The 57671-nt window shown below is 33.8% G+C and carries 63 protein-coding genes and 4 pseudogenes; 32 read left to right on the top strand and 35 right to left on the bottom strand.

All coding sequences use genetic code 11. The features are described 5' to 3' along the window. The first annotated feature begins 148 nt into the window (after window positions 1-148). The 5 genes from FC97_RS01420 to nfsA all read left to right on the top strand — a co-directional run bounded on the left by FC97_RS01420 (window position 149) and on the right by nfsA (window position 4734). A complete protein-coding gene (locus FC97_RS01420; protein ID WP_056967676.1) occupies window positions 149-1435 on the top strand; it encodes a replication-associated recombination protein A in 1287 nt (428 codons plus the stop codon). Beyond that, on the top strand, window positions 1435-1791 hold the full coding sequence (locus FC97_RS01415; protein ID WP_054643385.1) for an MmcQ/YjbR family DNA-binding protein: 357 nt from the start codon (window positions 1435-1437) through the stop codon (window positions 1789-1791). The genes FC97_RS01420 and FC97_RS01415 overlap by 1 nt, the downstream gene beginning before the upstream one ends. Window positions 1792-1996: 205 nt before the next feature. After that, window positions 1997-3445 (top strand): catalase, encoded by a 1449-nt coding sequence (locus tag FC97_RS01410; protein ID WP_054643384.1) that lies wholly within the window; start codon window positions 1997-1999, stop codon window positions 3443-3445. Between the two features lie 175 nt (window positions 3446-3620). Beyond that, window positions 3621-4013, top strand: coding sequence for a nuclear transport factor 2 family protein (locus FC97_RS01405; RefSeq protein WP_054643383.1), 393 nt, complete (start codon window positions 3621-3623; stop codon window positions 4011-4013). Continuing rightward, complete coding sequence (gene nfsA, locus FC97_RS01400; protein WP_054643382.1) at window positions 3997-4734, top strand: oxygen-insensitive NADPH nitroreductase; 738 nt, start codon at window positions 3997-3999, stop codon at window positions 4732-4734. The genes FC97_RS01405 and nfsA overlap by 17 nt, the downstream gene beginning before the upstream one ends. Here the strand turns inward: nfsA and FC97_RS01395 are convergent. Together FC97_RS01395 and FC97_RS01390 are read right to left on the bottom strand one after the other, a co-directional pair. Beyond that, window positions 4731-5363 carry an SAP domain-containing protein gene (locus tag FC97_RS01395; protein WP_054643381.1) on the bottom strand — a complete coding sequence of 211 codons (633 nt, stop codon included), beginning with the start codon at window positions 5361-5363 and terminating at the stop codon, window positions 4731-4733. The genes nfsA and FC97_RS01395 overlap by 4 nt on opposite strands. A gap of 42 nt (window positions 5364-5405) precedes the next feature. Then, window positions 5406-5801 (bottom strand): MerR family transcriptional regulator, encoded by a 396-nt coding sequence (locus FC97_RS01390; protein WP_054643380.1) that lies wholly within the window; start codon window positions 5799-5801, stop codon window positions 5406-5408. An 88-nt stretch (window positions 5802-5889) separates the two neighbouring features. Here FC97_RS01390 and FC97_RS13870 point away from each other — a divergent pair, with 88 nt between their 5' ends. The 5 genes from FC97_RS13870 to FC97_RS01380 all read left to right on the top strand — a co-directional run bounded on the left by FC97_RS13870 (window position 5890) and on the right by FC97_RS01380 (window position 8427). Continuing rightward, window positions 5890-6228, top strand: coding sequence for a YrdB family protein (locus FC97_RS13870; RefSeq protein WP_082397570.1), 339 nt, complete (start codon window positions 5890-5892; stop codon window positions 6226-6228). Then, window positions 6225-6554 (top strand): DUF4260 family protein, encoded by a 330-nt coding sequence (locus tag FC97_RS13865; protein ID WP_082397569.1) that lies wholly within the window; start codon window positions 6225-6227, stop codon window positions 6552-6554. Before FC97_RS13870 ends, FC97_RS13865 begins: the two co-directional genes overlap by 4 nt. 82 nt (window positions 6555-6636) lie before the next feature. Next, a complete protein-coding gene (locus tag FC97_RS13330; protein ID WP_156314098.1) occupies window positions 6637-6813 on the top strand; it encodes a hypothetical protein in 177 nt (58 codons plus the stop codon). Window positions 6814-6922: 109 nt separating this feature from the next. Further along, window positions 6923-7750, top strand: a complete 828-nt coding sequence (locus FC97_RS01385) for a helix-turn-helix domain-containing protein (RefSeq protein ID WP_054643379.1) — start codon at window positions 6923-6925, stop codon at window positions 7748-7750. A gap of 47 nt (window positions 7751-7797) precedes the next feature. Next, a complete protein-coding gene (locus FC97_RS01380) occupies window positions 7798-8427 on the top strand; it encodes an NUDIX hydrolase N-terminal domain-containing protein (RefSeq protein WP_056967674.1) in 630 nt (209 codons plus the stop codon). A 45-nt stretch (window positions 8428-8472) separates the two neighbouring features. On the opposite strand, the gene FC97_RS01375 is transcribed toward FC97_RS01380, so the two are convergent. The 3 genes from FC97_RS01375 to FC97_RS01365 all read right to left on the bottom strand — a co-directional run bounded on the left by FC97_RS01375 (window position 8473) and on the right by FC97_RS01365 (window position 12541). Continuing rightward, window positions 8473-10245: an oleate hydratase gene (locus tag FC97_RS01375; protein WP_054643378.1), complete on the bottom strand. Its 1773-nt coding sequence runs from the start codon at window positions 10243-10245 to the stop codon at window positions 8473-8475. Window positions 10246-10433: 188 nt separating this feature from the next. Next, window positions 10434-11264: an aldo/keto reductase gene (locus tag FC97_RS01370; protein WP_054643377.1), complete on the bottom strand. Its 831-nt coding sequence runs from the start codon at window positions 11262-11264 to the stop codon at window positions 10434-10436. Window positions 11265-11464: 200 nt separating this feature from the next. Continuing rightward, window positions 11465-12541, bottom strand: coding sequence for a serine hydrolase domain-containing protein (locus tag FC97_RS01365; RefSeq protein ID WP_056967672.1), 1077 nt, complete (start codon window positions 12539-12541; stop codon window positions 11465-11467). A gap of 164 nt (window positions 12542-12705) precedes the next feature. Here FC97_RS01365 and FC97_RS01360 point away from each other — a divergent pair, with 164 nt between their 5' ends. Both FC97_RS01360 and htpX read left to right on the top strand, forming a co-directional pair. Further along, complete coding sequence (locus tag FC97_RS01360) at window positions 12706-13254, top strand: LemA family protein (protein ID WP_025084810.1); 549 nt, start codon at window positions 12706-12708, stop codon at window positions 13252-13254. Window positions 13255-13266: 12 nt separating this feature from the next. After that, window positions 13267-14175, top strand: a complete 909-nt coding sequence (htpX, locus tag FC97_RS01355; protein WP_054643376.1) for a zinc metalloprotease HtpX — start codon at window positions 13267-13269, stop codon at window positions 14173-14175. 52 nt (window positions 14176-14227) lie between these two features. Here the strand turns inward: htpX and FC97_RS01350 are convergent, their stop codons facing one another. Next, complete coding sequence (locus tag FC97_RS01350) at window positions 14228-14824, bottom strand: sugar O-acetyltransferase (protein WP_054643375.1); 597 nt, start codon at window positions 14822-14824, stop codon at window positions 14228-14230. 192 nt (window positions 14825-15016) lie between these two features. Between FC97_RS01350 and FC97_RS01345 the strand changes: the two genes are divergently transcribed. From FC97_RS01345 to FC97_RS01325, 5 genes are all read left to right on the top strand, one after another. Beyond that, complete coding sequence (locus tag FC97_RS01345; RefSeq protein ID WP_054643374.1) at window positions 15017-15829, top strand: DNA/RNA non-specific endonuclease; 813 nt, start codon at window positions 15017-15019, stop codon at window positions 15827-15829. A gap of 4 nt (window positions 15830-15833) precedes the next feature. After that, a complete protein-coding gene (gene glyA, locus FC97_RS01340; RefSeq protein WP_034543912.1) occupies window positions 15834-17072 on the top strand; it encodes a serine hydroxymethyltransferase in 1239 nt (412 codons plus the stop codon). 106 nt (window positions 17073-17178) lie between these two features. Next, the gene (locus FC97_RS01335; protein ID WP_054643373.1) at window positions 17179-17487 is read left to right on the top strand and encodes an ArsR/SmtB family transcription factor; all 309 of its coding nucleotides are present in this window, start codon (window positions 17179-17181) and stop codon (window positions 17485-17487) included. Between the two features lie 61 nt (window positions 17488-17548). Beyond that, window positions 17549-18763 (top strand): NADH:flavin oxidoreductase/NADH oxidase family protein, encoded by a 1215-nt coding sequence (locus FC97_RS01330; protein WP_054643372.1) that lies wholly within the window; start codon window positions 17549-17551, stop codon window positions 18761-18763. Between the two features lie 3 nt (window positions 18764-18766). Continuing rightward, window positions 18767-19441: a type 1 glutamine amidotransferase domain-containing protein gene (locus tag FC97_RS01325; protein ID WP_054643371.1), complete on the top strand. Its 675-nt coding sequence runs from the start codon at window positions 18767-18769 to the stop codon at window positions 19439-19441. Between the two features lie 228 nt (window positions 19442-19669). Here the strand turns inward: FC97_RS01325 and FC97_RS13600 are convergent, their stop codons facing one another. The 10 genes from FC97_RS13600 to FC97_RS01280 all read right to left on the bottom strand — a co-directional run bounded on the left by FC97_RS13600 (window position 19670) and on the right by FC97_RS01280 (window position 29278). After that, on the bottom strand, window positions 19670-21301 hold the full coding sequence (locus tag FC97_RS13600) for an SLAP domain-containing protein (protein ID WP_054643370.1): 1632 nt from the start codon (window positions 21299-21301) through the stop codon (window positions 19670-19672). A gap of 101 nt (window positions 21302-21402) precedes the next feature. Then, window positions 21403-21837 (bottom strand): MarR family winged helix-turn-helix transcriptional regulator, encoded by a 435-nt coding sequence (locus FC97_RS01315; protein ID WP_054643369.1) that lies wholly within the window; start codon window positions 21835-21837, stop codon window positions 21403-21405. Further along, window positions 21837-22790: a quinone oxidoreductase family protein gene (locus tag FC97_RS01310; protein ID WP_056967670.1), complete on the bottom strand. Its 954-nt coding sequence runs from the start codon at window positions 22788-22790 to the stop codon at window positions 21837-21839. Before FC97_RS01310 ends, FC97_RS01315 begins: the two co-directional genes overlap by 1 nt. Before the next feature lie 146 nt (window positions 22791-22936). Further along, window positions 22937-24466: a glutamate/gamma-aminobutyrate family transporter YjeM gene (gene yjeM / locus FC97_RS01305; protein ID WP_054643368.1), complete on the bottom strand. Its 1530-nt coding sequence runs from the start codon at window positions 24464-24466 to the stop codon at window positions 22937-22939. Between the two features lie 39 nt (window positions 24467-24505). Further along, window positions 24506-25936 (bottom strand): C69 family dipeptidase, encoded by a 1431-nt coding sequence (locus FC97_RS01300; RefSeq protein ID WP_054643367.1) that lies wholly within the window; start codon window positions 25934-25936, stop codon window positions 24506-24508. A gap of 9 nt (window positions 25937-25945) precedes the next feature. Then, window positions 25946-26272, bottom strand: coding sequence for a heavy metal-binding domain-containing protein (locus tag FC97_RS01295; protein WP_025084966.1), 327 nt, complete (start codon window positions 26270-26272; stop codon window positions 25946-25948). A gap of 171 nt (window positions 26273-26443) precedes the next feature. Further along, the gene (locus tag FC97_RS01290) at window positions 26444-26629 is read right to left on the bottom strand and encodes a CsbD family protein (protein WP_025084965.1); all 186 of its coding nucleotides are present in this window, start codon (window positions 26627-26629) and stop codon (window positions 26444-26446) included. A 98-nt stretch (window positions 26630-26727) separates the two neighbouring features. After that, the gene (locus FC97_RS13765) at window positions 26728-26859 is read right to left on the bottom strand and encodes a hypothetical protein (RefSeq protein WP_256970475.1); all 132 of its coding nucleotides are present in this window, start codon (window positions 26857-26859) and stop codon (window positions 26728-26730) included. Between the two features lie 486 nt (window positions 26860-27345). After that, window positions 27346-28494, bottom strand: coding sequence for a tyrosine-type recombinase/integrase (locus tag FC97_RS01285; protein ID WP_054643366.1), 1149 nt, complete (start codon window positions 28492-28494; stop codon window positions 27346-27348). Window positions 28495-28540: 46 nt separating this feature from the next. After that, a complete protein-coding gene (locus FC97_RS01280) occupies window positions 28541-29278 on the bottom strand; it encodes a helix-turn-helix domain-containing protein (protein ID WP_054643365.1) in 738 nt (245 codons plus the stop codon). 143 nt (window positions 29279-29421) lie between these two features. Between FC97_RS01280 and FC97_RS01275 the strand changes: the two genes are divergently transcribed. The 8 genes from FC97_RS01275 (at window position 29422) to FC97_RS01245 (ending at window position 34548) form a co-directional block, all read left to right on the top strand. Continuing rightward, entirely contained in the window at window positions 29422-29643 is a 222-nt protein-coding gene (locus FC97_RS01275; RefSeq protein ID WP_054643364.1) for a helix-turn-helix domain-containing protein, read from the top strand. 1 nt (window position 29644) lies between these two features. Continuing rightward, window positions 29645-29908 carry a MerR family transcriptional regulator gene (locus FC97_RS01270; protein ID WP_054643363.1) on the top strand — a complete coding sequence of 88 codons (264 nt, stop codon included), beginning with the start codon at window positions 29645-29647 and terminating at the stop codon, window positions 29906-29908. 59 nt (window positions 29909-29967) lie between these two features. Next, window positions 29968-30186, top strand: a complete 219-nt coding sequence (locus FC97_RS01265) for a hypothetical protein (protein ID WP_054643362.1) — start codon at window positions 29968-29970, stop codon at window positions 30184-30186. A gap of 122 nt (window positions 30187-30308) precedes the next feature. Then, window positions 30309-30554: a hypothetical protein gene (locus FC97_RS01260; protein WP_054643361.1), complete on the top strand. Its 246-nt coding sequence runs from the start codon at window positions 30309-30311 to the stop codon at window positions 30552-30554. Further along, window positions 30547-30690 carry a hypothetical protein gene (locus FC97_RS13325; protein WP_156314097.1) on the top strand — a complete coding sequence of 48 codons (144 nt, stop codon included), beginning with the start codon at window positions 30547-30549 and terminating at the stop codon, window positions 30688-30690. Before FC97_RS01260 ends, FC97_RS13325 begins: the two co-directional genes overlap by 8 nt. Before the next feature lie 140 nt (window positions 30691-30830). Then, window positions 30831-33479 (top strand): DNA primase family protein, encoded by a 2649-nt coding sequence (locus FC97_RS01255; protein ID WP_054643360.1) that lies wholly within the window; start codon window positions 30831-30833, stop codon window positions 33477-33479. Window positions 33480-33808: 329 nt separating this feature from the next. Beyond that, window positions 33809-34027: a hypothetical protein gene (locus FC97_RS01250; protein WP_054643359.1), complete on the top strand. Its 219-nt coding sequence runs from the start codon at window positions 33809-33811 to the stop codon at window positions 34025-34027. A gap of 74 nt (window positions 34028-34101) precedes the next feature. Next, on the top strand, window positions 34102-34548 hold the full coding sequence (locus tag FC97_RS01245) for a hypothetical protein (protein ID WP_054643358.1): 447 nt from the start codon (window positions 34102-34104) through the stop codon (window positions 34546-34548). Between the two features lie 867 nt (window positions 34549-35415). Here the strand turns inward: FC97_RS01245 and FC97_RS01240 are convergent. Both FC97_RS01240 and FC97_RS01230 read right to left on the bottom strand, forming a co-directional pair. Further along, complete coding sequence (locus FC97_RS01240; protein WP_054643357.1) at window positions 35416-36228, bottom strand: hypothetical protein; 813 nt, start codon at window positions 36226-36228, stop codon at window positions 35416-35418. A gap of 1098 nt (window positions 36229-37326) precedes the next feature. Beyond that, complete coding sequence (locus FC97_RS01230; protein ID WP_054643356.1) at window positions 37327-37533, bottom strand: YxeA family protein; 207 nt, start codon at window positions 37531-37533, stop codon at window positions 37327-37329. A gap of 270 nt (window positions 37534-37803) precedes the next feature. Between FC97_RS01230 and FC97_RS13760 the strand changes: the two genes are divergently transcribed. The 3 genes and pseudogenes from FC97_RS13760 to FC97_RS13855 form a co-directional block, all read left to right on the top strand. Beyond that, complete coding sequence (locus FC97_RS13760; protein ID WP_261764088.1) at window positions 37804-37932, top strand: hypothetical protein; 129 nt, start codon at window positions 37804-37806, stop codon at window positions 37930-37932. A 155-nt stretch (window positions 37933-38087) separates the two neighbouring features. After that, window positions 38088-38345, top strand: a pseudogene (locus FC97_RS13860) (transposase); the annotation flags it as partial. A gap of 52 nt (window positions 38346-38397) precedes the next feature. Continuing rightward, window positions 38398-38499: pseudogene (locus FC97_RS13855) on the top strand (hypothetical protein); the annotation flags it as partial. Window positions 38500-38616: 117 nt separating this feature from the next. Here the strand turns inward: FC97_RS13855 and FC97_RS01225 are convergent. Genes FC97_RS01225 through rfbC form a run of 5 tightly spaced genes read right to left on the bottom strand, consistent with a single transcriptional unit; the run spans window position 38617 to window position 43631 of the window. Continuing rightward, a complete protein-coding gene (locus FC97_RS01225; RefSeq protein WP_054643355.1) occupies window positions 38617-39738 on the bottom strand; it encodes an LCP family protein in 1122 nt (373 codons plus the stop codon). 23 nt (window positions 39739-39761) lie between these two features. Beyond that, window positions 39762-40604, bottom strand: coding sequence for a dTDP-4-dehydrorhamnose reductase (rfbD, locus tag FC97_RS01220; RefSeq protein ID WP_054643354.1), 843 nt, complete (start codon window positions 40602-40604; stop codon window positions 39762-39764). Continuing rightward, a complete protein-coding gene (locus tag FC97_RS01215; RefSeq protein WP_056967666.1) occupies window positions 40605-42026 on the bottom strand; it encodes an oligosaccharide flippase family protein in 1422 nt (473 codons plus the stop codon). A 9-nt stretch (window positions 42027-42035) separates the two neighbouring features. Next, window positions 42036-43049: a dTDP-glucose 4,6-dehydratase gene (rfbB, locus tag FC97_RS01210; protein WP_054643352.1), complete on the bottom strand. Its 1014-nt coding sequence runs from the start codon at window positions 43047-43049 to the stop codon at window positions 42036-42038. A gap of 15 nt (window positions 43050-43064) precedes the next feature. Continuing rightward, entirely contained in the window at window positions 43065-43631 is a 567-nt protein-coding gene (gene rfbC, locus FC97_RS01205; RefSeq protein WP_054643351.1) for a dTDP-4-dehydrorhamnose 3,5-epimerase, read from the bottom strand. Between the two features lie 117 nt (window positions 43632-43748). Here rfbC and FC97_RS01200 point away from each other — a divergent pair, with 117 nt between their 5' ends. Next, a complete protein-coding gene (locus FC97_RS01200) occupies window positions 43749-45020 on the top strand; it encodes an ISL3 family transposase (RefSeq protein WP_054643449.1) in 1272 nt (423 codons plus the stop codon). A gap of 252 nt (window positions 45021-45272) precedes the next feature. On the opposite strand, the gene FC97_RS01195 is transcribed toward FC97_RS01200, so the two are convergent. From FC97_RS01195 to FC97_RS01175, 5 genes and pseudogenes are all read right to left on the bottom strand, one after another. Then, the gene (locus FC97_RS01195; RefSeq protein ID WP_056967664.1) at window positions 45273-46697 is read right to left on the bottom strand and encodes a lipopolysaccharide biosynthesis protein; all 1425 of its coding nucleotides are present in this window, start codon (window positions 46695-46697) and stop codon (window positions 45273-45275) included. 27 nt (window positions 46698-46724) lie between these two features. Continuing rightward, window positions 46725-47711, bottom strand: coding sequence for a Stealth CR1 domain-containing protein (locus FC97_RS01190; RefSeq protein ID WP_056967662.1), 987 nt, complete (start codon window positions 47709-47711; stop codon window positions 46725-46727). Further along, entirely contained in the window at window positions 47712-48611 is a 900-nt protein-coding gene (locus FC97_RS01185) for a glycosyltransferase family A protein (protein WP_082397566.1), read from the bottom strand. Next, window positions 48601-49812 carry an O-antigen ligase family protein gene (locus tag FC97_RS01180; protein ID WP_056967660.1) on the bottom strand — a complete coding sequence of 404 codons (1212 nt, stop codon included), beginning with the start codon at window positions 49810-49812 and terminating at the stop codon, window positions 48601-48603. The genes FC97_RS01185 and FC97_RS01180 overlap by 11 nt, the downstream gene beginning before the upstream one ends. 66 nt (window positions 49813-49878) lie before the next feature. After that, window positions 49879-50358 (bottom strand): annotated as a pseudogene (locus tag FC97_RS01175) (IS30 family transposase); the annotation flags it as partial. Here FC97_RS01175 and FC97_RS13850 point away from each other — a divergent pair. Continuing rightward, window positions 50331-51231: pseudogene (locus FC97_RS13850) on the top strand (IS256 family transposase); the annotation flags it as partial. The pseudogenes FC97_RS01175 and FC97_RS13850 sit on opposite strands and share 28 nt — an antisense overlap. Before the next feature lie 73 nt (window positions 51232-51304). Here FC97_RS13850 and FC97_RS01160 read toward each other — a convergent pair. Genes FC97_RS01160 through FC97_RS01130 form a run of 7 tightly spaced genes read right to left on the bottom strand, consistent with a single transcriptional unit; the run spans window position 51305 to window position 56673 of the window. Beyond that, window positions 51305-52156, bottom strand: coding sequence for a glycosyltransferase (locus tag FC97_RS01160; protein ID WP_054643345.1), 852 nt, complete (start codon window positions 52154-52156; stop codon window positions 51305-51307). Then, window positions 52153-52830: a sugar transferase gene (locus tag FC97_RS01155; protein ID WP_054643344.1), complete on the bottom strand. Its 678-nt coding sequence runs from the start codon at window positions 52828-52830 to the stop codon at window positions 52153-52155. The genes FC97_RS01160 and FC97_RS01155 overlap by 4 nt, the downstream gene beginning before the upstream one ends. Beyond that, window positions 52811-53755, bottom strand: coding sequence for an NAD-dependent epimerase/dehydratase family protein (locus FC97_RS01150; protein ID WP_054643343.1), 945 nt, complete (start codon window positions 53753-53755; stop codon window positions 52811-52813). The genes FC97_RS01155 and FC97_RS01150 overlap by 20 nt, the downstream gene beginning before the upstream one ends. Window positions 53756-53785: 30 nt before the next feature. Next, the gene (locus tag FC97_RS01145; RefSeq protein WP_054643342.1) at window positions 53786-54571 is read right to left on the bottom strand and encodes a tyrosine-protein phosphatase; all 786 of its coding nucleotides are present in this window, start codon (window positions 54569-54571) and stop codon (window positions 53786-53788) included. Next, window positions 54568-55311, bottom strand: a complete 744-nt coding sequence (locus FC97_RS01140) for a CpsD/CapB family tyrosine-protein kinase (RefSeq protein ID WP_054643341.1) — start codon at window positions 55309-55311, stop codon at window positions 54568-54570. Before FC97_RS01140 ends, FC97_RS01145 begins: the two co-directional genes overlap by 4 nt. A gap of 8 nt (window positions 55312-55319) precedes the next feature. Next, window positions 55320-56096 (bottom strand): YveK family protein, encoded by a 777-nt coding sequence (locus FC97_RS01135; RefSeq protein WP_054643340.1) that lies wholly within the window; start codon window positions 56094-56096, stop codon window positions 55320-55322. Window positions 56097-56151: 55 nt separating this feature from the next. Further along, window positions 56152-56673, bottom strand: coding sequence for a DUF4355 domain-containing protein (locus FC97_RS01130; protein WP_225868755.1), 522 nt, complete (start codon window positions 56671-56673; stop codon window positions 56152-56154). Window positions 56674-56879: 206 nt separating this feature from the next. Here FC97_RS01130 and FC97_RS13745 point away from each other — a divergent pair, with 206 nt between their 5' ends. Then, window positions 56880-57011 carry a hypothetical protein gene (locus FC97_RS13745; protein ID WP_016511903.1) on the top strand — a complete coding sequence of 44 codons (132 nt, stop codon included), beginning with the start codon at window positions 56880-56882 and terminating at the stop codon, window positions 57009-57011. A 6-nt stretch (window positions 57012-57017) separates the two neighbouring features. Further along, window positions 57018-57266 (top strand): GlsB/YeaQ/YmgE family stress response membrane protein, encoded by a 249-nt coding sequence (locus FC97_RS01125; RefSeq protein WP_054643339.1) that lies wholly within the window; start codon window positions 57018-57020, stop codon window positions 57264-57266. The last annotated feature ends 405 nt before the right edge of the window (window positions 57267-57671 follow it).

Below are 57671 nucleotides of genomic sequence, written 5' to 3'. Positions count from 1 at the left end.
CTGTTCGAATATCATAATTTATAAAATTAATATCTTCTAAATCGTCGTTACTATTTACGAGAGTTATAACAAAGTTTATCAATAAGTTAATGATATGCTGTTAGCATAAAGTACTTTGTCAAAATATTAATAAGAAAGGAACAAAACATTGTCATTCAAAACACCACTAGCCGATTTAATGCGGCCACAAACTTTAGATGAAATGGTTGGACAACAGGAACTTTTGAAATCTGGTCAACCATTAAGACAAATCATTGATCAACACGTCAACATCCCACTGTTACTCTGGGGACCACCTGGCACGGGTAAAACTACCTTAGCCAAAATTATTGCTAAACAATACAATTATCCTTTCGAATCGTTCAATGCTTCTACTGATAACAAAGCCAAATTGACTAAACAAATTGATAAATATCCTGACAATTCATTTGTCTTACTGATAGACGAAATCCATCGTATGACCAAGACTTTGCAAGATTTTCTACTACCTTATTTGGAAAATGGTCATATTATGCTAATCGGATCTACAACTGAGAATCCAATTATGTCAATCGTGCCCGCCATCCGTTCTCGAAGTCAGATTTTTGAATTCAAATCACTTAGTGACACGGATATCGAAACTATGTTGAAACGTGCTGTGACTGAAATCTATAAATTAACTGACGAACAAGTCGAAACTGATTCTTTGAAACTAATCGCTATTTCTGCTGATGGTGACTTGAGAATTGCTCTGAATACTTTAGAAACGATTCATGCAATTAATCCTGATAAAATCACTGTCGAAAACGTGAAAAAATTTGCTCAGCAGCAACATTTCAATTACGACAAAAAAGCCACTAAGCATTATGATTACCTTTCTGCCTATTCTGATTCCATGGCCGGTTCTGATACGGATGCGGCGTTATATTATTTAGCAGTATTACTGAAAAACAACGATTTACCATCAGTCGTGCGCAGATTACGTGAAATTCCATACACTTATATTGGATTGGCTAACCCTCAACAAGTTACTCAAATCGTTGTGGCCGCTAATCAAGCTGAAAAAATTGGAATGCCAAAGGCTAAGTACCCACTGATGTTTGCCACGATGCTTATGTGTATCTCCCCTAAATCAGGATCGTTTGATGAAACTTGGGAAAAATTAGATCAAGATACTGAACATCCCAACGAACACCCTATGCCTAAAGGTTTGCGAGACATGCATTACAAACATTCCGAAGAAATTACTGGTGGAGGTTTAATAGACTCTCCCTTTGCATCACCGCACCAACTTGCCCAACAAAACTATATGCCAAAGGGTTTAAAGGGACGTCGTTACTATTATCCTAAGGACAATAACAACGAGAAAAAATTGGGAGAGCAATATTTGAAACTGCATCACTATATTTATCAGGAAGATTACAAAGACCCCGATTCAAATAAAGGACAACAATAATGGAACTTACATATCAATTAATTGAATATGCTAACAAATCAAAAGACACCAACATAGACAAACCATTCAAGAAATTTCCCGACTATCAAGTACTCCGTCACAAAGACAGTGGTAAATGGTTTGGTTTAATCATGCCCGTCGAAAAAAGTAAATTAGGCCTGGATGATACGGGTAACGTTGACTTACTTGATGTGAAAATTAATCCTGAAATGAATTCTATTCTAAGAAATGCCTCTGGTTATTTGCCTGCCTACCACATGAATAAGGAACATTGGATTTCCATTATTTTAGATGGCACAGTTGAATGGAAACAAATAATCAATTTATTAAAAGAAAGCTATTCTTTAACTAATTAATTTATTTGAATAAATAAGGATTATTATTCTTTTCAATCATCATAGATCGCTCTAGAACCTCTAAAAGCTCATATTCTTCAACAAAAGTACATAATAATTGACTATTATGTACTTTTTTCTTAGTATAAAACCACAATTTGAATCAATCCAAATTGTAATGAGACATTTAATAGCCTCTTTCTTGAAAAATAATGGAGATAAGAATATGATCGAAAAACTTACCACTGAATCAGGTCAACCTTGGGCTGACAATCAACATTCCTTAACTGCTGGTACTAGAGGACCAGTTTTAATTCAAGATTATGCTCTCCTTGAAAAACTCGCACATTTTAATCGTGAGCGAATCCCTGAAAGAGTCGTCCACGCTAAAGGTGCCGGTGCCAAGGGCTATTTTGAATTGACTAAAGATATGAGTCAGTATACTAAGGCTGACTTATTCAACGGTGTTAATAAGAAGACACCAATTTTTATCAGATTTTCTCAAGTTGCTGGAGAAAAAGGTTATCCTGATACTGTTCGGGATGTTCGTGGCTTTGCCTTGAGATTTTACACTCAAGAAGGTAATTACGATATTGTTGGTAACAATACACCAGTATTTTTTGTTAACGATCCTTTAAAGTTTCCTGATTTCATACATTCACAAAAACGTGACCCTCGTACTAATCGAAGAAGTCAGAAAATGCAGTGGGATTTTTGGGCCCATTCACCTGAATCTCTCCATCAAGTAACTATCCTAATGTCAGACCGTGGAATCCCCGCATCTTATCGAACAATGGAAGGCTATGGTTCTCATACATTCAAATGGGTTAACGAAAAAGGTGAACAATTCTGGGTCAAATACCATTTCAAAACAGATCAAGGTGTTAAGAACTTATCCAATGATCTGGCTGAAAAGTTATCTGGCGAGAATACAGATTACTTACAAGATGAGTTGTTCGACGCCATTGAGAAAAAAGACTACCCTTCTTGGACCGTCTACGTGCAATTAATTCCTTACGAAGAAGGATTAAATTATAAATGGGATATTTTTGATGTTACTAAAGTTGTATCTCAAAAAGATTACCCTCTAATTAAAATTGGTAAATTTACTCTAAATGAAAATCCTGATAATTATTTCCAAGATGTTGAAGAATCTGCTTTCTCACCTGCCAATTTCGTACCCGGAATTGAAGCTTCTCCTGATAAACTTCTGCAAGGTAGATTGTTTGGCTACAAAGATGCTGAAAGATACCGTTTAGGGGCTAATTATGAACAACTACCTGTAAATAAGCCCATAGTTCCCGTACACAATTACGCTCGTGACGGATTTATGCAAACACAAAATCCCGATGGTGATGTGAATTACGAACCCAACTCAGAAAATGGTCCTAAGGAACAAATTGATAAAAGTATTGCTAAATTTGATGTAGAGGGTAAAGCTGCTAATACTCCTTATGAATACAAGGTCGACTACACGACCCAAGCAGGTGACCTCTATCGTCTATTGACATCCGATGAAAAAGATAGACTAATTGAAAATATTGTTTCTGGACTCGGAAGTTTTGACGACAAAGAAATTCAAATTTTAGAAACTAAACAATTTTACGCCGCTGATAAAGAATATGGTTTAAGAGTAGCTCACGAATTAAATTTATCAGAGAATGATATAAAATAAAATTTTACGAAAATAAGCACTAGCAATGATCTCTCAAAAGATTATTACTAGTGCTTATTTGAATATCCTCAATTATATTGACCAATTCCCTGATAATACTGTCATTTGTACTAGAAAAGGCTACTAAAGATTTCTATAATGAAAGTTAACTTGTAAAAAATTAACGGAGAATTTTATGGATAATACAGCTATCATCAAAAAATATTTTCAATCCTGGACAACACGTGATTTTTCAGATTTAGATACCTACTTCGATGAAAAAATCATTTATCGTGAATGTTACGGTCCCATATATATTGGCTTGGACGAATTGCATCAGTTTATTGACAATATGATGAATCGTCAAAAAGTTTTGAACTGGCGAATTGATAAAATCCTCCCAACAGACAAAAACACTTATACAGTGTTATGGTATTTTCATGCTGTTGAGCATACTGAATATGACTTCGACGGTGCCTCAATAATTCAATTTAAAGATAATAAAATTATTGATGTTGCCGAATATCAATCCAAGCATGAAACTTTTCGTCCATTCAAAAAAGAGGGTAAAAATGAATTCAACAATTAAGAATATGACCGAACACGTTTCCGTACGTGAATTTAAAGATCAAGCCATCACCACCGATCAAAAACAATCACTATTAGCTGCGGCTCAAAGTGGTTCTACATCTGAGTTCGTGCAAGCTTTTTCTATCATTGAAATAACTGATCAGAAACTTAGAAATGAGTTAGCTGATATTACCATTAGCTCCCCACATGTTAAAAAGGCTGATACATTTTATGTTTTCGTAGCCGATTTAAACCGTCAAGCTAGTATTCTAAAATCACATAATCAAAATTTAGATAGTCTAAAGAATATGGAATCATTGATTGTTAGTGTCGTCGATACAACTATCGCCGCTCAAAACATGGCTGTTGCCGCTGAATCAATGGGTTTAGGCATCTGCTATATCGGTAGTCTTCGTAACAACATCAAACGTGTCGCCGAATTATTGAATCTGCCAAAATTCACCGTTCCCGTCTTTGGTATGACAGTCGGTGTTCCCGCAACTAAAAATCAACATAAGCCACGTTTACCACGGGCTAATCAAGTCGCTACCAACACTTATGACAATCAAAAATTCACTGATTTAACAACTTATGATCAAGATGTTCACGAATATTATGCTAATCGTAAAACTAATTCTTCTGACACTAACTGGTCTGAAAAAAACTTAGCAATTTTCAAACAAGTTAGACGTCCAGAAGTAGCCAATTTTCTTAAAGAACAAGGCTTCTCGTTAGCTTAAATTTTTCGATACTTTTCAATTTTGCTTTGATACTGATCAATTAGTTGTGAACGATAAGTCTTATCTGTTTGACCATCACGAACTTTAGACCAAATGATAGCCGCAACCTTCATTTTTTGCGAATAATTTTTTGAACGTTCATCATGATTAAAATCTTTTACAAAATTATTCCATTGATAAGTGTGCTCTTCATCATTGTCAGCCAAAGTTTTATTCTGATAGGCATCAATTAAATCCTGAACCGTGGCTGAAGTATCCTGGTCACTTTGAACTTGGCGCATTTTAATCGCCATAGATTTTTTAAAACTGAATTTGCTCATTTGAAAATAATCGGCGAAAAATTTTCTAGCTTCTGCATTCAATTTGAATCCTGAAGCCAATAATTTAGTCTGCGGATTAATTCGTTCAGTCTTCAATGGAGAGATGTGGGTACTAGTCCTCACAGTTTTTATTTGCGATTGTGGTATGCCACTCAAATACTGAATAATATATTGATTTAATTCAGCTTTAGTTCCATAACTAGGCAACTGGTTATCTTTACAGATTTGTGCTAGCTCTGTTTTGTACCAATAAAATCTTTTAAAATCTTCCACCGATAATTTTTTAGAAAAACATGGTCTATCAACCATCATAGTCTCCCACTAAATATCACGAATCTCGTGGTATTTTTTTTATTCAATTTCACCAAACTTCTCAATGAACTGCTCCATATCAGTTTGCGAGTCGTCTAAAGCATTACTCATTTCATCAGTCACAACTAACAGTTGCTCATAGAAATCACGTTTCTTTTGAAATTCATTTCTTTTATTCTTAAGAAATTTTTGAGTATTAGTATGGCAATCATCTGTGATCGGTTTATCTCGCAATTCTAAAACTATTTTTATTTCTTCCAAAGTTAAACTAGCCCTCTGTAAATTACGGATAATCGCAAAAGCTTTTTGATCTTCAACACTAAAATTTCGATAATTATTATGATTTCTCTTAGGTTTCAACAAACCTATTTGATCATACAATCTCAACGTATCTCTAGTGGTACCAACTTTTTCACAAAATTCTGCAACGTTCATATCAGATCCTCCAAACATACTGATTGACTTGGGGGTTAAGCCCCATGATACTGTCTGATTAATCAATAAAGAAACCAGGTAATATCAAATGAGTTTATTTACATTCAACGCTCCAATTAGATTTTTAACCGAAATGGCAACTGCAATCCTTATCGTCACTATCGGCCTAACAAAATATTCATTGCCCTTAAATATTTTAATTGGAATAATTTTACCAACAATTTTCATATTATTATGGGGATTATTCGTGGCACCCCATTCTCCAAGACAAGGTTCTACAATCTCGCGAGTTTTTATTGAGCTAATAGTTTTCGGCACTTGTACCTATCTAATAGTATCCAAATTATCTATAGTGGCCGGATTAATTTATTTATTAATCACATTTCTTAATAGTGTAATGATTCATGTACAGAGGACATTATCATGAGAAAAATAATTTACTATCGTTTAGAAAATATAACTTTCATTTTACTATTATTAATGATTTACCCTTCATACGGATCATGGTTCAATCTATTAATATTCTATTTACTACCTGATATTTCTGGATTAGGCTTCATTTTTTCGGAAAGGATCGGCGAACTCTCGTACAATTTAACACATACTCTAGTTTTTCCAACAATTATCTTAATATTCAGTATTAACAATCACTATCTAATAAGTCTAATTATCATCTGGTATCTGCACATTTACATTGATCGTATTCTTGGTTGGAATCTATTTCCTCGTAACAAAAATAGACAATTAAACTAGTTAAAGCAAATTATTACTCCACTCGATCTTTACAGATTTACAATATATTATTCTAAAGATAAGAGACTGGAGGTAATTAATCATGGCACCTATTGAGGACAAAACTTTTCGTGGTTACGAATTATTCATTATGAGGAACGCCATTATCAATATCCTAACGACAGACTCAGTTAATATGATTATCAATTACCAAGTTGATTCTGATAAAAATCAACGCCCCATTCAACCTAATTTAATTAATAAACATAATTTTTCTTGAAAATTTACATACACATTTACAAAACTTTACAATAATTGAACAGAAAATACACACTACTTTTATATCATTTACTTATAGATTATTAATTAAAACAAGTAGGTGTTAATATATGGACAATTTAGGGGACATATTAAAAGAAACTCGTCAGCGTCGACAACTTTCGCAACTGGAAACAGCTGAAAATATTTGTTCTCAATCTACCCTTTCTGAAATTGAACACAACAAATACATTCCTAACACACAGCTCTTAATCAACTTGTGTCAAAGGCTATCGATTAATTTTGACGATTTACTTCTAGCACAGAATTTTAATATCTGTAAAGATCGTTATTTCAATCAAAAGGTTCGTTCACTGTATAATAGTAGAAACTATCAACTACTCAAGACTTATCTGAATCGTCCTACTGTTATTGAATCGGTTCAAACGGGGAAACAGACGCAAGCCTATTATTTCTATTTAGCTGTATGTGATCTACATTTAGAACACAATTTTGACAGCTCTAAAGAGCTCTTAAAACTATCCCTAGCCAGTGCTGGTCACAGCCGTAAGCAAACTACCTTAACTCGTATCTGCAATATCACCTTGGCTTATGTTTATGCTAAACAAGGACTGCGCATATCCGCTAACAGACAAATTGAATTAGCTCAAAGGGATCTCAATATAATCACTTACGATGAAAATCTCAATATAATTTATTTTGTTGCTGCCCTTTCCTATCTTGCCCTTAACAAATACGATCAAGCTATTGAAATGGTCGAAAAAGGTATCAACTTTACTCGCCAAAACAATTCCCACTTTATGTTATTAGACAGTATCTATTTGATGGCTCATATCACAGAGAAAGTTCAAACTAGATATCATAAACTAGAAAACATTAAAAAACACGATATTTTCAATGATTTCATTCATGAACGTCCTTACGCCAAGGTTAATTAAAAACATCTATAAATGTTATACTTTCTTTAAAAGGAAGGTATAAAAAGATGGATGATGATATTGAATTATTACTTGAAAAGCTTCAAGCAATCGCTCAATCAGGTAAACATTATGGTAAAGATGTTTTTGATTTAGAACGTTATCAGCAGCTTGAGGATGTCGCTAAAAAATTAACAGCACAATTAACACATAATGCGACACCTGAAAATCTGAATATCTTTTTCGATGCAGATACTGGTTATGTCACACCTAAGGTTGATGTCCGTGCCACCACTTTTAAAGACGATAAGATCCTTTTGGTTCGTGAAAAGAGTTCTGGTCAATGGTCCATTCCCGGAGGTTGGGCTGACATCGGTTACTCTGCCGGTGAAATTGCCACCAAAGAAACTTTTGAAGAAGCTGGTATTCACACTAAACCGCTCCGTTTAATTGCTATCAAAGATATGCAAAAGAACCATTATCCTAAGAAGAATCTCAGTTACATTTACAAACTGTTCTTCGAATGTACTCCAACTGAAGACGATATCCATAGTGGTGTTGAAACTTCTGATGTTAAATACTTTACGCTCGATGAAGCTTTGAACTTGAATCTTTCACTAGAACGTAATCTCCCTGAAGATTTCAAAATGGCTTTTAAATGCCATCATTCTAAAGATTGGCAAACTTATTTCGACTAAAAAAGCAGCTCAATTCAATTGCGAATTGAGCTGCTTTTCTTCATATTATAGAAGATGTGCATCTTTCAATAATTCTTCAATATAAGTTCCATGAATCTTCTCCATAACTTTCTTCTCTACCAAGCGTTCCTTAAATGGCAATTTAATATCTTCAAGTTTCTTCTTACCATCTAGATAGTAGATAGCACGCATTAATGTACGTACATCATACGCTGAACCAAAGACCTCAGGAACACCACGATCAACATTCAACAAAGTGTAGACAGCTTCCATGGCTGTTCTAACTGAATATTCTGTTGTGAAGACTGTATCACGATCTGTTTCTGCAAAGTTACCGATGAAGGCTAAGTTCTTTGATCCTTCTGGAACAACTAGTGGACGATCTCCAAGCTTTCTTGGCATGAAGTATGAAGTAATATATGGCATATGTGCTGGAATAGTACTTGCATGATTTTCAGCAATATCCTTGATCTTATCAGTTGGAACACCGATATGATAGAGCCACTCTTCACATAATTCATCACCAGTACATTCCGTGATCTTCTTATTTACGAAGTTACCTGGTTTATCTGAGAATAGTCCATAAACCCAGACAACCAATTCATTATCCTTTTGTCTCTTAAAGTGTTTTTGACGACTGATGGAGTATCCATATAACCAATTGGAATCCTTGATACTTACTGGTCCACTAGTTACGATTGAACCACTATGTGGATCTTTCTTACTGATTTTTTCAATATATGGCGTTACTTCATCATCAGTTAAAGTGATTGTTCCAGAAACAGTCCAGTTTGCTTCAGGGATATTCTTACAGAATTTGTCTGGATGACCAAAAGCTTCATCCTGTTTAGCTAAGTTTTCCCATAACTGCCAACTGCTACCCAATTCGTGTTCAGTTGGTGCTGGATGAGTCTTGTCACCATAAGTTGTGCTCTCAGTAATTGAACCATTTGTTACAAAGACTAAATCATTTTCTGTCAAATTGATTGTGCTATCTTTGCCATCAGTTGTAAGGTCAATTTCTTTAGCCACTTTAGACCCATTTGATGTATCAACTTTAATATTATTTACATGAGTATTGTATGTGAATTGAACACCTTTACTCTCCAAGAACTTAATCAAAGGTTGAATTAATGATTCATATTGATTGTATTTAGTGAATCTCAATGATGAAAGATTTGAAAGTGAATCGATATGATGACAGAAGCGCATCAGGTAACGTCTCATTTCCATAGCACTAGCCCAAGGTTCGAAAGCAAACATTGTTGACCAATAGAGCCAGAAGTTAGAATTCAAAAAGTCCTCTGAGAAGACCTCGTTGATCTTCTTGTCACCCAAATCTTTTTCAGGTGTCATAACTAAATCGAGTAATTCTTGAACTGCCTTTGGTGTTAATGTTAAATCTCCCTCAGTTGGCAATTCTTTACCTTGCTCTTGGATAACTCTGCCATGTGAGAAACTAGGATCTTCTTTATTCAACCAATAAAATTCATCTAAAACAGAAGCATCAGGATTTTCCAATGATGGAATTGATCTGAACAAATCCCAAAGTGTTTCGAAATGAGGTTCCATCTCTCTACCACCACGGATGATATAACCTTTTTGTTCATTCCAAATACCATCCATACTACCACCAGGTAGAGCGAGTTCTTCTAAGACATGAATCTTGTCGCCTTTCATTTGACCATCACGTACGAGGAATGACGCAGCTGCCAAACCAGCTAATCCAGAACCAACAATGTATGCTGATTTGTCATCAACACCAGCTGGTTTCATTGGTCTAGCAAATGCCTCATAATTTCCGTTACTTCTATACATAAGAACCACCTCTTGAATTATTAGCTTTCTTAGTTGAAATCGTTTACAGCTAGAATATAGTTCTTATATTTATAAAATTCAATAGATATTCCAAAATAATATTATTTTTTGAATTCTTTATTTCCTAAAAAATGAGACAATATAAAAAAAGAGTGGTATTTGAGATAATCTCAAACATCACTCTCATTTTAAAATTCTTCATAAACAGCGGGATCTTGGTCTTTGTTACGTCCATCCGGTTTAGTCAATGAATTAATTTTATCCATATCAGTATTTGATATTTCAAAATCAAAAATACTCATATTTTCTACTTGTCTAATTGGAGATGATGACTTAGGAATTGGCACAGTTCCTAATTGATGTTCCCATCGCAAAATAATTTGGCCAACTGACTTATTATATTTCTTACTTAACTCAATCAAAACTGGATCCTTCAACACTGAACTGGCACGGCCAAGTGGACTCCAATCCATCGTGACAATCCCATTATCTTCATCAAATTTACGCATATCGGCTTGATTAAAGTACGGATGCAATTCAATTTGATTAATAGTTGGTAAAATGCCCGTCTCTTCTTTTAATTTATTCAAATGTTCGGGCAAGAAATTACATACACCAATTGATTTAACTAGGCCGAACTTTTGTGCATCAATTAAAGCTTGCCAAGCTTCAACATACATCCCACGTTTAGGATTAGGCCAATGTAACAAATAAAGATCAAAATAATCTAAATGTGCTCGGTAAAGAGATTCTTGCAAGGCGGCGATTGCATCATCATAAGCATAATATCTACCAGGTAATTTAGAAGTCACAACCAATTTATCACGATCAATGCCACTTTCAGAAATAGCACGACCTACAGCACCCTCATTTTCATAATTGTAAGCTGTGTCTAACATCCGATAACCGTTATTGATTGCGGCAACAATACTCTGAACACCTTTACGTCCATTCAATTTGTAAGTTCCAAAACCTATCTCAGGTATTACTTTTCCATCGTTTAATTTGTACATCAACATTCACTCCTTTATAAATCAATATTAACGTAACTCTTTTTAACCAATCAAACAATTGATTTATTGCATAAAAAAAGGCCCTACATCAAAGATGTAAGACCAGAAACCATTCCATAGAAATCTTTGGAATGTATGAAACAGTTTTGTGCGAATAGGCTATACCCGCATCTACTATAATAACACACTATTCCTAAACTACAAAGCTAATCATTAACCATTTGATAAATTTGTTTAACAAATGGCTTAACATCCGCTGCTTTTCTAGAGTAATTCTCTAAAGCTACAACAGCTGTCTTACCATCGTCAGAGATATGGACTACCCCTTGGAAACCGTATCCCCAGCCATTAGCGTAGTTATCATCTTTACCATGATACATACCACCGCCATAAGTACTAATACTTCCGGGAACAAATAATTCATCACGTGATTTCTTCGTCAACATGGACCCATTCATGATGTACTCTTCAGCTTTATACAAATCACTGGCACTCATGAAGACTTGTCCAGTACCTAGTTCATCGTATTCATAATATCTCTTAGTATAGAAAATGTTTTGATAATCCATCTTGATCGACAAAGGATTAGGGTTGTTATATCCAATTGCTTTAACAACGTCTGGAGAATAGTCATAAGCAAAGATAGTATGTTTGAGATTTAGTTTATTAGTATATGTCTCTGTAAATAATTGTTGATAAGTTTTGCCAGTTACTTTTTCCAAAATACCACAAAGTAGATTGAAATTAATGGCTTGATAATTCCACTTATCGTGTAATAAACCGATATATTTTGTATTCTTAATATCGGCATTTATAATTTCTGAATCTGACATGACTCTGTATGGTCCGACGTCCCCCTTTAGCATTAAGCCTGACGTCATAGCCATCATTTGTCTGAGTGTTATGTTATTACTACCTGGAACCTCGGGATAAAATTGTGACAATTTGTCATTCAAGCTCAATTTATTTTCTTGAACTAATTTCATGACCATTGCCGCTGTTAAATTCTTCTGAATCGAATCTATTTCATACGATGTTTCATCATTATTATAAAGACTCGTACCGTAATTAGAATATCCTCGACTAGTTTCAAATATCGGTTTGCCATTCTTTACAACCAACAAACTGCCGGAAAAGCCTTTTTGATCAAGAATCTTATTGGCTTTTTGAGCAAACTCATCAGTGTAATTCGTATCAACCGAACTATCTACACATGCAGTCGATGGTGCAATACCAAGCAAGGCAGATGAAAGCATTAAAATGGGTAAAAACATTTTTTTCATAATATTCACCTTAAAACCTGTTTGAATACCTTCCTTAAGTGTTAAGTATAGATTATTTTTCAAAAAATTAATAACATTTTAGTCAAAATTTTCAATATGTCTACTTTCACTAGAATCATTGCAATATGGTAGAATATAGCCAATAAGAAATGAAGGAGATTTAAATGAAAACAATAATAATAATTGCCATTATTTTAGTGATAATTGTCGCCTATGCAGGTATGTACAATAGTTTGGTAAAATATCGCAATCGTGCTCGTGAGTTCAGTTCTCAAATTGATGTTCAACTAAAACGTCGTACTGACTTAATTCCTAACTTGGTCGAAACTGTCAAAGGTTACGCTACACATGAAAAGGAAACACTAGCAAATGTTGTTGCTATGAGAAACAACGTTACTAACGCTGACAGTCTCCAAGATAAGGTTGAGGCCGATAACGCTTTGACTGGCGCTTTAAGACAAGTTTTTGCTTTAGCTGAAAGTTATCCAGATTTGAAAGCTAATCAACAATTTTCACAACTAATGGAAGAACTTTCAAATACTGAAAATAAAGTATCTTATGCACGTCAAGCTTACAACAGTCAAGTTCAAGCCTATGATACCGCCATTGAAACATTCCCTCGTAACCTTATCGCCGGTATCCATGGATTCAAGGAAATGGACTTTCTCCAAATCCCTGACGCTGAAAAAGCTGCACCTAAGGTTAAATTTTAATCAGGTCTTCCTATGATTTATGAACAAATTGACCGTAATAAACGTAAAACTTACTTTATTTTCTTTTTCTTCTTTTTGTTACTAGCAGCTTTAGGTAGTTTTATCGGTGCTTATTTCTTTGACAATATCTATTCAGGCATCGTCATTGCATTAGTAATCGCCATTGTCTATACACTGATAACTTATTTTCAATCAACCAGTATTGTCATGCAGATGAATGGTGCTAGGAAACTAGAATCCGCCAAGGATGCTCCTGATCTCTGGCATATTGTAGAGGACCTTTCAATGGTTGCCGATATCCCTTTACCAGAGATTTACATTATTGATGATCCTAGTCCCAATGCCTTTGCTACTGGACGTGATCCCCAACATGCAGCTGTGGCTGTTACCAGTGGCCTTTATCAAATGATGAATCGTGAAGAACTCGAAGGTGTTTTGGCCCATGAAATCTCTCATGTTAAAAATTACGATATTCGAGTATCAACAATTTCTGTTGCTCTATCATCAGCCATCATTTTGATTTGTTCAATTATCGGTAACGCCTATCGTTGGTGGATTCCTATGGACCGTGACGATCGTGATAACAACAATTCTGGAGCCATCCGGGTTGTTCTTTGGTTAGTCGGTTTAGTCTTTGCTATTTTGGGACCATTGATTGCTAGTTTAGTTCAAATGGCTATTTCCAGAAATCGTGAGTACTTGGCCGATGTATCTGGTGCTGAATTGACCCGTAATCCTCAAGGATTGATCAATGCTCTGGAAAAATTAAAAGAAAGCACTAAACCAATGCGTCGAGTTGATGATGCAAGTGCATCTCTGTATATTGATGATCCAACCAAAAAGAAACACTTTTCAGGACTTTTCGATACTCATCCACCTTTAGATGATCGTATTGCTGCCTTGAAAAAAACTTTTGAATAGTATAAAAATAGCTCACTCAACTTTTATGGTTGAATGAGCTATTTTTTATGGACTAAATAAAATCATGACCAACAAAACCGGTCTTATCATCGTCAGTAATAGGACGAATAACCTTACAAGGATTACCAGCAGCGATAACTTTATCAGGAATATCATGTATTACGACACTACCCGCACCTATAATTACGTCACTTCCAATTGTCACTCCTGGCAAAACCGTTACATTAGCAGCCAACCAAGTCCGATTACCTATCGAAATTGGTTTGGCAATACACCCACCAATTTCACGCTCTTTAGCATCAAACAGATGATTGCTAGTATATAAACCAACTTTAGGTCCAAATAAAACTTTATTTCCTACCGTTACTTTAGCTCCATCCAGAATCACACAATCATAGTTTGCGTAAAAATCATCTCCGACAAAAATATTATGTCCGAATTCACAACGAAAATTAGGATTAATGAATGGCGCTTTACCTGCTCCACCAAATAATTGACGAACCAATTCTTCTTTCTTTGCTTCATCACTTTCGTTATTAATTTTAGTAGTTAATTCCGTTGATTTTGCTCTAGCATCAACCAATAATTGATCCAAATCATCATATGGCCGTCCGGTTGACATATATTGAAATTTTTCATCTAAATTCATCTTTTCCCCCTGCTTGCACATTAATACTTATTAAGTGAATTTTATCATGAATTATTATAATTTTTTCAATTATCCAGAGTAATTCCGAATTAATTTTCAGAATTCAGCAAATAATGTTCTAGATTTCTGAAAATATATGATAAAATCATACATGGAGATTTCCAAAATCTTCATAGTAAGGGGAACGATTTTATGTATATGTTATTGCTTGTTTTATTAGGTGCCATCGTGTTGTTTACAACATTCATGGTCAAGCCTAAAAAACGTCTGCACCGCAAACTGGTATCTTTAGGATTACTACTGATTGTGGTTGGTGGTTCAGGCGTTTACGAATCCTACCAGAACAATGGGATTGGGACTGGCGATAACCCAAAGCAAGTAGAAAAAAGCAAATCTTACTCGGGTTCTAGTCTGGCCAATCTGAATTACAATGGTAGCCAAGAAATAGAAGTTAATAACAATACGCCTACTTTTACAAAATCCGAACTAAATGTCTCAAATGGTCCCTGGCAAGAATTCGCCGATTTAGATAACCTAAACCGTGCAATTCAAGCTGATGCACTATTAAGCAAGAGCTTAATGCCTACCCAAAAGCGTGAAGCACTTTATGTTAATCCAACCGGTTGGCACAATAAGCGCATCAAGGGTGGCTGGCTATATAATCGTTCACACCTCATTGGTTATCAGTTAACTGGACAGAATAATAATCCTAAGAACTTGATGACTGGTACTCGCTCTCTGAATTCACCAGAAATGCTCAAACACGAAAACGATATTGCCTACTACCTAAAGCAAAATCCTAGCAACTTCATCAGATATCGAGTCAAACCGATATATCGTAATGATGAATTAGTTGCACGTGGCGTTCAAATGATGGCTGAATCAATGACTTCATCAGGTCAACCAGATAAAGCAGTATCTTTCAATGTGTATATTTTTAACGTTGAGAATGGTGTTAAGATTAACTATAGCGATGGTACAAGTGTAGTTAATAATAATTATTAAGGAGATGGTCGTAGTGCAATATAGTACAGGAGATAAAGAAGTTTTCGATCTAATCAAAAAGGAAGAAGAACGACAAAATAGAAATATTGAGTTGATTGCTTCTGAAAACCTTGTTTCTGACAATGTTAGAAAAGCTCAAGGATCAGTTTTAACAAACAAATATGCTGAAGGTTATCCAGGGCATCGTTACTATGGTGGTTGTGAATATATCGATCAAATTGAACAAATCGCTATTGATCGTGCCAAAAAGTTATTCAACGCCGAATATGCTAACGTTCAACCTCATTCAGGTTCACAAGCTAATGCTGCAGCTTACCAAGCAGTTCTAAAACCTGGTGACTCTGTTTTAGGTATGGATCTTAATGCTGGTGGTCACTTGACACACGGCTCAAAAGTTAACTTTTCTGGTAAAATGTATAACTTCCATTCATATGGTGTTAACGCTGAAGGTTTCATCGATTATGATGACGTTCAAAGAATCGCCGAAGAAGTAAAACCAAAACTTATCGTTGCTGGTGCTTCTGCATACAGTCGTATTATCGACTTTAACAAATTCCGTGAAATTGCCGACTCCGTTGGTGCTTACCTAATGGTTGATATGGCTCACATTGCTGGATTAGTTGCTGTTGGTTTACATCCAAATCCAGTTGGCGTTGCTGATATCGTTACAACAACTACTCACAAGACTCTTAGAGGTCCTCGTGGTGGTATGATCCTTGCCAAAGCTGAATTAGGCAAAAAGATCAACTCTGCTATTTTCCCAGGAACTCAAGGTGGTCCACTAGAACATGTTATTGCTGGTAAGGCAGTTGCTTTCGGTGAAGATCTTCAACCTCAATTCAAGGATTACATGGAACAAGTTGTGAAAAATGCTGCAGCTATGGCCAAAGTTATCAATGATGCTGACAACCTATCAGTTCTAACCGGTGGTACAGACAATCACTTGCTAAACGTGGTTCTAACTGAAACAGATATGAATGGTATGGAAGTTCAAAACCTTCTTGATACAATTCACATCACAACTAACAAGGAAGCTATTCCTAATGATCCATTACCTCCTAAGTACACATCTGGACTACGTCTAGGTACTCCTGCTATCACATCAAGAGGCTTTAACGAAGAAGATTGTGAAGAAGTAGCACGTATTATTGTTGACGCTATTAAGTATCACAATGATCCTGAAGAATTAAAGAAATTAGATGCTCGTACAAAAGCACTAACAGACAAGCATCCTATCAAATAGAAATTACTAAAACAGAGCTGAAGCTCTGTTTTTTTTGTTGACATTTTAGTTTACAGCTATTATCATAAGTTTAAACATTTAAACCCATTAAATTAAGGAGATCAATATGGCTGAAGAAACAATGAACCTTTTTCGAAAAGGTATGCCCATCTTTGGTATCTTTCAAGATGAGAATCGTCAGAAAATAATTTTGCTACTATGTAAAAATAAAGAATTAACTGTCAATCAAATTACTGAACAAATTAACTTATCACGTCCGGCCGTCTCCCACCACCTCAAATTAATGCTAGATGCTGGTGTTATCGCTGTAAACAAAGTCGGTAAAGAACGTTTATATCATGTTTCACTAGATGACACAGTTCAACTGCTCAAAGATTTAACTGTTTCACTCGAGAATAGCATTTCATCCAAGTAGGATGAAATTTATTTTTTGCCCAATAGGTTCAAATGTTTAAACTCATTATTAGGAGAATATTATGACAACTATCTTCACACCTTTAACTTTAAAAAATGGTACTACTATTAAAAATAGATTTGCTAAAGCTGCTTTAAGCGAAACCTTAGGTAATAAAAACTATCAACCAACAAAAGAACTTATCTCCCTTTATCAAAAGTGGGCTCAAGGTGGCACTGGTCTTCTTATTACCGGAAACGTTATGGTCGACCGCAATGCTCGTGGTGAATATGGCAATATTGTTGTCGATCATCAGCAGGATTTGAATTTATTAAAGAAATGGGCTCTAACCGGAACCACGAATGATACCAAAATTTTCATGCAATTAAATCATCCCGGTAAGCAGTCACCTAAAACTATCAGTAAAGAGCCAGTTGCTCCTAGTGCTGTTCCTATGACTGGTTCTAACGGTTTTGCTTTTAATACACCTAGAGCCTTAAGCATTGAAGAAATTAAACAGATTATCAATAAGTTCATCGAAGCTGCAGCAATTGCACAACAAGCTGGCTTTTCAGGAGTCGAAATCCATGCAGCTCACGGATACCTTTTGAACCAATTCCTTTCACCACATGATAATCAACGAAATGATGAATACGGTGGCACATTGGAAAATAGAATGCGCATCTTAACCGAAATTTATACTGGCATTCGCGAAAAAGTTGGCCGTGACTTCCCTATTGCTTTAAAAATCAATTCATCCGATTTTCGTTCAGATGGTTTCTCTGAAGAAGACTCACTTCAAGTAATTCAAAAAATGGATCAATTAGGTATTGATTTGATTGAAATTTCTGGCGGTAATTACGAAAATCCTAAAATGCAAGGAATCGGTAAAGGTGCTTTCTTCATTGACTACGCTCAAAAAGTAAAACAGACTATTTCAACTCCAATTATTGTTATAGGCGGCTTCAATACTGCTACTGGTATGGAGAATGCTATTCAAAATAACGAAACTGACTTTATCGGATTAGCTCGCCCTCTAGTTATGGTGCCTGACTTACCTAACCAATTGAAATGGGGTAACTTTACTTCTGTAAAACTACATCATTTAACTACTGGTTCAAAAAAATTGGATAAAAAAGTGGGATCATTGATTGGTTTAAGTTTCTATCAACAACAAATGTTGCGCATTGCTGAAGGTAAAGCAATTCAACACACAACCAATGCTTGGGGAGCCTTGCTGTTCTCCCTCAAACATCAAGGATTATCTGCTTTAATGCCACAACGTGATAAGGAGTAACTTATGAAAAAAGTTCTAGTTGTTTTAACAAATACAATTGAATATAAAGGCACTGACCAAGCTACCGGACTCTGGTTAGGTGAAGCCACCGAATTCGTTGATGAAGTGACTAAAGCCGGATTTGAAGTCGATTACGTTAGCCCCAAAGGCGGTTTCGTTCCTCTTGATCCTCGCAGTTTCAAATATACCGACAAATCCACTATGGATATTTACAGCAGTTCTGATTTTCAACAACGAGCTTTAACCAACTCACTGAAGCCAGCACAAATTCAACCCAAGGATTATCAAGCTATTTATTATACTGGCGGACACGGAGTTATGTGGGACTTCCCTACCAATCCCGAATTGCAAAATATTACCCAAAAAATTTATCAACAAGGTGGCTTCGTAACTTCCGTCTGTCACGGCATTGCTGGTTTACTCAATGTTAAAGATAATGACGGCAATTACTTGATTGCTGGTAAAAAAATTACTGGCTTTACAACTGCTGAAGAAATTTTAGCTGGTAAAAGAAAAGTTGTGCCATTCCTCAATGAAGAAGTTGCTAAAATACACGGTGCCAACTTTCAAAAGAAACGTGCCTACAAAGAATTTGCTATCCAAGATGGTCAACTTATCACCGGACAAAATCCTTTTTCCGCTAGAGCCGTTGCTAGAATATTAATTGAGAATAATTAAAAACAGTACAAAAAGTCCAGAAGCATATGCTTCTGGACTTTTCGTTTAGCTACGGATAAAGGGGTTTATCACGTACTCATAAATAAATATGGGAAAAATATTCGGAATCATCTGATTCCACTTAACAGTATATGACTTGCCAGTGTCGCTATATGTCAAAATCCCACCTTATACGAAAATAATTGTATAAAGTGAGATTTTTTTAACATTTAATTTCTATTGAGAAAATTATTTAACATCCTTTGCTGCAAGCCATTCATTAGTGGCAACTCGATACATTGTTTGACCATTGATTTGAGCTGTTCTGTCAGTTCTCCATGCAGTATCAGCGCCTAGCACACGGTTAGTAATTTTTTCACCCTTACTGTTATACAAAGTTGTTTGCTTATCAGTTCTTATAACCGAATCAATTAGTTTGATTTCCAAACCATTATTTACTTTAACCCATTCGTTTGTGGCAACACGTAGATAAGTTACGCCTTTAACAACTTTCTTCTGGTCAACCTTCCATGCTGTATTCTTACCAAGGCCAACGTTTGTGAGCAACGTACCATTATCGTTGTATAATTCAGTACCTGTCGTTGGTGTATATACTGAGCTATATGATGTAGCTGGTGTTGTTGTCTCATCGCTATTCTTATTTTCATCAGTAGTTGTTGAAGTATTTGTATTATTGTTGGTTGAAGTACCTGTATTTGTATTCGAACCAGTATTTGTTGTATTTCCTGTGTTCGTGTTTGAACCAGTATTTGTTGTGCTTCCTGTATTTGTGTTTGAACCAGTATTTGTTGAGTCAGTATCTGGTGGTAATACAACAACATCCTTAGAAGCTACCTGCTTAGAATTATCTCCCAAGTATTGATCCCACGTACCATTTCCTAGAATTGGATTTTCAACATAATGAACTCCAAAGTGGAAAGTTACACCTTTACCGCCTTTTTCTTCTAAGAATTGATCAATTTCATTGGGAGTCAAATTTCTCTTAATTGTTCCATCATTTGCGGTGGCTGTCGCAAAAATAGCATAATTATTTGCCTTATTATCATCATGCCTAAAGTAAAGGTCACTTCTATCTTTATTATCATTAAAATGCATGAAAAATTCATCTGTATTATGATTGTCTGAACTAAAAGCTCCAAAAATATTAGTTTGAGGTGTCAAATCACTAGCATCAAGCCTAAACCATCCATCTGAACCAACTATATATACCAACCCGTAATCATCGTTAGTAATCAAAGGCATATCTTTAGTAACTTTAAAACTATTCTTCATCTGACTTTCCCATTTTTGGGCATCCGCCTTCTGAGCTGCAGTTATATCCGTAGAGTTAGAAAGTTTTTCTTGACCTGAATTGTCCGGGAGTATAGATGACATTTGATAAGCTTCATTACTTTCAGTCGTAGATGAAATTGGACTACCGTTTTTCGTATAAGTTGGAATACCATTTGGAAGGATAATTCCGGTAACAGCATTAGTCTTGGGATTCCTTTGCAATTTAGGTACTATGTATTCTTGATCCACTGAATATCCTTCAAATACAGGCATTCTTAATTCTTCATTATTGTCAAAGTCTTTCCCATTAACATAGACACTGTTATAGGAAATGTTTATTTGTTTACCATCTTTAATGGCTGGAAAAGTACCGGTTATATGACATTCACCTTTTATTCCAGTCCAATTGTCTTCTACACTAGTTTTGTATACTTTACTAGTATCAGTGGCATTTGTTTTAGTATCTTCATTCACTGTATCTGCTTTAGCAGTAATCTCTGTTGCAGAATTAAAAACAGGTACAGCAATTGGTGCAACAGCTAACAAGGCTACAGCTGTAATCCCCATATATTTAATATTTTTATTCAAAATCCCATTCCTCCATAACATTTTCTTTACTAAGAAAGATTAGCATAGGGGTATGTCACAATATGACAATTACACAGCTCTATCAAATTTTTTTGAAATTTTTATTTAATATTTTTTAAAGTCCTTGCTAGATGTTCCAAATTGCCTAGCAAGTCCTTTTTTTCACCTTCGGACCAATCTTTCAAAGCTGAATCAATCATTTCTACTCTGGTTTTATCTAAAACTTTTTTCAATTCTTCTCCTGATTCCGACAAAACTATTGAGCGAACTCGAGCATCTTTTTCTCCATCTTTAGTAGTGACGAGTTGTTTTTGTTCCAGCTTATCGATTTGTCGACTAACACTAGAATGACTTTTGCCTAAAAGATTAGCTAGATCAGAGACATTCGTTGGTTGCATACGACCGATAGTCACAAATAACTGAAATGACACTGCTTCTAAATCAACTCCAGCTTGTTTGATAAAAGCTTGATCACGGTCAGTTCGATTAAAAAATGAAACGATGCTTACCAATGATTCAATTAATTGATTATCCATTATTTCATCACCACCACTGCACGAGGGTTCAAAGGTGCCTGCCAAGCTTGTTCTATATCTGCTAGTTTGAATTCATTCACCGGCATTTCTACTTTTTCTTCCGCGGCCCAATTAAATACACCGTTGATAGCTGAAAGTAGCTCTGACATTGTGGCACTTTTAACACCACTGCCCAAAATTTCAATAGCGGATGAACGCAAAATTGCTGATGGCAAAGCTATATCACTTTGACCGGCTGAGGCACCAATGCTAACAAATTTGGTTACATGATGACCACCGAATTTAGCAACTGCTGTCATAATAGCTAACGCACTATCACCCCAAAGATAATCCAATACAACGTCAACACCATCTTTAAATACTTCTGCCAAGTCATTTGTTAATTGATTAGCACCATCGGTTTTGTCCATATCAAAGGCAATTGCTTTATCAGCTTCTAATTTGGCCAACTTCGTTGCATTTCTTCCAGTGACAATTACTTTTTTAGCTCCTAAATGATAGGCAATTTTGACAGCTAAACTTCCGGCAGTTCCTGTGGCACCATTAATCAAAACCGTTTGACCAGCTTGAAAATGTGCTCGACTAACCAAGGCAGCCCAAGATGACATCCCTGGATTAGCAATAGCAGCAGCTGTAACATCATTAATACCATCTGGTAATGCCACCATGAGTTGCTTATTGATCAATGTTTGTTCTGCTAAAGACCCAAAGGGTGCATTAGTAGCTAAGAAATAAACTCTTTTTCCATCAGCCTCACCTACTCCATCTGTCCCGGCCACGTTTGGATAAACATGATCGGCTGAATAATGATTTCCTAGAGCTCTCATTTTAGTTAAATTACTTAAGGCTGATGCCTTAACATTTACAAGTACATTTTTCTCTTTAGATTTCGGTTCTTCAAAAGTTGAATAAATTGGTGTAGTTCCCTTTTCTGTAACGATTGCTGCTTTCATAAATTAATTACCTCTTTTTTAAATTTATATTTAATATATTATGTGTGTTTTGCACTTAATTAAAATAGCACCAATAGGTGCAAAGTGCAACTAATTTCACTCTAAAAAAATAGACCTTATCAAAATTTGATAAGATCTATTACTTTTTAATCGGTTGCGTCAGCTGTATCAGTAACCTTATTTTTAGATTTATGCTCATATCTGTAGTAAAGTGTGAAACCAACTAAACCGAAGATAACTGGTCCAATAATTGTCCAAAGAGCATCTGTATATGCACCTTCCATAATTGGTTGGAGCAATGTAAAGATAATGGCGAAAGCCAAAACTAAGAAGACAACTGTTGTAACAGTCCACATAGCTTTTTTATTCTTATAGAAGAAATATGGTTTTTCAATATTCTTATTCATATTAAAGAATGGATATGCACCAACTAAGAATAAGTATGGAACAGTTGTAGAAACATTAGCCATCAATGTCAAAACATTATAAAGTGCTTTAGCATTCTTACCACCCATATCAACGATTAAGATAAGGACGATAACAACAGCGGCTTGAATCCACATTGCATAAGCAGGCATACCATGTTTATTTAGCTTTGTAACTTTTGAAGGCCACAAGTCCTTTGGTGTACCCAAGATGAATGACTTCAATGGTGAATAAATCAAAACAAAGAAAGCACCCATGTAAAGAACAAACATATCGAAACCAGTAAATCTAGCTAACCATTCACCTAAGGCGATGGCAGCGGCACTACCTAAACCAATATGACTACCAAATTGGTAACCAAGATTACTCATCATAACGTAAGTAATATTACCTAAGTTAACATTACCTTTAGCAATAACGGCGTTCCAGTTAGTACTCATTGACCAACAGAAAATAGTTAATGAATAAACTAAAGCCATAATAACAGCCGCAATTAAAACACCACGTGGGAAATCCTTTTTAGGATTCTTCATACTATCAGTAACACCACCAACAGATTCCATACCACCGTATGCAAAGATTGCATAAACAATGAAGGAAACCATCCCTAGTGGTGAAGCAAATGCAGGATTAGCAGAATGGATAAATGTGTCTAAGCCATTGATAGGTTCAGCTGTGTGGAATCCTGACATAAACAAAACTGCCAAACTTAAAACAAAGAAAATAACTTGTAAGGCAATTGTCATAATTCCACCAAAATTAGAAATCTTGGAAATTTTATCAATACCTTGTGAAGCTGTGTATGTAACAAATATGATCCAAAGAACAGCTAGAATACCAATAACTTGTGTAGCACTTAATCCAAATAATCCCCATGTTTGTGTGGCATCATGTCCTGCAAACATTGTTGAAAGTGGAATCCAAACTTTTGAAGAAGTTGACACTAGCCAAACTTCCCATGAAGCTAACCACATAAAGGTACCGATGAATGCCCATTTTGCACCAACAGCTCCTTCAATCCAGGAATAAATTCCACCCTTTGCTTCATTAAAGGCGGCACCATATTCAGCTACCATGAATCCTACAGGTAGGAAGAATAGAAGTGCAGCGAAAATGTACCAAATAATACTTGCCAATCCCATTTGCTCGTAAGCAACAGTAGTATTAGCGAATCCAAAGATTGCCGTGAAAATCATCATTATTAATCCAAATAATGTGATTGTTTTTTTCGGCGAATTGCCATCATTCATTTTATAAAACCCCTCATTTAATTTTCAATGTACAAATTTTTACAAATTCATATCCGTCTTGAAGTTAAGAGGTGAAAAATCAGTCGAGTCCGTAATTAATTGAGCGATTAGCTCTTTATAACCATCAATTGAAAGTTTTGCCATTTCAAATGAAGCTTTTGTTAAATAATTAGGTAATTCCTCATCATCTTTGCTTGAAGCTTGCTCATCAAAATCATGCAACTTTTTACGTAACGTGATATTGATAGCCTCTTGCTTGTCTTGGAACATTTTTCCAAGTTCTTTATAATGACTGTCTAGTAAAACTCCAGCCAATTTGTAGGTCCAATAAGCTGACTTACTGTCGTATGGTAGTTCTCCAAGTTTGTATTCTTCAGGAGTATCTGTCATTCCCATATAGAAAGGAACATAGATACTTTGTGAAGCTACACCCATGGCTAACCAGTGCACACAAGCAATTTCAGGAGCCATATTAGGTCTTACTTGTAAGACATGTGACTCTTGTGTTTTAGCCAAACTAATTGGACGGAAACGTTTGTTATCCTTTGACTCATTCAATGGATCATAAGGCGTCTTTTGGAAATGTGAAGCCAAGTAATCTTGAGCATCATCGACACTCAATAAACGATTAGCCTTTTTGATAAAAGACAAGTTTTCACTTTCAGGACTTTCATCCGTCTTACCAGAAAACTCTTGTTGGCCCCACCAAACCCGTGGCGTACTGTAAATCTCATCGGATAGAGTATGCGTTCCAAAAATTTCTCTAAAATTGAACGTATCTGGTTTAGCATTCAAGTGATTGTCAGAAACAAATTTTTGAATATCCTTGTGATACAAGAAATTCTTTTCATCGTCAAAGTCAATCTCTTGAATTGCTAATTGATTGGCTACCACAGCGTAGCTATCGTCGGGAATGCGCTGTGCTACCCAATAGTGACCTGATCCACTTTCGAAATACCAAACCTCATCTCTGTCAGAGAAAAGGACTCCGTTAGTTTCACAAGTTCCGTATTTTTCAATAATTTCACCTAAACGCAAGACGCCTTCTTTAGCCGTCTTGATATAAGGCAAAACTACTGTAATCATAGCTTCCTCACCAATACCATTTATTTCAAGAGGATCTGCACCTAAAACACGTTGGTTAGAATAAGCACTTTCGGTAGCACTCATCCCAACTCCGTATTCATTAAAGCCATCCTCTTCGAATAGGCCTTCTTTTGAAGTCCATTCAGGAGTAGCGGAATATTTACTGCGAATCTTAGGTAAGTCCATTTGAAAATCATTGGCTTGAGAAATAAATTTTTGTTGCTCAGTAAATTCTTTATGTTCATGAATCACAAAATGTTTAGGCCAAGATGCCTTTGCATCCTCGTTTCTACCAATAATAGTAGAACCATCAACAGTTGCGCCCTTACCAATCAAAATACTGGTACATGCAGATAAAGAACTCTTGTTATACTCTAATGCCATCAAATCACCTTACTTAAATTTTACTGCGGTACCATATGCTGCAACTGTTTCCATGTCAGCACTAATTGAATCGGAATCAAAACGCATCATGACTACAGCATCAGCGCCCATATCAACTGCATTTTGTCGCAAACGACTAATTGCAATATCACGAGCTTCTGTTAGCAGTTCAGTGTAAGCTTTAATTTCGCCACCAACGATGTTTTTGAACCCAGCACCGATATTCTTAACGACGTTTTTTGATTGAGTAGTCAAACCAAAAACCTCGCCAATAATTTCGTATTCATGTCCTGGAATATGCTCAGTTGTAGTTACCAATATCTCGTTCTTATCCATTGATTCACCTCACAAAAATATTTATTTCACTCCATTAAATAATGTAACACATTCAAAAGGTATTATGAGTGGTTATTTAGAAATTAATTACACCTATTTTAAGGAGATTAAAAAAATAAAAGCGTCATCACAACTATTGTGACAGCACTTTTAAAGAATTTCATTTGATCCTTATTTATCAGTTTTCTCATTTACTTTATGAGCAACTTTATCAACTGCTTCATCTACTTTATCCTTGGCTTTACCCATTGCTTCTTGAACTTTACCTTTTAATTCTTGTTTGTCGTTACCAGAAGCCTTGCCAACGGCCTGATTTGTTTTACCTTTAATTGCATCTTTTTTGCTATCAACACTCATAATAAAACTCCTCTCATAACTTTATTTATGATTAAAGTTTAGCAAGTTACCGGTTGATCTAGCAAATTAGAAGCTCACACATCAAAAAGATCAATCAATTAATGAATTGTTGCAACTACCTGACAAATAAAATAAATCATAGCTATAACAATACACAACCTTACAATGATCAAATTACGATCAATTCGTTCTGATCTTCTTCTTTTGCGTAATCTATCAGTTCTTGTCATTTGTTACACCCGCTTTCGTTCTTACAGTTCTATTTTATAATACTTAAATTGTAATGGTCATTTCTTAAAGAATCCTTAAGCAATTATTGTAATATTAGCGATATGGATTTGATGTATTCAAAAATAATCCATGTTATAATTCGTTTGTAAGTTTTTTAGAAGCAAAAAAGAGAGATGCCGTAACATCTCCCCAAATGTAGCCCGCTTAAGACGGTGGCTATGTTAGATTAATTCAATAAGTTCTTAAATAACCGTAACTCGCCAAAGTTGGACGGCTATTTTTTTGCTCTTTTTTCTTATTATTAATTATTTTTTGAAATCAAAAAGCCATTAACCTTCAGGTTAACAGCCTTTTTAATAAATTGATTACTATTATTGGGCATATTGGGAACAAGATACTCAATCATAGAATACTGTAATACCAACGTTTAAAGCCTTTTATTTAGTGAAATAACACCCTTTGACTATATTTTGACTATATACCCTCTAAAAATTAACATAATTAGCATACTTTTGAGCTGTATCTTTACGTTGTTTTTTAGTAACTTCTGTATACACATCGGCAGTAGTTTTATAACTTGAATGTCCTAATTGTGCCTGTACTTCTTTCAACGTGGCACCTGATTCAATCGCAAGTGTAGCAAACGTACGTCTAAATGCATGAACAGTTACATTCTTTAAGTCAAAGCGTTGCACAACACGTTGCAACCATATTCTAGGCTTAGTAGGAACAAGCATAGTATTTCTATTGTTAGAAAAAACCAATTGATCTTTATTGATTGTATTAAAACCTAACATTAACAGCTCATTGCGTTGTGTCTTACGCCAGTCTTTCAGCATTGACATAGTTTTATTATCAACATTAACCACTCTTACACTAGCATCTGTCTTAGGTGTATTAACTAATAAACGACCGTGAGCGCCTTGCGATTCCGTTTTAGTAATACTAATCTGATTATTATTAAAGTCTATATCAGTCCAAAGTAATGCTAAACTCTCGCCTTTTCTCATCCCTGTAAATGCTAACAATCTAAAGTACATGTATGCTTGTGGATTATCCAAGTCATTCAAACATTCAAAAAAATGTTTCAATTCTTTTAGATCATAATAGTTATCTTTCATTGTTTTAAATTGGCTTGTGTTAACTGGTAAAATAATCCTACTTGCGGGATTATCATTAATAATCTGCATCTTATAAGCCCATATAAGCACTCTATTAATATAATTGTAAAATCTCTTATACCTAGTTAAACCAGCCTTAAACCACTTATTAACAGCCGTCTGAATATGAATAGTTTTAAGTTTACTCATAGGGATGCTACCTATTTCTGGTAAAATATGAAGTGTAAAGTGTTCATCGGTTTTAGTATAAGTAGATTCTTTGACCGTTGATTTATATTGATCGTACCATTGTTCATAAATAGCCTTAAACGGCTTATTATCTAATTTCTGAAAGCCATGCTTGTCAGTGTCTAATAGTAGTTTAGACATTGCTAGGCGGGCTTCTTTTTGTGTCTGAAAACCTCTACGAGTAGTAGTTTTTACTTTGCCCGTGAGTTCGTCCATTCCTAAATAAACACTAAACATGTAGGCGGTAGTACCGTCTTTTTTTTCGTACATCTTAATTTCTGTCATTGTCCTACTCCTAAACGCTAGCGGGGCGTGTTAGTTTCGTGGGTGGTTAATTAAGCCACTTGTGACTAATCATAGTCACATTAGGTAACTCCAATGATTCCAATGCATAGATAGTAGGCCATACGTATATATATGTTAGTATTCCAGCCCTCATTTTTCCCTTTTTATCTTTCCATGGAAAATCATTATAATAATTTGTTTGAAATTCCTTGGATATTTTTTCACTTATTTCTTTACAAAATTGAAGTAAAACCAGTTCGGTATCTGATACATCCATGATAGGAATAGTCATTTTATTATTAATTAAATCACGTCTAAATTTATTTTCACCATTCTTTAATGCTTTCCCTGTAATGGTACTTAAAAAGTAGTTAGAAACTACATCAATCATTTTTAAAACATTAGTTATATCTTCTGTCGATTTTAAGTTAAAAAAATTTATCTTAATAATGTCATCTTCAAATATGAATGGAGCAATTACTTTAAATGATCCGTTCGTTTCATCTTCATTATATGAAAACTCAAAAGAAATATTTTTCTTCTTAAAATCAACTTTAAATTGTTTTACATCATAACTATACTTACTGATTTTTTCCATTAAATCAGTAATATTATCAAGTGAGAAAAAGTCCATTATTTTCGAAATGGTTTCCATTCTAACCATTTTACTATCGCCATTAGCTAATTGTGTTAGCGATGTTCTACTTATTCCTGTTTCATCCGATAACTCATTAATTGATACATTATTTTTTTCCAATAGTTCTTTCAGTTTAATAACTATCATAGTTTTCCTCGCATTAGTACATTCTATTGAACAAGAATAGTATACATCACTTGTAGTGTATTTGACAAATCATAATCAATAGTATAATCTACGTTTAAACGTTACAACTGATGTAGTGTTTACTATACAGAAAGGAGAATACTATGAAAAATAATCTTTCAATGATTCTAGGTTCACGTCTTATTAGTATTTCAGATGTATCATATAATACTGGTCTAAGTAGAACAACAGTTACAGACATTTACTATAAACGTGCTAATGATCTAAAACTTTCAACCCTAGAAAAAATTTGCGATTTTTTACAGATTTCATTATCTGAATTAATCGAATACGAACCACAAGCTTTAAATAAGGAGGACAAATAGAATGGAGATTACACTATCACACGATCAATATGCATCCCTTGGGGATAATATTTATAAGTTGGTTACTGATTCTATTAACAAGGCTCGTAAAGATGCCAGCATTGATAGTAAAGATTTTTTTCGTAAGAAAGAGGCTTGTATATATTTAGGTGTATCGAATAATACGCTTGATAAGTTTCTTGCTATTGGGATGCCTTACCACGTTGTTAGAGGTATCACGCTTTACAGTAAAGAAGAAATTAAACAATTTGTATTAGAACAATAATTCAAGTCTAGCGGGGCGTTTAAAACTAATACAAATAAAATAATCGGAGAAATCAACATATGACACCATACAACAGTGAATTAGATGACAAATTAGACAAAGAGCTACTAGGACTATATGACGAAATGCATATTTATTTTGATGCTATCGAAAATGATAGCGTGGTTATTGAGAATAGCATTTCATATGATGCTACTGAATTGGCTACCAAACTAGCTAAAGATTCTTTGCGAGTAGCTGAAATCTTACATATTTACGATACAGAAATAGCGAAATAATTATGAAATCGAGTGTAAATAAAAAAGACTTATCCTCTCTCGCCAAAGTAAGGATAAGTCCGCAATATTCTTTACAATATCTACACTCAATTATAAACGAAAATTGAGGGAGATTCATTAATATGAACGAACAAATACAATCTATATTAAGTGACAACTTAAAGAATAAACAACTAATAGACTTAATTATAAATATGGTTGACACAACACAATGTTTATCATCCGAAAGTAAAGTAACGGCAATATTCACGTTATTAGATCAAGACGGTTTAAATTCTATTCAAGATAACCTCATGAATGTATCGCTATCAATAAACGATGTTAACGCTGAAATATCCGATCTATTGGAGGCTATTAACAATGACTAAAGTAATTGATCCTTACGACATTGAATATATTGCCTATCACATGGATAACAATAAAAATTTACTAGAACTATTAGCAGAAAATATAGACAGTCTATCCAATAAAATATTAGTGGTAAATATACCGATACCGAGATAGTAAACGAATTAGAACGTGTTACACCCCACTTACAGGCGTTGTGTGATGTCTTATTAAGAGGTGCTAATGCCAATCACGATAAATTAATAGAACTAGTTAACGGCGCAATACATGAGAACAAATAACGAGGAGGTGTTTAATTGCTATATCTTCAAACTGGTACTAATAATAACAATCTAACTAAGGTATCTACCACTAAACCACTTATTAAATATATCTTAGATTACACGCCACAAACATCTAACGGAAAAGATGAGAACGGCAACAAACAATTTAAAGAAACTAAAGCTAAATATATAATATCTGGAACGTTAAAAAATGGCGTTACTACACGGTCTAATGAAAATCTTTTGACACGGGATGCTTTAATTTTAGATATTGACCACTTAACAAGGCATGATGTATCAACAATGTATAATAATCTTTCAAAACATTTTAATAACATTGAATGGCTTGCCTACCCTAGTATTAATTCAAATCTTATGTGGACAAACCGCAAAACTCACATATATGAAAAAAAGGGTTATGGTTATAGACTTATTTTTACAGTTGATCGTTCTTTTAAAGAGAATGAACGTAAGTCTTTAATCACTAATGTATGTAAAAAGATTGGCGTACAGGATGATCCCAGTGCCGAACAATGGTCTCAAGTCATGGGTTTGCCTGTTAAGAATATTCATACTAAAAAAATGGATAACTTTCTAAAATATCACGAGGGACAACCTCTAAAAGTTGATAATTACATCACGTCTAGCATCCCTATTAAAACACCTACGACCGTGCCCACAAATAGCAACAACAACATTTATCCTATTGATGATGCTGATGCCATTAGTCTTTTAGAAATCTGGAGTAAACGACATCACGACTATTTAAATGATGAAAGTAATTTCTCAAATATTCTCATTGGTTTAATTGGGTATTACCAACGTGAAGAAATATCCTACAATGTTTTAACACAGGCTATGACTATATTAGCTAATGGTAACGATAAGTGGGCTAATGATAACATGAGAAAGTTAAAAGCTCATTTTAATTACTCCGCTAACGATCCCGATAAGTCATTTAGTGAGTTCTTTTCATCAAGCACAATAGACAAATTTAAGTCTGTCAAAATGACTACTAACTTGCTTATTAGCAAAATGAAACATACGCATGATGAATGGTTAAATAAAATTAATGAACAACTTGAATTAGAACATCCAAATGCACAAACAAAAAACACCCTTTCACAGTCCGCAATAGCCAAACTAATTAAAATGTACATCCCTATATTTAAAACCACTGGTAAAGACGATGCATTGGTATGTATGTATAACTTTGATAAAGGTATTTACGATACTAACGATTTATATTTAGCTAAACTTGTAGATCAGATTGAAGAAAGCTATACGGAGAAACAAATTGAGGGTGTAAGATACAAACTTATTTTACGAGCAAGTATTAATGAATTAGAACAACGACCAACATTAATACCCGTTAGTAACGGTATTTACGATCAAAAAAATAATAAGCTCATCCCCTTTGATCCAAGTTATAAATTTATAACAAAAATTGCTACTAACTATAATAAGTATGCTAAAGAACCTAAATATCAAATGTCTAACGGCAAATATTGGACTCCTAGCAGTCTTATAAGTGACCTTGCCTGTAAGGATATTCAAATAGAAAAAGTTTTATACGAAGTGATTTCTGATGCCGTAAATGGTAACTTTTCACGAGACCAAGCAATATTCCTACTAGGTAAAACAAATGGCGGTTTAAGTAATAACGGTTCTAACGGTAAAGGTACATTTCAAGACTTGTTACAAGCTATTATTGGAGATGATAATACCGCACATCTTAAAGTTGATGATATGGACAAACGTTTTATGATAAACGAATTGGTTGGTAAAACTGTAAACATCGGGGATGATTTACAATCTAATGTTTATATTGATAACTCATCAAATTTTAATAGTGCTGTTACTGGGGATGTTATATTTACCGATCGCAAGAATAAGAAGCCAATATCTTTTAGATTTAAAGGTACTATTATTCAATCAACTAATGAAATGCCTAGTTTTAAAAACAAAACTGGTGGAACGTATAGACGTATGATTATCATTCCGTTTAACGCTCATTTTGCACCTAGTAGAGACGGTAAAAACATTAAGGGCTTATTCATTAAGACTAAAGAAACACGTGAATGGCTACTAAAAAAAGCCTTAGAAATACCATTCTTTACCGAATACACGCAACCTGATGCATCAAAGGAATTAATGGATGAATTTAAAGTCGATAATGATACGGTTAGACAATTCTTTGATGATTTCATGTCTAAATTGCCTATTGCTCGCATTGGTAGCAAACCCTTATATCAAAGTTATCAAAATTGGTGTAATGATAATGGCTATAAGAAGCCACTAGCCAAGCAAACGTTTATTAAACAAGTTGAGGGCATTCTTAACGAACAACAAAATAAAATAACTACCATATCTATGCAAAATTTTGATGATATTGCTAAAAGTAAAGATAATCGAAACGATCTAATTATAGATAAATTACCATTAATACAATGTAGGTATACATATTCTAATATTGTTCCAACTACTAAGTATTCTAATTATACAGATAGCGAGAATATTAGTTATGCATCTAATAATCAAGGACGTTCATTCAGATTCCCACTAAGAGAGTTATTAATTGATACATTGGATTTGCACGATAATTTACCTAATAAAGATAGTCCAGAATATGACAAGATTAATAGACAGATTAGTGATTATCAAAAAAGACTAATAAAATGACGTGCATAGTTATTTAGCCCTGATATATCAATGTTTTCAAACAAAGTATGCACGTGCCTATGCACGTGAAAAAGATGGTGCATTGTTTCAAAAGTCTATTGTATCAACGTTTATAAGACCAACTATGCAGGTAAGCACCTTATATTAAGTTTTTATATATTTAATAGTTATTATCTTAGTAAGAAAACACTATATAACATATGAACAACCTAAGTTAAAAGCACGTGCATAGTGCATAGTTGCCCTTGCTAGCCCTGATGTATCAACGTTTATTAACTATGCACCTACATGCATTATTACTACTTTAAAAATTAATGGAGATGTAAATAATGACAAAACAAACTAAAAGAATGTATCAAGTGAAATATATAACTGCTAGAGATGTGAGCGGTGGTTATAATAGTGATCCGTTTGAACGTGCTAAAAATACACAAGACTATATCAATGATGTATGTAGTGTATTAGCTGAAAACGATTGCCAAGTATTATCTATTGATAATGCTCATAGCTTCCCTATCATTATTAAGTACATACAATCTATCAAATAGAGATGCTGAGGGATGTCATAAACGTGGCATCCTTTTTTTATCTACTCACAAATAAATAATAACGAGGTGTAATAATGACACGAGGATATAATGAAATAATGGACTGGAAACAGCTTGTTAATAAAGCCAATGCTCAACTATTGCAGTATAGAGATTTAACTAATAAAGCCAATGAATTGGAAACTATCCAAGGAACGCACATCGATATAGCCTACATATCAAATGATAATAATACCAATGGAACTGAAAATAAATTAATTAAATACTTAGAGATTAAAGAACAAATAAATAAAATCGATAGAGCTATTGAACCTTTAAATAATAAACAGAAACAAATACTCACGCTAATTTACTTTAAGAAGTATCGATACTCGGAGTACGTCATAAGGGACGTTATGAAGTTAAAAGATGGCGAGTATGTTTACCTATGGGATGATGCTTTACTAGACTTTGCTAATAATTACTATGACAAAGATACTATCGATAGTTGCTACTTTGAGCGAATAAAGTTTGATGATTAGTATTGATCACACAACAAATTAATAATATGTAGTCTATCAGCACCCCCCCTCTCAACCATTTAATCGATTTCTAGAGAAACCGAACAACGGGGATGAGTGAATACTTAACACATTTATGTATTACGCATGAGGGGGGTAAGAGAGTAAATACTTAATTGTATGCTCTCTATTTCTTTATAGACCCCCGCCTACTGTTTCTAGGGAGACAGCTCGCATAGTGGGCATGAGCTTTAAAAAAAATTCCGTAAATTAAATATTTAGCGTCTTTTAACGTATAAGTAACATTACATAGACATTATTGGAATGTATTAATCATTGATACTAAGGCAACTAAGAATTGTATTCATTAATCGATAAGAACTATAAAACCTTATTAAGTTGCTCTAAATTAGTCTATTTTTGCATGATTTAAAGTAAGTTTTGTTAATTTTATATAATCAATTGAATTAGTAATTCTAATTATATTTAGGACGTTGACACACGCCGTGTATGACTTAGTTCACTTATCATACCAACGATTACACACTATACCCCTTGTATATTAACGGGGCTTAGATTATAAATAATCTCTTGAACGTACAACCTATTTTTTATACGCTAAATTCTATTAATTAAAATTCTAAATATAATTTTATGTACATCTATGTACATTCGTGTACACTTATGTTCAAACAATGTTATACTTCCTTATTCAATTCAAGATATTGTTTCCAAACAGGCAAAAAAGCTAGATAACAATTATGATGTTATCCAATTTGTCTATAAAGATGGTAAAAAATTTATCCCCGTTGCTAGTTCACAAAAAAATAAATTTCTCATTAAACCGGTAAAGCTAAAAAATCAAACAAATTCATAACTAAAATTTTTTTACATAAATGGATCTTGACTTCCCATATAGTACCCTTCGTCAAAACCAGCATCATAATCTGAATTGCCTAACTCAGATCCACCGCCATTATGAGGATGGTTCTTATTTTGCCGATGAATAATAAACCAGATAACCAATCCAACGATTATCCCTAATACAAGCAAAACCCCATTAACAATATTTTTAATATCATAATAGCTTTTCGAGTATATGAACTCTTTATTATCAGCAACCTTTTGCAACTTTGGTTCTAATCTTTCTGCTAGATCAAATAAAGCTTCCATTCTCCGTGTGGTGGTTCCATCAGTTAAATTATTCATTCCAATCTTAATCTTCCAAAACATTAGGTCCGTAATATATGAACTTGATTGATCACTAGGATCAAAATAAACCCGGTTATTCTTTAAATCGTAGACCAAATAATTGTTTTTCCAATCTGGTATACCATTTTCATCCGAATCAATATCGTAATAATGATTATGTCCATATAAAACTTCACCAGTTTTATTAACTATATCTTCTGGTATTCCTTTAGTTTTAGGATCATTATCAGTTAAATAATTAAAGCGTCTTATACTATCATTATCACTCAATACTAAAATATATAATCTTTGCGGATTAGGCCCCGTTTCAATTTGACCATTGATATCTTTCAGTTTTTCATACTGTTGATTAGTAACTACTTCTTGATCTTCATATATATAATTCCCGACATTAGGACCACCTAGTCCTGCAGCTTGTATAACAGTTACTGAACTGGCACATCCTAGCAAAACCGCTATCCCCAAAAGAAAAGCCTTAATTTTCAACATAATTCTCCCCCGAATCACTGTCTAATTAAGACTTTAGCACTGTCATTCAACTAGTAAAGACAAAAAGAAAAGTCTCGTTTGTTAATTGTCTCCCACAAAGTGTTAAATATATTTAGCATATAACATTTAACACTTTGTAGGAGGATGACATAAATCTGAAAACTGATGATTACTTAATGCAAGATAAAATAAAAAGGTCGAAAAGGGAAGATTAGAAAATTTACTTTTTTAAACACAAAGGAATCAATGTTTAAACTGGTCAAGGGTGTGGATTAGACGACCCTGTTTTGACCACAACTTTTGAGAAAAACGAGTTTATATAAACGACAATAGTTAACGAAATAAAGAGAATTGTCATGGAGACGCTAAAAAGTAAAAAGGCCAGACCAGAGAATAGATCGGCCTACATATTTAGATCTTTCCAAAATTATTTTGCTGAAGAATATTATAATCACTACGAATCTATTCAAGATAAGCCGGATAATGAGGACCTGTTGGCTTTTTGGTTAAATACTGTCAAGTTATCAGATATTAAGTTGTTGAATCATACTTCTATTTTATTTATGAGAAGGATAGAGCCTTTATAACTTTATAAAGTTATAAAAATATAATTAAGGGCAAGAGTTGAACTATATTCTTTATAATCTCTACTATGAAAATCGAAGATGTAAACTCTTCTACTTGGTGAATTATGTAAAACAGTAAAATCGATATAATAAAGATTTCTATCATAAAAGATTCTCTCTGTTTCTTATTTTGAAGTTCACTTACTTCTTCTCTTATAATATAAAAACTGGATTTTTTTTGATTTGGCTATGATAAAATAAGAAAGTTGCCTTACAATCCTGCAACGGATTGGGGGTGTATCTATTTGTTTAACTCACTTTTTGCCCCACTTGTAGTCGGCTTAGTAACCGCTTGGTTTACCGATTGGCTAAAACGGAAACACCGCAAGTAAAAGGAAAAGGCAATTTAGCCCACTAAAAAACCCTCAACGACTTCCACTCGTTGGGGGTTTTGGTGTATCTATAAGTTACTCACTCTTTGCAAATGCAATTATATCACGCCATGAAGTCATTAATCAATTTGTTGCGCAACTTATAATAAAAAATCTCTTCTTTTCTCAAATAATTCGCCAATATTTAAGCTTGTCGTACCAGTAAATTTGGCTGGATGAGGTTTTCCATTTGAATCATAACTCGTTAATTGATAATCGTAGTTACCATAACCGTCCTCATCACGTCCAAAAAGCTGGATAGAATCTTTCAACAACACGAAAAGAGCTAGTAAATGAGTAAATTTCATTTACTCATTTACTAGCTCTAATAATATTTAATTATTAACTTTCTGGTATTGATGAATAATCAATACCAGTTTTTTAATCTCTAGAAAATAAAAAAAGAACATCACTGTTCCCATGTTAAGATTTAAGCGACTAAACCCAATCAAACATGGAGAAAACAATAATGTTTCAGTCAAGGACGGTATTGAGTATCATTTGATACTCAATATATTTGTAAGAACTGTGCTAGCACCTGTGGTGCTCACAGTGATTTATTAATCAAAAATCATACTATGACTAAACAAGTTCAAAACAGAACATTCGCTATGGCCAAGGAATCCTTCACTTTAACATCAATTGCTAAAATCATCGGAGTATCAGTAAATACAGTAAGCAGAATCTTATATGACAATATCAAATAGATGTGATTGCCTTCCAGAAAACTTGTGTTTTGATGAATTTCGTTCAGTTAACGGTATATTTACTTTTATAGCTATTGATACACAAACAACATCATCTAATTGAGTTGATTCATGATCGACTGTCTAAAACAATTATTTAACACTTTGTAAAAAATTATAGCTTGTCAGAACGACAAGCAGTTAAGACTGCCTCTATTGATTTGAACGCTAATTACCAGTCGGTCATTCATAAAATTTTTCCCAATGCTCAAATAATAGTTAATAGATTTCATATAGTTCAGCTATATAGCCGGGCATTGGATCAAGTTAGAATCAGTTGTCTTAAAAAAATAAATGATAAACATTCCCGTTTGTATAAAGCACTCAAGTCTAATTGGCATCGCTATGGATACATCTATTTCAACGTTACATAAGAATTTAAATTATATAAAGAATAGTTGTACAATGTCATAATCCAATGGTCCTCTTGAAGAGACCATTGGAAAGATAAAAAAACTCAAACGTATCAGTTATGGATTTAGAAATCTTGACCATTTTCTCAAGAGAATAAGACTCATTTGTGCATAAAAAAAGACAACCTACATGAGGTTGCCTTCCATACAAAAACTATTCATCAATACTATTTGACAAAGGACCATTTTAACCGTCATTTTCCTACATTTTTATACCGCTCTTGATATTTAATTAATAACCTGAGTTAGAATATCCACTATTGCTTATACCAGAACCACTGTTTGTTCCAGTACTATTCTTATTGGATGTTCCCGTGGTTGAACGTTGTGAACCAATATTATTGATATCTTGAACCGACTTAGTTGTTGTTGAACTTTGTGTAGAAGGCTTAAACTGAATATTACCTGTCTTAGCATGTGGCAAATCTAAATTCTCACGAATAAAGTTAGTGACACGTTGCAATTCAGATTTTTTCATAACTTCCATGCTCTGTTTAGCAACTTCTTCACCGTTTCCTTGTAAATGAGTTTCAGAAGTGTTTTTTCTAACAGAATTATAATCCTTAGCAATTGTAGTTAATTCATCAAATGTTAAATCTGTCTGGGTTTGATCGGATAATGAATTAATAAAACTTTGATTTAATAAGGTAGACACCGAACTACTCTTATGTACTAAAGCTGTAAGAACCTCTCTTTGACGTGTCTGACGTCCATAATCCCCTTTAGGATCATCATAGCGCATACGTGAATATGCTAAGGCCTTCTTACCATTCATATGGACTTTTTCGCCCTTTTTAAACGAATATCCTTCATATTTAAAACTCAAAGTTGGCGTTACATCCACTCCACCAGCTTGATCAATCACTTTCTCCATGCCACCCATATTAATAAGTGCATAAAAATCAATTGGAATATTCAAAAGCTTTTGAACCGTTTTAATTGCTGTTTCTGTCTGTCCATAAGAGTACGCTGCATTAATCTTAGCAGGTGAAACAGACTTATATCCAGGGATATTAACAGCAGTATCACGAGGAATACTTGTTACCGTTGTTTTATTATCGCTTGGATTTAAAGTAATTACCATCATACTATCTGTACGACCTTTATAATCACGCCCCAAAGCCCCTGTGTCAGTTCCCATCAATAGAATAGATACAGGCTTTTTATTCTTTAAAGCACTACTTACATCACGCTCTTTAGTAACTCCAGATGGTTTAAATGAACTATTTACCGAATTTTTAACACTACGATATCGTGTCATACCATATGCCGCACCACCAATAATAAGTAACAACAAAAATGATAAAAATACATTTCTAAGTGTATGCTTTTTCTTTTTTCTATTATTATGCATGATAATATTTCCCCCAATAAGTTCTAATTTACATCATTTATAAAATTAGACAAGGCTTCTTTCCAACTAATTATCTCAAAACCGACACTCTCCGCTTTCGCCAAATCCATCACAGAATGCTTTGGACGATAAGCCCTTTGAGGAAATTCATCAGACGTCACAGGGTCAATTTTAACATTTTGTTCTTTTAATATTTCTTTAGCAAATTCGTACCATGTGCATGATTCTTCATTAGATAACTGATATAGTCCATACGGAATTTCATTCTCCATGGCATAAATCATAAATTCAGATAAAGTTTTAGTCCAGGTAGGGCGCCCCTTTTGATCATTTACAACGGTAAGATGATCATGCGTCTTCGCTAAGTTAAGCATTGTATAAACAAAGTTTTTCCCGTATTCACCAAATACCCACGAGGTACGAATAATATAATATTTACTCATTATTTTAGATACTGCTTGCTCTCCAGCAAGTTTAGCACGTCCATATTCATTTTGTGGATTAGTAGGGGATTTTTCAGTATACATTTCTGAATTATTACCATCAAAAACATAATCCGTACTAATATATATAAGAGTTGCCCCAAACTTTTCAGATGCAGCAGCAACATTCTTAGTTCCAATCACATTAACTTTATAATTAGCGATTTTCCCTGGTGTATCTTCAGCTCCATCGACATTTGTATAAGCTGCACAATTGTACACCAATTGTGGTCTATATTCTTTAAAATATTGATTAACTGCATTCCAATCGGTAATATCCAAATCTTTAGAATTTGTGCCTAAATACTCAATTCCTTTTTTGTCCAACATTCGACACAATTCAGATCCTAATTGACCACTTGCACCTATTACTAAAACCTTCATTTATTCTCCCTTTTTAAAATAATTTTTATATTCACTAACTTTATTAACATTTAATAGCAACACCCATACGATAAACATACCTGAATAAACCAATGTATTTGCAATAATATTCAAAAGATGATTGCCAAATGAAAATTTGAATTTATACCATATACCTAAACAAATTATCATCACGAAGACATATTTAAATTGTCCCCTAAACATACTTTTTAAGTTTATTTTTTTTGCCACAATAATTATTCTAACTAGGCAAACCATTAATTCAGTCACTATTATAGTTGCAGTTCCACCATCAGCCTTATATTTACCTACTAAAACAATATTCAAAGGTATACTTATAATTGCACCTAAAAAATAAGGTAGGGCATATTCCTTATAGTACCCCTTAGACAAAGCAAATTGATTAGCAAAAACTCCACCATAAGATATGAATATTAAAATAAGACTAACGTAAAACATATTATCTGTCATTGCGCCAAATTTTGTTCCAAAAAACCATGGAACAAAATCATTAGAATTAACCATAAGGTTCAAAGTTATAAATAATGAGGATATGAAAGTTATATCTAAAGATAATTTAAGTATCTTATTGTAGTTGCCATTATCATTTTTGTCTAACTGTGCCAATTTTGGCATTAATACTGTACTAACAGATGTAACTAATGCCAAAAGTATACGTACTACCTTCTGAGATTGATCATAATAAGACAGTTGTGTAGGTCCTGCTATCATACCAACAAGTGTACTATCAAAATTAGTATATAATTGAACTGCAATTTGAGGTGCCCCTAAAATTATCACAGGAATAAAATACTTTAAATTAATCTTCTTTAAATTAAATTTAAAACCACCAATACATGAATGTAATTTTTTCCAGAAGATAATATTAGAGAATAAAATTGAACAACTATTTATCAATATATATATATATAGATCATTAGGAGAATGAACTAACACAAATATAAAGAAAACCGTAACAAACTTTACAAATGTATTTCTAATAACAACATCTTTTATCTTCTCTATACCTATAAAAAACCATGATATATCAATTGTGAAACCGATTAAATAAGGTAAATTAGCAAGAAAATATAATCTATCTTTATTATAAAAAGAAAATAGGCTGTAACATATGACTACAATAATTCCTACAATTAACTGTAATATCCATAGATTTAAAAACTCTTTTTTTAAGGACTTAGTATTCCTATCAGATCTTGCTATAGTTCTTACGCCATACTGATTAAGTCCCATCATAATTACATAACCAAGAATATTCCCAATAGATACCACATATGAATTAATTCCTAGCGATTTAGCTCCCAATATTCTTGCTACATAAGGAACCGTAATAACGGGTAAAGCAATAACTAATAATTGGTAAACACCGTTATAAATAATATTTTTCAAAGTTCTATTCATTCTATCAACCTATTGACCATTTTTAGCATACTTAGCTTCGACTTCAGCTTTTTCAGCTTTCCACCAGTCCTCATGTTCTGTATACCAATCAATTGTATGTTGTAGCCCAGTTCTAAAATCAGTATATTCTGGTTTCCAACCTAATTCTTCACGTAATTTAGTTGAATCAATAGCATAACGCATATCATGTCCCGGACGATCTTTAACCAATTCGTAATCATCAGATGGTTTACCCATCAATTCAAGAATTAATTCAAGAACTTCTTTATTATTCTTCTCACCATTAGCACCGATTAAGTAAGTTTCACCAATCTTACCTTTTGTAAGAATAGTCCAAACTGCTCGTGAATGATCATTAGTATGAATCCAATCACGTACATTCTTACCAGAACCATAAAGTTTTGGACGAATACCGCTTAAAATATTAGTGATTTGTCTAGGTATAAATTTTTCAATGTGTTGATAAGGTCCATAATTATTAGAACAATTAGAGATTGTTGCTTGTAACCCAAAGGAACGAACCCATGCACGAACTAGTAAATCAGAACTAGCCTTAGATGATGAATAAGGACTGCTTGGATTGTAACGTGATTCAGGGGTAAATTTATCACCATTTCCATCTTTATCTCTCAAAGGAAGATCCCCATAGACTTCATCAGTTGAAATATGATGGAAACGAACATTATATTTACGACACGCTTCAAGCAATGTGTAAGTACCAACAATGTTAGTCTGAATAAAAGGAGAAGGATCAATCAATGAATTATCATTGTGACTTTCTGCAGCATAGTGAACAACTGCATCTGCTTTACTTACTAATTTATCAACTAAAGGAGCATCCTTAATATCACCAACAACTAATTCAACTCTATCCTTAGGTAATCCAGCTAAATTAGCACGATTACCAGCATAAGTTAATTTGTCTAATACTGTGATATGTACTTCTGGGTGGTTCTTTACGACATAATGAACAAAATTAGAACCGATAAATCCAGCTCCACCTGTGACAATAATATTTTTCATTGGTTATCTCCTGTATTAAATTTCACCATATACGAATGGATTATTTTTTTCAAACTCTGTAAAGGTAGGTTGATTAGCATCCTTTTCAGAAGTAATTGCTTGATCAAAATCAATTGGCCATTGAATACCTAATTCTGGAGTCTTAAATGAAAAACCACCATCTGCTTCAGCATTATAATAGTTATCACATTTATATAAGAAGTTAACGTCATTTGTTAATGTGACAAATCCATGGGCAAAACCCTTTGGCACTAGTAATTGACGATGGTTACTTGCAGAAATAATGTAACCTTCCCATTGTTTGTATGTGGGTGAGCCTTTACGTACATCAACAATCAAGTCAAGAACAGCACCTGTAACAACACGAATTAACTTAGTTTGAGCAGCTTTTCCACGTTGGAAATGTAATCCACGTAAAACCCCTGCTTCACTAGATAATGATTGATTATCTTGAATGAAGTCAAAATTAATACCGGCTTCCTTGAAGTCACGGTCTGAATAAGTTTCAGTAAAGAAACCACGACTATCTCCAAAAACGGCCGGTGGCTGTACGATAAATAGAGTTGATAGGCATTTTGCCATCAACTCTATTTTTGTATACCATTTATTAATAAAACTATTTTAGAACATCAAAAAGACACCATCCATACCTTTAGATGTTCTACCCTCTACAGCTTCACAATGAAAGGAATTTGAATGATGTCCCTAAGTAATAAGTCTATACGAAACGCTCTTGAAATGAAAGATGAGAATATTATCTTTACTGAAGACTCAAAATTTATGTTAGTTAATGGCATCAAGTCCTTAGTCTATTTTGCAATGCTAACTAAACAGATTGACCGTTGTCTTAACTGTGGCCTTGCAGGCCACTTAGTTAAGAATGGATTTAATAAAAATATGATAGTCGCTCCATCATTATCATTACGTCCAACGTATATAAGTCTGAAACGTCAAAAGTATAAATGTAAATCTTGTAACTCTATCTTTGTAGCCAAAACTAGTTATGTTTGGGAATATTGTCAAATCGCACAACCTGTTAGACAAATGATCTTATCAGAAACTGCTTTTAATACATCATTGAAGGATATCGGCAGACGTTTTAACGTCTCCGATAAGACCGTTCAACGTATCATCGATGAAGAAGCCAAGATGCACAAGAAATCACTTCCTGAACATCTTCCTAAGCACATGGCATTTGATGAATTTATGTCTACTGACAAGATGAGCTTTATTTGGTTAGATAGCGATAATCATCGTACGGGTGATATCTTGCCCAGAAGAACTTCATATCAAATCAGTAAATACTTCAGTCGATTTCCTTTGAAAGTCAGAAGACAGGTAAAAACTATTTCTTTGGATTTAAATGCCGGATACATTAATTTAGTACCAAAGTTGTTTCCAAAGGCCAAAGTCGTTGTTGATAGATTTCATATCGTTCAGATGATGAATCGTTCTCTCAATTCAACTAGAATACAGGTAATGAAACGAATGCCTAAAAGAAGTAAAGAATACTTGTTCATGAAGAGAGATTGGAAAAAATTCTTGGAATCATTCGATTCCATCGAAAAGATAAACCCTAAGTATCAGTACAGTGTTGGTTATTATGAAACGGATCTAAATTTAATCACAAAGTGTTTAGATTTGGACGAAGGTTTCGCCAAGTCCTATGAAGTATATCAAGATATTTTAAAGGCTATTAGAACAGGCGATACTGATACAATGAATCAGATACTACTCAATTATCATCCACTCAATACCGCTATGGATCAAACAATGACATCATTAAGAAAATATCGTAAACAAGTATTAAATGCACTGAGGCTTAAATATTCCAACGGATTTTTAGAGGGAATCATTGGAAGAATAAAAAAGATAAAAAGTAGTGCCTATGGATATCGTAGTTGGAACAACTTTACTGAACGTATAAATATTCAAATGTTTTGGCTTCGAGCAAGCTCATCAGCCAAATAAAAAAACAGCTAGACCATTTATGGTCTAACTGTTAACTTGAACCGCCATCAACTTGATTTGACGAACAGCCACAAAAATAGAGTTGATGGCAAAATGCCTATCAACTCTATTTATCGTACAGCCAAAAAATTCAGCTGCTTAATGTCAAGCTATTCAATTAAATAATTCTGCTATCAGTACCATTTGACGAACAGCCAAACTTCACTCCAATTTTTGGAGTTCAGTTCAATCATCAGATTCACAAGTTTTATATTATTCAATTTCATTATTTTTCATATTGTTCGATGACATAAAACCTTTAAAATTAAATGCTTTCAAACGCACAATTGAATAGATAAAGAAAACAATATACATAATCAAACAATAATACCATTCTATATTAAAAAAAGCTTTGGTTATACATACTATCAATAACACTATTAATATTAAAATATGACTTATGATTTTGATTTTAAATCCATTTTTTGCAGAAAAGATTGTCCTTAATACAAAGAAAACAATATACGATAATGCATTTGCCAACGCTGCACCCCGACTACCAAATTTCGGTATTAATAAAAATGACAACCCGATATTAGCAAGCAATGTAATTCCTGATATATAGATATTTAGGTAAGTTTTTCTCGAAAAAACGATTCCAATATTGGTAGTTTCACTAATACAACTAAGATATACTGGAATGATCATTAGTGGAAAATAATATTGAACATCTCTATACTTATTCGACACAAAAAGCACAATAATTGGTCCAATAACTGTCATTAAGAAAACTATATTAGATAAAATGAGATTAACAAATTCACTAACCTTTTGGAATACAATTATGTCTTTATGCTCATTCATCCATCTATATGATACAGGGACCCAATAATTAACAAATATAGTTTGAATAATTGTCATAATTGCCATTACTTTTAATCCAACTGAATAAACACCTAACTCTTGATAAGTACTATATATCTTTAAAAAAATTCTATCTGACATTTGTAGAAAATTTGTTAACGAAACTGATATAACAATTGGGAAACCAAATATAAACATCCGATTAATCAATTTTGAATCAATCCATTGGTTAATCTTAAAATTAAATAATCGCCTATACTTAAAGATTAAAATGCAGTCAGCCGAAATTTGTCCAATAATTGTTGACCAAACAACAACGGTAAACGATCTATTTCCAAAATATAGTAAAATACATGTAGCAATCAACATATATAATTTTATTGATGTTGTAAAGAAAGAATATGCTTTACCATTCTCCGACATACGCAAGTACATTAAAATAAATCTTTCAAAAATTGTAAACATAACTAGCACTTCAAATGCTATTACTAGAAGAACATAATTCTTACTAGGATAAATTAAATTAGAAATTTGATGCAAATAAAATAACGAAATTAATAGTAAAACATTGAAAAACATCAATGGAACTATTATGCAATTCATGAAAAGTTTACTCTTATCATCTTGTTCGTTATATTCCCTGGTAAATGCTTGATCAAATCCAAAATACGCAAAAGAAGCAACTAGACCCTGCAATATAGTAAACATACTTGCTTTACCATATTCTACCGGCGACAAAAAATATGTTGTCAATGGAATAATTAAAGCTGTTAATGCTCCTCCTAAGATTGGCCCCATCGCAAAGCTTATAAAATTAATTATTTTGTTTTTCATAATAAAGTATTTTCCATTCGGGAATTTTTACAGTTCACAAGTCGATGGTTGATTAAACTTTTTTGATAAAGCATCTATCATTTTATCTGGCAAATCTAAAGAATCATCCTTGATGGATGCATCGTTAATACATATGTCCAAATATTTTTTATTATATAATGCATCTTTAAAAGAATTATCATCCATTAATCCTAATTCAAAATATTTATGCTTTCGAGGATTACTTGCTTGAAATTTAAAACTAGCTAATTGATAGTATCTTATTAACCAATCCGTTACGTCAAGTCTATTCCTAGTTGGATGGCTTGCTGCCTGATGCAACTCATCATAGAATAGACGCCAACATTCCTCAAAACTTGTTTTTAAATATGGCTGTGCACTGTGCGCACTATAAAATCCTAAATAAGGTCTAAACACAGATAAAAATAATGAAATTGTATTATTAATTAAGCCATATTTAAAATTAAATTTTTTTGTCAATTTTTTTGTTAAATTATCACGTTTTGAAAAAGCCTGATTAATCGCATACAAAGAATTAAAAACATAATAATCATTTAGAAATAGTGGATAAGTTGGCCGTTCAATATAAAAATCATTTGGCAAACCGTCTCTAAAATAATCACTTACCTTTGTGGAATTAACAACAAACATATCATCATTTAAAACTATAAATTTTTCACTAATTTCAGGAATTAAATGCATAAACATCGTTATGACGATAGAACTAAACGTTGGTAAAAATTCATGAGGTATGAATTCATCATGATTAATAATTTTAATTTTTGGTGACTCCACAAACCAACTTGGCTTTTGACCGGCTGTTACCAAAAAAATTTGATGAACCCACGGCATATTATATTCAACTGATCTAATAGCATACTTAATAGTATCATAATCTCTAAAACGTTCACCATCCAAATCAGTCAAATCAATATACTGTTTAGCCTTATCGCGCCAAATTGGATCAGTATTATCCACCCATGGAATAACAACATCAATATCTTCGTCTAACATTTACAACACTTCCTTTAATTTTAGAAGAAATCCATACATATAATAACTCATCATAATTAATAGATTAATTTCCTTTTTGTTTCTAATAATATTATTTTTTAAAGGAGATTTCTTTATAAATGCAGAAATTCTCCCTACCAAGACACTCTTTTTTATGCGATAAAATAACGGCGTGTTTTCTTGTGCTAAGTATAACATCTGCTCATAGATAGCCCCATTTGGGTTCTCTATTTCCAATTTTCTGATACTGTTTGTTAATCCATTTGGCTGATAAGCCCCTACACGAATGATTTTCTTTATAAATTTGGATCTAAAAACTTTACTAAACTCGACGTACAAAGGACCCTCACTAATAAATTTTTCATTTTTAAATTCTGGTAGCCTAAATTTCTGTAAACATTTTGTTACAAAAACATCCGTAAAATCTCCAGAAATATGATGATTTAGTAAGTACCAATACCGCCTACCAAAATCTATTTTGTTTGGTAATGGTTGTACTGGTACGTTCTGCATCTTCCCATGTTCATATATAAGTGACCCAATGTTCTCTTGTTTAGCAACTTCGTAGTCTTTTAAAATTGTTTCTATTGCATCGTCAACTAACAAATCATCATCATCCACTATAACTGTTAAATCTGTCACTATTTTTGGAATAATAGCATTCAACGCCCTATGTTTTCCACCATTTTTTAAAACTGTATATTTTATTTCAAAATCATTATTATTCGAAATTAGTTGATTTACAGTCGGCGACACAGCAACAGTACTTCCATCATCCACGATCCACCAAACCATTCTCTTATCAGTTTGCTGACATAAAGATTTATATAATTTTTTTAGGCTTTCTGGACGGTTGTACGTACTAGTTAAAATAGTTATACGTGCATTTTTATCTATCATTATATTCCTCAACTCTCTTGTTTGATAACATATAAGCAAAAATTATAGTCAAAATAAATGTGGATACAGCCGCATTAGGAATAAAAAGAATATTTTCCATAACTAGATAAACTGAATAGAATACAAAAAGTGTAAGTACTATCGAGCTCTGTTTTTTTACTATCATACAATATAAATACAATATATAAATTAAGAGAAAACTAAATCCTACAATACCTATTGTTAATAAAAAGTAAGCTAAAGAACTATCAATTGCGAAACGTTCTCCAGTTAATTTTTGTTGAATAAAGCTCGTACTCATTGACCCTATACCCAACCATTTATGTAAGTCACTTCCTGCTAAACTCAATGCCATTTGACTATAGTTTAACCGATAACTTAAAAACTCATCTAATTGCATAAAATGAGTATTCAAAGAATTTGAAAAATAAACAAAATATAAAAATACTGCCCAAATAGTTGTTAAAAAAAAGCCTGTTATAGTACTAACAATAAACTTTATTTTTTTTGATCCTAAACTGTGAACTAAATAGACCACTAGTGAGATACCTACCGCTAATATGGGTGTTCGACTACCAGAATTTAAAATTATAAAAATACTAAATAACACTATTAATATATTCTTTAAATTACTTCTATTTTTATGAGTAATAACAGCAATTAGAACCAAAAAGCCTGCAAACATACCCAAAGTATTCACATTATTGAATCCCATAGATATACGTTGTGTAAGAATATTATTACCATATCTTTGATTATATAACATACTATTAATTAACTCTAAAACGTTATAAGAAACACCTTTAAAGATAAACATCATCAAAAAAAGCATAGTAGTTAGAGTCCAAAATATAGTAGTGACTAAACTCATCGGGTTATCTCGAAATGCATTTATAGAACAAATCAAAAACAACGAGTAAAATGCATAGTAAACGCTATATAATATCACTTGTTTAGAGAATTCTCCATATACACCCACACTTGTCATTAAAATAGGATATATACAAAAAATACCTACCAATGGCAATATAATAGTGTAATTTTTAAAATTAACATTCCAAATATTACAAATAATTATTAAAAATTCTGAAACAAGTCTTAAGCCGGAGCCAATTCCACTCCATTGTGAATAGCTCAGCACAGATCCTATTACAAACAACATTACTAACAAGATATTTATTACATTATTTTTTTGATACATTTTTATTCCTTAATTTTCAAGTCAAGTGCAACGATGATAACGAATCCTTGATAGTGGTCTAGGTTGTTAAGCCATGCGTCGGTAGTAATCGCATGGTCGAAGATAGTTCAGAATACGTCTGGGACGATGGTTCAGTGCTGATTGGACTGCTTGGATCTCAACCAGCGTAACGTCCCTGAGAGACTTTCCCTTCGGGAAGTACTCCCTGAGTAGTCCGTTGGTGTTCTCGTTAGTGCCGCGCTCCCAAGGCGAGTATGGATGAGCAAAATAGATCTGGGTTCCAACGATCTCCGACAGCTTGGCGAACTCGGAACCATTGTCAAACGTGATACTCTCAAACTCCTTGGCACCGTAATCGTTGATCGTGTCCTGCAAGGCTTTAAGACAGGTGTCCGCATGATAGTCAGGTATCTTAACGATGATTTCAGTTCGGCTGTACCGTTCTGTGAGCGTCATCAGCGCTGGCTCATCAGCCGAACGAATACCTTTGACCAAGTCGCCTTCCCAATGTCCCACGCCTGTACGGTCATTCACGGCCGCAGGACGCTTTAGAAACAACAATCATTCAGCTTTATTCCAAGGGCGTTACGACCCGTGAAATTGCAGATTTGATTGAAAAAATGTATGGCTCTTATTATTCACCTACTACTGTTTCTAATATCACTGCTCAGGTAACAAAACAGATTGAAGCTTTTCATCAACGAACTATTAAGGCAAACTATGTTTGTCTTTTCTTAGATGCAACTTACTTACCTTTGCGCCGCGATTCAGTTCAAAGAGAAGAGGTCTATATTGCTTTAGGTATTACATCTGTCGGCATCAAAGAAGTTCTTGATTATCGAATCGCTCCAAGTGAAAATGCAGGAGTTTGGTCAGAAATGGCAGAAGATCTTAAAAAACGTGGATTAGAACAAGTCCAGTTGATCATTGCAGATGGAATAGCCAGCATTATTGCACGCTTTCCCGAAAGCTAAATTTCAAAGATGCCTAGTACATGTTATGCGCAATATTGGTTCACATGTGCGTTTAAAAGATCGTGAGGCGATCTTAAATGACTTTAAAGAGTTGCATTCAGCGACCGATGTAACTGCAGCACACAAGATCTTAAATGATTTTTATGGTGCATGGGGGAAATCGTATTCCAATCTGATCCAGCAACTTAAATCCATTGAAAATGAACTATTAGCTTTCCTGAGTTTTCCCCCGGGCATTCGACCAACAATTTATTCAACCAATATCTTAGAATCACTGAACAAAAGAATCAAATGCAAGACCAAACCAAAGGAACAATTTCCAAACGAAAAATCTTTAGACAATTTCATTGGAGTTCAAGTCATAAGCTATAACGAAAAGTACTTCAATCGTAGCCATCGCGGATTTGGTCAAGTCAAAGACACGTTAGAATCACTTTTCGATTAATACTTTATTTTGCCAGGAGAAGGGATTTTTATTTACACAAACTTCTTGACACTCCCCATTAAATTAACAATACTCATTTGCTTGTATTTCTTAGATGTAAATATATCAAACGTAATACCTTAGATGGTAAGATTCTGATACTACCACGCACAACTACATTATATACATATTGAAAAATACCTATATAATGTCCTTTTAAAAGTAAATTTTGAAAATTAATTTCTTTTAATAGATAATGAAATCCACCACGTTTACTTGTAAAACATCCATCAACATGAGCTTTAACTAAAATATCATCTAAATTCAATACTGGATATTTTGAATGAATAACACGAATCCACAAAAAATAGTCCTCAAACAATGGCACATCAATGTAACCGCCCACTTTAGAGATAACACTTTTTCTAAACGTTACAGACATGTGATTAAAAGGATTCCTTTTTACACTGCATCTTTTAATATCATCATTAGATGTCGGCACATTTTTTACGTCCAATGGATGACTCTCGTCTGTATTAAACTCAAAGATTTGGGAACCGACAATTACTAGTCTAGGATTTTCTCTAAAAGCATTCATAGTTTTTTCCATTCGTAAATCTATATTAACGTCATCTGAATCAAAGCGTGCGACAAATTCTGTTGGACATGCCATCAAACCTCTATTTAAAGATGCCCCTAACCCTAAGTTTTGCTTGTTTTGTAACTGGATAAATCGGATTCCGCAGTGTTCAAATTTATCTTTGGCCATCTTGATAGTATTTTCTAATTCATCTGTTAACATTCCATCTTTGACAAGCAAGAAGTAATCAGGTCTTATGGTTTGATTCAATATAGAGGTCAGTGCGTTTTCAAACAACGTCGGATTTTCACGTGCATATACGGACATCAAGCCAGTATATGTATACTCTTCAGAATCAGTTATCAACGTGCGCCATCTCCAGTAAACACAATTTTGACTGTTCCTAATAACATCTTTATATCAAACCAAAGCGAATAATGTTCAATGTAATAATTATCTAATTTACACTTAGCATCTGGTGTAATATCATATCCACCATTAATTTGAGCATATCCCGTAATGCCAGGTATAATACGCAAGCGCTTTGGAAATTCTGAAAAACTTTTACTAAACTTTTCAGTCAAAATTGGGCGCTCTGGGCGAGGTCCTACTAAACTCATGTCTCCTTTTAATACATTCCAAAACTGTGGTAATTCATCGACTCTAGTTTTTCTCATAAAACGGCCAATTGGTGTAATTCTAGGGTCATTTTTTTGTGCCCAAACAGCTCCAGTTCGAGCTTCTGCATCCTGATACATTGACCTTATTTTTATAACATTAAACGTACTCCCCATAAAGCCTACACGTTCTTGCTTATAAAACGCTGGTCCCTTAGAGGTTGTTTTCACTATAAAGGCAAACACCATTATAATAGGTAAACTTATTATCGACCCCAATAATCCAACCAATAAATCAAATACACGTTTAATTACAAGTTTCCAACCAGTAATAGGATTACCTATTTTATTAACAAAAGTATATTCAACTAACCGACTATCCGCTTGAGTATTTACCGACTTATTAATTTCTACTTGTCTCACGATGAATTCCCCCCCAATAGCTATTTAATCCATCTTCTAATGTCCATTTCGTAGTATATCCAAGTTTAGTAAGCTTGTTAATATTTGCTACAGAACGTTTAACATCACCAATACGATAATCGCACTTCTGAATCTTTATTCTTTTATGAGCTATTTTTTCATAGATATGAATTATAGAATTTAAACTCGTTTCATGCCCATTTGCTACATTAAAAACTTCATGTTTAGTTTTACTTGTAGTAATTAACCATAAAGCCTGAATAACATCATCAATATATACAAAATCACGTGTTTGTTTTCCATCTCCATAAAGCGTAAACGCTTTATTCTTATCAAAACATTCAGTTAAAATCGACAACACTCCCGAATATGGTGAACTTGGATTTTGTCCTGGACCATAAACATTGAAAAAACGAACGCAAACTGTTGGTAAATCATACAGATTACCATATGCTAAAACAAATCTCTCTGTTGAATATTTATCAATTGCATATGGAGATAATGGATCTACTCTTGAATCCTCCTTTTTGGGAAGTTCTGGTAGATTTCCATAAACCGCCGCAGAAGAAGTAAATAGAAATTTCTTAATTGGTAATTCGGTTTTACGTATATACTCCAGCATATCAAATACAGCCGTATGATTTATCGAATGGGTTTCAGCAGGACGTTCAATCGAATCAGCAACACTTGCAATGGCAGCCAAGAAATAGATATAATCCGGTTTTTCCCTTTGTAATAATTGTTGAATAAATTCTTTATTTCTAACATCTTCAATATATACATCCACATGATCTTGATGATGAATGTTTTTTAAATCTCCCATAGATAAATCGTCGACTACAACTACATCAAGTCCCTGTTCCACTAAATAATCTACTAAATGTGAACCTATAAAACCAGCTCCACCGGTTACTAATGCCTTCACTGTAAAATCCCCCCATATACTGTTTTTATACTAAAATAACCAAAACTTTTTCTTTTTCTTAGGTAATGAAGATATCTTAATAAAATCCGTATCACCGATGTCATCACCATTGATAATATTTCTTGCATTAAGATTAAATAATTGGGCTTTGCGAAGTCCCTCTTCTTTTTCTAGCTTCTCAAAGGCTTCCTTCATTAAATACCTACGTCCTTTAAAATTATGGGCATCAGATGAAAAGACAAATCCTAAATTGGCTTTAATAATTTCTTCAGTAAGTGTTTGGACCTTCTTACCAAACATACCAAGATAACTGCTACTTGTCAATTGTGTCAAACATCCCATTTTAACGAAATCATATAATTTATCGGGATCTTCCTGAATTCCTTGATTACGCTCTGGATGGGCGATAACTGGTGTTATACCACGAGTCGTTAAGTCAAAAATCATATCTGCCGTATATTCAGGAATACCATCGTGCGGCATCTCTAACAATATATAACGATTAGTTTCATCCATGAACAGAACATCATCTTTAGCAATGGCATCCATTAGTTCCCCTGTTAGATGAACTTCCTGACTAGCAAACACACTTAACGGTATGCCCGCATTATCTAAAGCTTCTTGAAATTCATTAGTCTTTCTAATCACGTCTTGTTTGTGATTAGTATATTCCCCATCCATATGGTGAGGAGTTACCAGACTATTAGTAATCCCTTGATCTACAGCTGCCTTAGCCAAATCTAATGACATCTGCATATCTTTAGAACCATCATCAACGCCTGGCAATATGTGGCAATGCAAATCAATTAATTTCATTTCTCTTTCTCAGCTCCATAATAACCACTATAGTATCCACCATAATAGCCTTGTGACTTTTCTTTTGTGACACGATTCATAATTACACCCAAAATATTAGCATGAACTGTATCTAATAATTGTTTAGCATGTGCAACCCCAGCTTTTTCAGCAATTCCTTGAGGCACAACCATTACGACACCATCTACTTGAGTAGCAAGAACTTGCGCATCAGTAACCGAATTAGCAGGTGGAGCATCCATTATTAATAGTCCAAATTTGTCCTCAAGGCGATTGATTAAGTCCTTATTTCTCATACTACCTAATAATTCTGAGGGATTAGGCGGAATCGGTCCACTAGTAATAACGAATAAATTTTTAACCATTGTTGGTTGAACGACATCCTCAAATGAAGCATTTCCCAATAAGTAACTTGAAAGTCCGACCCTATTACTTACATTAAAAGTTTTATGAATTGTCGGACGACGAAGATCGGCATCAACTAACACAACCGTTTCACCTTGTTTAGCCCAAGTTACTGCAACATTATTACTTACTGTAGACTTACCTTCAGATGAAGCAGATGAAGTGAATAAAATTGAATTTAATTTTTTATCTACAGATGAAAATTGGATATTAGTTCTAATCGTATTAAATTGTTCTGAAATCGTACTGGTAGGGTCATCATAAGTAACCAAGCCAACACCATTTTTCAAACTATAATTATCTAACTTTGTAGTTTTCTTCTTAAATAATGCCATTTTATTCCCTAGACCCTTCTATGATTTCTTGATGATTTATTAATACTCAACTTAGATTGAACTTTATTATGTTCAACGACTCTTTCAATGTCTTTTTGATCAATTTCACTAACTGTGCCTAAACTAGTTAGCCCTAAATCATCTGTTAAGAAATTCTCCGTTGTAACTGTTCTATCAGTTATTTCACGAACAAATGCTAATGCAACACCTAAAATCAACCCTAAAACAATACCAACCAAAACGTTCAAAGTCTTTCTAGGACTGACAGGTTTAGTATTCGTTTCAGCTTCAGAGACAATTGAAACATTGTTAACACTCATAATTTTAACAACCTTTTTCTTAAAAACCTTAGCTGTCATATTGGCAATTGCTGCCGCTGTGCCAGCATCTGTAGATTTAGCTGTTACTGAAAACACTTGAGAATTTTGAGAATTACTAATCGATAGTGATCCTTTCAATGCTCCCATAGAACCTGGATAACCAGGATAGCTGCTAACTTTCTTATTAACATCTTTTAAAACAGTAGGACTAGTAATAATATCCTTATAAGTACTGATCATCTGAACATCAGCCTGAACCTGCTGGAACTGTGCCGACTGCATGTCCTCTGATAATTTACGATTGACCAAAATTTGTGTAGTAGCGCTATATTTTGGTGTCATAACGAAAAAGGTAACAAAAATCGCTGCCAAAGTAACAACAATAGTTGTCCCGAAAATTGCTTTTATATGTTTGCGTAAGATGCCTACGATCTGCATCATACTAATATTTTGTTCTGATTCCACTTCGTCCTCCGAATATATACAATATAATGTTATTTATATACATAAAAACCCCAACTTAATAAAGCATGTATAAAAAAGTATAGTCCATTAACTCGTCCCAAGCAATAATTCTTGACCACTTATCTAAGTTATTGTTACGAACATCTTCTTTAACATCACTAATAAACTCCGCAAATTCAGCTGGAATGTGCTTGTCAGTTAGAACAGTTTTAGTTGCAGCTAAAGCATCCTTACGATCAGCTTCATCTAATTTTTCTTGAAGACGGTCTTGCTGTTCTTTTAAGGCTTGTCGTTGCTCTTCTAAATCGGCTTGGGCCTTCTCACTAGCATTCATGCTGGATCGTTTTTCACCCTTTTCAAGCCATTCTTGTTCCTTTTGCTTAAGCTCCTTTTCAAAATCATCCCGCAGATTGCTTTCTACTTCTTTAGCCTTAGAGGCCATCATCTTTCCAATATCATCCTGTGTGTAGGTCTTGCCAGCTGGCTTTGGATTTTTACCATCAGGATTTGGGTTGGAATCGTTTGGCTTAGGTTCTGGGTTAGGATCAGCAAAAAATTGCAAATTTGTTTTCATCATCAAAACTCCTTTTTAAGTCCGTATGCTAAATTGTTTGTAAGTGCAATAACTAAATCAATTATTCTTTAACGCCTGTAATTGAGAAAAAGGCAAATCAAAAATTCCTATTTTAAAAAGAATGGCACAATAGAATAACTTGTATGCAAATATTCAATTGCCTATAATTAGATTTAGAAGGATGCAATTTAGATAATGGAGGATTTGATATGAAAAGATTTGGACTTTGGTCAAAAATATCAATTATCATTTCTATATCTCAACTTTTATTAGCCATTTTTAAAGAAATTCAAAACTATAACAAATCTAAAAAACATCCTTCGAAAAATAAGAGAGGATGATGTTTTATGCATTGGTTATGGGTTTTAATTATTGGTGCCATCATTGGTGCTATTGCTGGAGCAATTACTAGCAAAGGAAAATCAATGGGGTGGATTGCTAATATTGTTGCCGGATTAGTTGGTTCCTCTATTGGAGAAGCTATACTGGGATCTTGGGGCCCTCAATTAGCCGGAATGGCAATTATTCCTTCAATTATTGGAGCAGTAATTGTTGTTGCTTTAGTTTCTTTCTTTGTCGGTAAATCAAAGAATTAGTTTTTAAGCTTCATTTAAGGTTCTTATACTAAATTATAGATGCTAACTTAGTTAGCACCCCTCATCAGGTTATGCTGACAAATTTGTCCAAAAATTCGGATTAAATTTGCAATCTACCTTATTCAATTCAAGATATTGTTTCCAAACAGGCAAAAAAGCTAGATAACAATTATGATGTTATCCAATTTGTCTATAAAGATGGTAAAAAATTTATCCCCGTTGCTAGTTCACAAAAAAATAAATTTCTCATTAAACCGGTAAAGCTAAAAAATCAAACAAATTCATAACTGAATATACGTAAAAAGAACAGCATTTATTAAGAGATTTAGGTATTTTTTACATACCTCGAAGGCAGATTGCAAGAAATAACTTGAACGAATTTAATGACGTAAATTAAGCAAGAAG

This window comes from Companilactobacillus kimchii DSM 13961 = JCM 10707, from assembly GCF_001435445.1.
Classification (GTDB): Bacteria; Bacillota; Bacilli; order Lactobacillales; family Lactobacillaceae; genus Companilactobacillus; species Companilactobacillus kimchii.
This window is presented reverse-complemented; position numbering and strand designations above follow the sequence as displayed.

Coding starts and splice junctions, on each gene's coding strand:
- FC97_RS01415 (WP_054643385.1), top strand. CDS start 1,435: ATGGAACTTACATATCAATTAATTGAATATGCTAACAAATCAAAAGAC.
- FC97_RS01410 (WP_054643384.1), top strand. CDS start 1,997: ATGATCGAAAAACTTACCACTGAATCAGGTCAACCTTGGGCTGACAAT.
- FC97_RS01405 (WP_054643383.1), top strand. CDS start 3,621: ATGGATAATACAGCTATCATCAAAAAATATTTTCAATCCTGGACAACA.
- nfsA (WP_054643382.1), top strand. CDS start 3,997: ATGAATTCAACAATTAAGAATATGACCGAACACGTTTCCGTACGTGAA.
- FC97_RS01395 (WP_054643381.1), bottom strand. CDS start 5,363: ATGGTTGATAGACCATGTTTTTCTAAAAAATTATCGGTGGAAGATTTT.
- FC97_RS01390 (WP_054643380.1), bottom strand. CDS start 5,801: ATGAACGTTGCAGAATTTTGTGAAAAAGTTGGTACCACTAGAGATACG.
- FC97_RS13870 (WP_082397570.1), top strand. CDS start 5,890: ATGAGTTTATTTACATTCAACGCTCCAATTAGATTTTTAACCGAAATG.
- FC97_RS13865 (WP_082397569.1), top strand. CDS start 6,225: ATGAGAAAAATAATTTACTATCGTTTAGAAAATATAACTTTCATTTTA.
- FC97_RS13330 (WP_156314098.1), top strand. CDS start 6,637: ATGGCACCTATTGAGGACAAAACTTTTCGTGGTTACGAATTATTCATT.
- FC97_RS01385 (WP_054643379.1), top strand. CDS start 6,923: ATGGACAATTTAGGGGACATATTAAAAGAAACTCGTCAGCGTCGACAA.
- FC97_RS01380 (WP_056967674.1), top strand. CDS start 7,798: ATGGATGATGATATTGAATTATTACTTGAAAAGCTTCAAGCAATCGCT.
- FC97_RS01375 (WP_054643378.1), bottom strand. CDS start 10,245: ATGTATAGAAGTAACGGAAATTATGAGGCATTTGCTAGACCAATGAAA.
- FC97_RS01370 (WP_054643377.1), bottom strand. CDS start 11,264: ATGTTGATGTACAAATTAAACGATGGAAAAGTAATACCTGAGATAGGT.
- FC97_RS01365 (WP_056967672.1), bottom strand. CDS start 12,541: ATGAAAAAAATGTTTTTACCCATTTTAATGCTTTCATCTGCCTTGCTT.
- FC97_RS01360 (WP_025084810.1), top strand. CDS start 12,706: ATGAAAACAATAATAATAATTGCCATTATTTTAGTGATAATTGTCGCC.
- htpX (WP_054643376.1), top strand. CDS start 13,267: ATGATTTATGAACAAATTGACCGTAATAAACGTAAAACTTACTTTATT.
- FC97_RS01350 (WP_054643375.1), bottom strand. CDS start 14,824: ATGAATTTAGATGAAAAATTTCAATATATGTCAACCGGACGGCCATAT.
- FC97_RS01345 (WP_054643374.1), top strand. CDS start 15,017: ATGTATATGTTATTGCTTGTTTTATTAGGTGCCATCGTGTTGTTTACA.
- glyA (WP_034543912.1), top strand. CDS start 15,834: ATGGTCGTAGTGCAATATAGTACAGGAGATAAAGAAGTTTTCGATCTA.
- FC97_RS01335 (WP_054643373.1), top strand. CDS start 17,179: ATGGCTGAAGAAACAATGAACCTTTTTCGAAAAGGTATGCCCATCTTT.
- FC97_RS01330 (WP_054643372.1), top strand. CDS start 17,549: ATGACAACTATCTTCACACCTTTAACTTTAAAAAATGGTACTACTATT.
- FC97_RS01325 (WP_054643371.1), top strand. CDS start 18,767: ATGAAAAAAGTTCTAGTTGTTTTAACAAATACAATTGAATATAAAGGC.
- FC97_RS01315 (WP_054643369.1), bottom strand. CDS start 21,837: ATGGATAATCAATTAATTGAATCATTGGTAAGCATCGTTTCATTTTTT.
- FC97_RS01310 (WP_056967670.1), bottom strand. CDS start 22,790: ATGAAAGCAGCAATCGTTACAGAAAAGGGAACTACACCAATTTATTCA.
- yjeM (WP_054643368.1), bottom strand. CDS start 24,466: ATGAATGATGGCAATTCGCCGAAAAAAACAATCACATTATTTGGATTA.
- FC97_RS01300 (WP_054643367.1), bottom strand. CDS start 25,936: ATGGCATTAGAGTATAACAAGAGTTCTTTATCTGCATGTACCAGTATT.
- FC97_RS01295 (WP_025084966.1), bottom strand. CDS start 26,272: ATGGATAAGAACGAGATATTGGTAACTACAACTGAGCATATTCCAGGA.
- FC97_RS01290 (WP_025084965.1), bottom strand. CDS start 26,629: ATGAGTGTTGATAGCAAAAAAGATGCAATTAAAGGTAAAACAAATCAG.
- FC97_RS13765 (WP_256970475.1), bottom strand. CDS start 26,859: ATGACAAGAACTGATAGATTACGCAAAAGAAGAAGATCAGAACGAATT.
- FC97_RS01285 (WP_054643366.1), bottom strand. CDS start 28,494: ATGACAGAAATTAAGATGTACGAAAAAAAAGACGGTACTACCGCCTAC.
- FC97_RS01280 (WP_054643365.1), bottom strand. CDS start 29,278: ATGATAGTTATTAAACTGAAAGAACTATTGGAAAAAAATAATGTATCA.
- FC97_RS01275 (WP_054643364.1), top strand. CDS start 29,422: ATGAAAAATAATCTTTCAATGATTCTAGGTTCACGTCTTATTAGTATT.
- FC97_RS01270 (WP_054643363.1), top strand. CDS start 29,645: ATGGAGATTACACTATCACACGATCAATATGCATCCCTTGGGGATAAT.
- FC97_RS01265 (WP_054643362.1), top strand. CDS start 29,968: ATGACACCATACAACAGTGAATTAGATGACAAATTAGACAAAGAGCTA.
- FC97_RS01260 (WP_054643361.1), top strand. CDS start 30,309: ATGAACGAACAAATACAATCTATATTAAGTGACAACTTAAAGAATAAA.
- FC97_RS13325 (WP_156314097.1), top strand. CDS start 30,547: ATGACTAAAGTAATTGATCCTTACGACATTGAATATATTGCCTATCAC.
- FC97_RS01250 (WP_054643359.1), top strand. CDS start 33,809: ATGACAAAACAAACTAAAAGAATGTATCAAGTGAAATATATAACTGCT.
- FC97_RS01245 (WP_054643358.1), top strand. CDS start 34,102: ATGACACGAGGATATAATGAAATAATGGACTGGAAACAGCTTGTTAAT.
- FC97_RS01240 (WP_054643357.1), bottom strand. CDS start 36,228: ATGTTGAAAATTAAGGCTTTTCTTTTGGGGATAGCGGTTTTGCTAGGA.
- FC97_RS01230 (WP_054643356.1), bottom strand. CDS start 37,533: ATGAAATTTACTCATTTACTAGCTCTTTTCGTGTTGTTGAAAGATTCT.
- FC97_RS13760 (WP_261764088.1), top strand. CDS start 37,804: ATGACTAAACAAGTTCAAAACAGAACATTCGCTATGGCCAAGGAATCC.
- FC97_RS01225 (WP_054643355.1), bottom strand. CDS start 39,738: ATGCATAATAATAGAAAAAAGAAAAAGCATACACTTAGAAATGTATTT.
- rfbD (WP_054643354.1), bottom strand. CDS start 40,604: ATGAAGGTTTTAGTAATAGGTGCAAGTGGTCAATTAGGATCTGAATTG.
- FC97_RS01215 (WP_056967666.1), bottom strand. CDS start 42,026: ATGAATAGAACTTTGAAAAATATTATTTATAACGGTGTTTACCAATTA.
- rfbB (WP_054643352.1), bottom strand. CDS start 43,049: ATGAAAAATATTATTGTCACAGGTGGAGCTGGATTTATCGGTTCTAAT.
- rfbC (WP_054643351.1), bottom strand. CDS start 43,631: ATGGCAAAATGCCTATCAACTCTATTTATCGTACAGCCACCGGCCGTT.
- FC97_RS01200 (WP_054643449.1), top strand. CDS start 43,749: ATGTCCCTAAGTAATAAGTCTATACGAAACGCTCTTGAAATGAAAGAT.
- FC97_RS01195 (WP_056967664.1), bottom strand. CDS start 46,697: ATGAAAAACAAAATAATTAATTTTATAAGCTTTGCGATGGGGCCAATC.
- FC97_RS01190 (WP_056967662.1), bottom strand. CDS start 47,711: ATGTTAGACGAAGATATTGATGTTGTTATTCCATGGGTGGATAATACT.
- FC97_RS01185 (WP_082397566.1), bottom strand. CDS start 48,611: ATGATAGATAAAAATGCACGTATAACTATTTTAACTAGTACGTACAAC.
- FC97_RS01180 (WP_056967660.1), bottom strand. CDS start 49,812: ATGTATCAAAAAAATAATGTAATAAATATCTTGTTAGTAATGTTGTTT.
- FC97_RS01145 (WP_054643342.1), bottom strand. CDS start 54,571: ATGAAATTAATTGATTTGCATTGCCACATATTGCCAGGCGTTGATGAT.
- FC97_RS01140 (WP_054643341.1), bottom strand. CDS start 55,311: ATGGCATTATTTAAGAAGAAAACTACAAAGTTAGATAATTATAGTTTG.
- FC97_RS01130 (WP_225868755.1), bottom strand. CDS start 56,673: ATGATGAAAACAAATTTGCAATTTTTTGCTGATCCTAACCCAGAACCT.
- FC97_RS13745 (WP_016511903.1), top strand. CDS start 56,880: ATGAAAAGATTTGGACTTTGGTCAAAAATATCAATTATCATTTCTATA.
- FC97_RS01125 (WP_054643339.1), top strand. CDS start 57,018: ATGCATTGGTTATGGGTTTTAATTATTGGTGCCATCATTGGTGCTATT.